At 48.3% G+C, this 56,555-nt stretch carries 66 protein-coding genes and 3 tRNA genes (1 of these 69 running past the window's edge); 18 read left to right on the top strand and 51 right to left on the bottom strand.

Translation table 11 applies throughout. From position 1 onward, the window contains the following. Window positions 1-251: 251 nt before the first annotated feature. Window positions 252-2,261 carry a UvrD-helicase domain-containing protein gene (locus LG219_RS13070; RefSeq protein WP_226764925.1) on the bottom strand — a complete coding sequence of 670 codons (2,010 nt, stop codon included), beginning with the start codon at window positions 2,259-2,261 and terminating at the stop codon, window positions 252-254. A gap of 133 nt (window positions 2,262-2,394) precedes the next feature. Here LG219_RS13070 and LG219_RS13075 point away from each other — a divergent pair, with 133 nt between their 5' ends. Continuing rightward, on the top strand, window positions 2,395-3,300 hold the full coding sequence (locus tag LG219_RS13075) for a flagellar brake protein (protein ID WP_226764926.1): 906 nt from the start codon (window positions 2,395-2,397) through the stop codon (window positions 3,298-3,300). Between the two features lie 140 nt (window positions 3,301-3,440). Here LG219_RS13075 and nth read toward each other — a convergent pair whose 3' ends face one another. The 13 genes from nth to folD form a co-directional block, all read right to left on the bottom strand. Beyond that, the gene (gene nth, locus LG219_RS13080; protein WP_226764927.1) at window positions 3,441-4,091 is read right to left on the bottom strand and encodes an endonuclease III; all 651 of its coding nucleotides are present in this window, start codon (window positions 4,089-4,091) and stop codon (window positions 3,441-3,443) included. Between the two features lie 6 nt (window positions 4,092-4,097). Continuing rightward, window positions 4,098-4,496: a hypothetical protein gene (locus LG219_RS13085; RefSeq protein WP_221021388.1), complete on the bottom strand. Its 399-nt coding sequence runs from the start codon at window positions 4,494-4,496 to the stop codon at window positions 4,098-4,100. Between the two features lie 3 nt (window positions 4,497-4,499). After that, on the bottom strand, window positions 4,500-5,210 hold the full coding sequence (locus LG219_RS13090) for an electron transport complex subunit E (RefSeq protein ID WP_226764928.1): 711 nt from the start codon (window positions 5,208-5,210) through the stop codon (window positions 4,500-4,502). 2 nt (window positions 5,211-5,212) lie between these two features. Next, a complete protein-coding gene (rsxG, locus tag LG219_RS13095) occupies window positions 5,213-5,839 on the bottom strand; it encodes an electron transport complex subunit RsxG (protein ID WP_226764929.1) in 627 nt (208 codons plus the stop codon). Window positions 5,840-5,953: 114 nt separating this feature from the next. Continuing rightward, window positions 5,954-7,015 carry an RnfABCDGE type electron transport complex subunit D gene (locus LG219_RS13100; RefSeq protein ID WP_226764930.1) on the bottom strand — a complete coding sequence of 354 codons (1,062 nt, stop codon included), beginning with the start codon at window positions 7,013-7,015 and terminating at the stop codon, window positions 5,954-5,956. Beyond that, a complete protein-coding gene (rsxC, locus tag LG219_RS13105) occupies window positions 7,012-9,153 on the bottom strand; it encodes an electron transport complex subunit RsxC (protein WP_226764931.1) in 2,142 nt (713 codons plus the stop codon). The genes LG219_RS13100 and rsxC overlap by 4 nt, the downstream gene beginning before the upstream one ends. Beyond that, window positions 9,154-9,714, bottom strand: coding sequence for an electron transport complex subunit RsxB (gene rsxB / locus LG219_RS13110; RefSeq protein WP_250647320.1), 561 nt, complete (start codon window positions 9,712-9,714; stop codon window positions 9,154-9,156). A 63-nt stretch (window positions 9,715-9,777) separates the two neighbouring features. Further along, window positions 9,778-10,359, bottom strand: a complete 582-nt coding sequence (gene rsxA / locus LG219_RS13115; protein WP_226764932.1) for an electron transport complex subunit RsxA — start codon at window positions 10,357-10,359, stop codon at window positions 9,778-9,780. Between the two features lie 283 nt (window positions 10,360-10,642). Beyond that, on the bottom strand, window positions 10,643-10,891 hold the full coding sequence (locus LG219_RS13120; RefSeq protein ID WP_226764933.1) for a hypothetical protein: 249 nt from the start codon (window positions 10,889-10,891) through the stop codon (window positions 10,643-10,645). Window positions 10,892-10,935: 44 nt separating this feature from the next. Then, entirely contained in the window at window positions 10,936-11,460 is a 525-nt protein-coding gene (locus LG219_RS13125; RefSeq protein WP_226764934.1) for a GNAT family N-acetyltransferase, read from the bottom strand. A 2-nt stretch (window positions 11,461-11,462) separates the two neighbouring features. After that, window positions 11,463-11,834: a hypothetical protein gene (locus tag LG219_RS13130; RefSeq protein WP_226764935.1), complete on the bottom strand. Its 372-nt coding sequence runs from the start codon at window positions 11,832-11,834 to the stop codon at window positions 11,463-11,465. 210 nt (window positions 11,835-12,044) lie between these two features. Next, on the bottom strand, window positions 12,045-13,064 hold the full coding sequence (locus LG219_RS13135) for a quinone-dependent dihydroorotate dehydrogenase (protein WP_226764936.1): 1,020 nt from the start codon (window positions 13,062-13,064) through the stop codon (window positions 12,045-12,047). A 59-nt stretch (window positions 13,065-13,123) separates the two neighbouring features. Continuing rightward, window positions 13,124-13,978 carry a bifunctional methylenetetrahydrofolate dehydrogenase/methenyltetrahydrofolate cyclohydrolase FolD gene (folD, locus tag LG219_RS13140; RefSeq protein WP_226764937.1) on the bottom strand — a complete coding sequence of 285 codons (855 nt, stop codon included), beginning with the start codon at window positions 13,976-13,978 and terminating at the stop codon, window positions 13,124-13,126. Between the two features lie 121 nt (window positions 13,979-14,099). Between folD and LG219_RS13145 the strand changes: the two genes are divergently transcribed. The 7 genes from LG219_RS13145 (at window position 14,100) to sbcB (ending at window position 21,731) form a co-directional block, all read left to right on the top strand. Next, a tRNA-Pro gene (locus tag LG219_RS13145) sits at window positions 14,100-14,176 on the top strand. Between the two features lie 37 nt (window positions 14,177-14,213). Further along, a tRNA-Arg gene (locus LG219_RS13150) sits at window positions 14,214-14,290 on the top strand. A 37-nt stretch (window positions 14,291-14,327) separates the two neighbouring features. After that, a tRNA-His gene (locus tag LG219_RS13155) sits at window positions 14,328-14,403 on the top strand. Window positions 14,404-14,660: 257 nt separating this feature from the next. Beyond that, entirely contained in the window at window positions 14,661-15,740 is a 1,080-nt protein-coding gene (locus LG219_RS13160) for a DNA cytosine methyltransferase (RefSeq protein ID WP_226764938.1), read from the top strand. 3 nt (window positions 15,741-15,743) lie between these two features. After that, window positions 15,744-17,351 (top strand): McrB family protein, encoded by a 1,608-nt coding sequence (locus tag LG219_RS13165; protein ID WP_226764939.1) that lies wholly within the window; start codon window positions 15,744-15,746, stop codon window positions 17,349-17,351. A gap of 15 nt (window positions 17,352-17,366) precedes the next feature. After that, window positions 17,367-19,679 (top strand): DUF2357 domain-containing protein, encoded by a 2,313-nt coding sequence (locus LG219_RS13170; protein WP_226764940.1) that lies wholly within the window; start codon window positions 17,367-17,369, stop codon window positions 19,677-19,679. 615 nt (window positions 19,680-20,294) lie between these two features. Next, window positions 20,295-21,731 carry an exodeoxyribonuclease I gene (gene sbcB / locus LG219_RS13175; RefSeq protein ID WP_226764941.1) on the top strand — a complete coding sequence of 479 codons (1,437 nt, stop codon included), beginning with the start codon at window positions 20,295-20,297 and terminating at the stop codon, window positions 21,729-21,731. Between the two features lie 103 nt (window positions 21,732-21,834). Here sbcB and LG219_RS13180 read toward each other — a convergent pair whose 3' ends face one another. Beyond that, window positions 21,835-22,449 (bottom strand): LysE/ArgO family amino acid transporter, encoded by a 615-nt coding sequence (locus LG219_RS13180; protein ID WP_226764942.1) that lies wholly within the window; start codon window positions 22,447-22,449, stop codon window positions 21,835-21,837. A 107-nt stretch (window positions 22,450-22,556) separates the two neighbouring features. Here LG219_RS13180 and LG219_RS13185 point away from each other — a divergent pair, with 107 nt between their 5' ends. Then, on the top strand, window positions 22,557-23,462 hold the full coding sequence (locus LG219_RS13185) for a LysR family transcriptional regulator ArgP (protein WP_226764943.1): 906 nt from the start codon (window positions 22,557-22,559) through the stop codon (window positions 23,460-23,462). A gap of 24 nt (window positions 23,463-23,486) precedes the next feature. On the opposite strand, the gene LG219_RS13190 is transcribed toward LG219_RS13185, so the two are convergent. The 10 genes from LG219_RS13190 to ffh all read right to left on the bottom strand — a co-directional run bounded on the left by LG219_RS13190 (window position 23,487) and on the right by ffh (window position 35,144). After that, a complete protein-coding gene (locus tag LG219_RS13190; protein ID WP_226764944.1) occupies window positions 23,487-26,177 on the bottom strand; it encodes a nitrate reductase in 2,691 nt (896 codons plus the stop codon). A 95-nt stretch (window positions 26,178-26,272) separates the two neighbouring features. Beyond that, window positions 26,273-26,596: a nitrite reductase small subunit NirD gene (gene nirD, locus LG219_RS13195; RefSeq protein WP_226764945.1), complete on the bottom strand. Its 324-nt coding sequence runs from the start codon at window positions 26,594-26,596 to the stop codon at window positions 26,273-26,275. A 164-nt stretch (window positions 26,597-26,760) separates the two neighbouring features. After that, window positions 26,761-29,193, bottom strand: a complete 2,433-nt coding sequence (gene nirB, locus LG219_RS13200) for a nitrite reductase large subunit NirB (RefSeq protein ID WP_226764946.1) — start codon at window positions 29,191-29,193, stop codon at window positions 26,761-26,763. Between the two features lie 80 nt (window positions 29,194-29,273). Next, window positions 29,274-30,476: a nitrate/nitrite transporter gene (locus tag LG219_RS13205; RefSeq protein WP_226764947.1), complete on the bottom strand. Its 1,203-nt coding sequence runs from the start codon at window positions 30,474-30,476 to the stop codon at window positions 29,274-29,276. A gap of 302 nt (window positions 30,477-30,778) precedes the next feature. Further along, window positions 30,779-31,348, bottom strand: coding sequence for an ANTAR domain-containing response regulator (locus LG219_RS13210; protein WP_226764948.1), 570 nt, complete (start codon window positions 31,346-31,348; stop codon window positions 30,779-30,781). 247 nt (window positions 31,349-31,595) lie between these two features. Next, on the bottom strand, window positions 31,596-31,976 hold the full coding sequence (rplS, locus tag LG219_RS13215) for a 50S ribosomal protein L19 (protein WP_226764949.1): 381 nt from the start codon (window positions 31,974-31,976) through the stop codon (window positions 31,596-31,598). A gap of 45 nt (window positions 31,977-32,021) precedes the next feature. After that, complete coding sequence (gene trmD / locus LG219_RS13220) at window positions 32,022-32,783, bottom strand: tRNA (guanosine(37)-N1)-methyltransferase TrmD (protein ID WP_226764950.1); 762 nt, start codon at window positions 32,781-32,783, stop codon at window positions 32,022-32,024. Between the two features lie 32 nt (window positions 32,784-32,815). Next, window positions 32,816-33,358, bottom strand: coding sequence for a ribosome maturation factor RimM (rimM, locus tag LG219_RS13225; RefSeq protein ID WP_308444087.1), 543 nt, complete (start codon window positions 33,356-33,358; stop codon window positions 32,816-32,818). A 3-nt stretch (window positions 33,359-33,361) separates the two neighbouring features. Further along, window positions 33,362-33,604, bottom strand: coding sequence for a 30S ribosomal protein S16 (gene rpsP, locus LG219_RS13230; RefSeq protein ID WP_173532418.1), 243 nt, complete (start codon window positions 33,602-33,604; stop codon window positions 33,362-33,364). 196 nt (window positions 33,605-33,800) lie between these two features. Further along, the gene (gene ffh / locus LG219_RS13235; RefSeq protein ID WP_226764951.1) at window positions 33,801-35,144 is read right to left on the bottom strand and encodes a signal recognition particle protein; all 1,344 of its coding nucleotides are present in this window, start codon (window positions 35,142-35,144) and stop codon (window positions 33,801-33,803) included. Window positions 35,145-35,226: 82 nt separating this feature from the next. Between ffh and LG219_RS13240 the strand changes: the two genes are divergently transcribed. The 8 genes from LG219_RS13240 to LG219_RS13275 all read left to right on the top strand — a co-directional run bounded on the left by LG219_RS13240 (window position 35,227) and on the right by LG219_RS13275 (window position 42,583). Beyond that, the gene (locus tag LG219_RS13240) at window positions 35,227-36,036 is read left to right on the top strand and encodes a cytochrome C assembly family protein (protein ID WP_226764952.1); all 810 of its coding nucleotides are present in this window, start codon (window positions 35,227-35,229) and stop codon (window positions 36,034-36,036) included. A gap of 287 nt (window positions 36,037-36,323) precedes the next feature. Next, window positions 36,324-38,027, top strand: a complete 1,704-nt coding sequence (pilB, locus tag LG219_RS13245; RefSeq protein ID WP_226764953.1) for a type IV-A pilus assembly ATPase PilB — start codon at window positions 36,324-36,326, stop codon at window positions 38,025-38,027. A gap of 13 nt (window positions 38,028-38,040) precedes the next feature. Continuing rightward, the gene (locus tag LG219_RS13250; RefSeq protein WP_226764954.1) at window positions 38,041-39,264 is read left to right on the top strand and encodes a type II secretion system F family protein; all 1,224 of its coding nucleotides are present in this window, start codon (window positions 38,041-38,043) and stop codon (window positions 39,262-39,264) included. 4 nt (window positions 39,265-39,268) lie between these two features. Then, complete coding sequence (locus LG219_RS13255; RefSeq protein ID WP_226764955.1) at window positions 39,269-40,120, top strand: prepilin peptidase; 852 nt, start codon at window positions 39,269-39,271, stop codon at window positions 40,118-40,120. Beyond that, window positions 40,121-40,735, top strand: a complete 615-nt coding sequence (gene coaE, locus LG219_RS13260) for a dephospho-CoA kinase (protein WP_226764956.1) — start codon at window positions 40,121-40,123, stop codon at window positions 40,733-40,735. It begins immediately after the preceding gene. An 18-nt stretch (window positions 40,736-40,753) separates the two neighbouring features. After that, complete coding sequence (gene zapD / locus LG219_RS13265) at window positions 40,754-41,551, top strand: cell division protein ZapD (RefSeq protein ID WP_226764957.1); 798 nt, start codon at window positions 40,754-40,756, stop codon at window positions 41,549-41,551. After that, entirely contained in the window at window positions 41,548-41,742 is a 195-nt protein-coding gene (locus tag LG219_RS13270; RefSeq protein WP_226764958.1) for a DNA gyrase inhibitor YacG, read from the top strand. The genes zapD and LG219_RS13270 overlap by 4 nt, the downstream gene beginning before the upstream one ends. Before the next feature lie 82 nt (window positions 41,743-41,824). Continuing rightward, a complete protein-coding gene (locus LG219_RS13275) occupies window positions 41,825-42,583 on the top strand; it encodes a GNAT family N-acetyltransferase (RefSeq protein WP_226764959.1) in 759 nt (252 codons plus the stop codon). Between the two features lie 60 nt (window positions 42,584-42,643). On the opposite strand, the gene LG219_RS13280 is transcribed toward LG219_RS13275, so the two are convergent. Continuing rightward, the gene (locus LG219_RS13280) at window positions 42,644-43,459 is read right to left on the bottom strand and encodes a symmetrical bis(5'-nucleosyl)-tetraphosphatase (protein WP_226764960.1); all 816 of its coding nucleotides are present in this window, start codon (window positions 43,457-43,459) and stop codon (window positions 42,644-42,646) included. A 29-nt stretch (window positions 43,460-43,488) separates the two neighbouring features. Between LG219_RS13280 and LG219_RS13285 the strand changes: the two genes are divergently transcribed. Continuing rightward, the gene (locus tag LG219_RS13285) at window positions 43,489-44,373 is read left to right on the top strand and encodes an HDOD domain-containing protein (RefSeq protein ID WP_226764961.1); all 885 of its coding nucleotides are present in this window, start codon (window positions 43,489-43,491) and stop codon (window positions 44,371-44,373) included. A gap of 131 nt (window positions 44,374-44,504) precedes the next feature. Here the strand turns inward: LG219_RS13285 and rplQ are convergent, their stop codons facing one another. The 25 genes from rplQ to rplW all read right to left on the bottom strand — a co-directional run. After that, a complete protein-coding gene (gene rplQ / locus LG219_RS13290) occupies window positions 44,505-44,894 on the bottom strand; it encodes a 50S ribosomal protein L17 (protein ID WP_173532428.1) in 390 nt (129 codons plus the stop codon). Window positions 44,895-44,922: 28 nt separating this feature from the next. Next, entirely contained in the window at window positions 44,923-45,906 is a 984-nt protein-coding gene (locus LG219_RS13295) for a DNA-directed RNA polymerase subunit alpha (RefSeq protein WP_173532429.1), read from the bottom strand. 34 nt (window positions 45,907-45,940) lie between these two features. Beyond that, window positions 45,941-46,564, bottom strand: coding sequence for a 30S ribosomal protein S4 (gene rpsD / locus LG219_RS13300; protein ID WP_027469947.1), 624 nt, complete (start codon window positions 46,562-46,564; stop codon window positions 45,941-45,943). A gap of 14 nt (window positions 46,565-46,578) precedes the next feature. After that, window positions 46,579-46,971 (bottom strand): 30S ribosomal protein S11, encoded by a 393-nt coding sequence (gene rpsK / locus LG219_RS13305; protein WP_027469946.1) that lies wholly within the window; start codon window positions 46,969-46,971, stop codon window positions 46,579-46,581. Window positions 46,972-46,986: 15 nt separating this feature from the next. Further along, window positions 46,987-47,349 carry a 30S ribosomal protein S13 gene (gene rpsM, locus LG219_RS13310; protein WP_173532430.1) on the bottom strand — a complete coding sequence of 121 codons (363 nt, stop codon included), beginning with the start codon at window positions 47,347-47,349 and terminating at the stop codon, window positions 46,987-46,989. Between the two features lie 58 nt (window positions 47,350-47,407). Next, entirely contained in the window at window positions 47,408-47,521 is a 114-nt protein-coding gene (gene rpmJ / locus LG219_RS13315; RefSeq protein ID WP_018748524.1) for a 50S ribosomal protein L36, read from the bottom strand. A gap of 252 nt (window positions 47,522-47,773) precedes the next feature. Continuing rightward, a complete protein-coding gene (gene secY, locus LG219_RS13320; RefSeq protein WP_226764962.1) occupies window positions 47,774-49,078 on the bottom strand; it encodes a preprotein translocase subunit SecY in 1,305 nt (434 codons plus the stop codon). 29 nt (window positions 49,079-49,107) lie between these two features. Beyond that, the gene (gene rplO / locus LG219_RS13325) at window positions 49,108-49,542 is read right to left on the bottom strand and encodes a 50S ribosomal protein L15 (protein ID WP_226764963.1); all 435 of its coding nucleotides are present in this window, start codon (window positions 49,540-49,542) and stop codon (window positions 49,108-49,110) included. A gap of 1 nt (window position 49,543) precedes the next feature. Then, window positions 49,544-49,729: a 50S ribosomal protein L30 gene (gene rpmD / locus LG219_RS13330; protein WP_027469942.1), complete on the bottom strand. Its 186-nt coding sequence runs from the start codon at window positions 49,727-49,729 to the stop codon at window positions 49,544-49,546. Continuing rightward, a complete protein-coding gene (gene rpsE, locus LG219_RS13335; protein ID WP_226764964.1) occupies window positions 49,726-50,241 on the bottom strand; it encodes a 30S ribosomal protein S5 in 516 nt (171 codons plus the stop codon). Before rpsE ends, rpmD begins: the two co-directional genes overlap by 4 nt. Before the next feature lie 19 nt (window positions 50,242-50,260). Then, the gene (gene rplR / locus LG219_RS13340; protein ID WP_226764965.1) at window positions 50,261-50,614 is read right to left on the bottom strand and encodes a 50S ribosomal protein L18; all 354 of its coding nucleotides are present in this window, start codon (window positions 50,612-50,614) and stop codon (window positions 50,261-50,263) included. 13 nt (window positions 50,615-50,627) lie between these two features. Beyond that, window positions 50,628-51,161, bottom strand: coding sequence for a 50S ribosomal protein L6 (rplF, locus tag LG219_RS13345; protein ID WP_226764966.1), 534 nt, complete (start codon window positions 51,159-51,161; stop codon window positions 50,628-50,630). A 12-nt stretch (window positions 51,162-51,173) separates the two neighbouring features. Then, entirely contained in the window at window positions 51,174-51,566 is a 393-nt protein-coding gene (gene rpsH / locus LG219_RS13350) for a 30S ribosomal protein S8 (protein WP_027469938.1), read from the bottom strand. Window positions 51,567-51,581: 15 nt separating this feature from the next. Next, complete coding sequence (rpsN, locus tag LG219_RS13355; RefSeq protein ID WP_173532438.1) at window positions 51,582-51,887, bottom strand: 30S ribosomal protein S14; 306 nt, start codon at window positions 51,885-51,887, stop codon at window positions 51,582-51,584. 7 nt (window positions 51,888-51,894) lie between these two features. Further along, entirely contained in the window at window positions 51,895-52,434 is a 540-nt protein-coding gene (gene rplE / locus LG219_RS13360) for a 50S ribosomal protein L5 (protein ID WP_173532439.1), read from the bottom strand. 11 nt (window positions 52,435-52,445) lie between these two features. After that, window positions 52,446-52,766 carry a 50S ribosomal protein L24 gene (rplX, locus tag LG219_RS13365; RefSeq protein WP_027469935.1) on the bottom strand — a complete coding sequence of 107 codons (321 nt, stop codon included), beginning with the start codon at window positions 52,764-52,766 and terminating at the stop codon, window positions 52,446-52,448. Between the two features lie 12 nt (window positions 52,767-52,778). Then, complete coding sequence (rplN, locus tag LG219_RS13370; protein ID WP_173532441.1) at window positions 52,779-53,147, bottom strand: 50S ribosomal protein L14; 369 nt, start codon at window positions 53,145-53,147, stop codon at window positions 52,779-52,781. 194 nt (window positions 53,148-53,341) lie between these two features. Next, entirely contained in the window at window positions 53,342-53,605 is a 264-nt protein-coding gene (gene rpsQ, locus LG219_RS13375) for a 30S ribosomal protein S17 (protein ID WP_226764967.1), read from the bottom strand. A gap of 1 nt (window position 53,606) precedes the next feature. Further along, window positions 53,607-53,795: a 50S ribosomal protein L29 gene (gene rpmC / locus LG219_RS13380; RefSeq protein WP_173534589.1), complete on the bottom strand. Its 189-nt coding sequence runs from the start codon at window positions 53,793-53,795 to the stop codon at window positions 53,607-53,609. Continuing rightward, a complete protein-coding gene (rplP, locus tag LG219_RS13385; RefSeq protein WP_173532443.1) occupies window positions 53,795-54,211 on the bottom strand; it encodes a 50S ribosomal protein L16 in 417 nt (138 codons plus the stop codon). The genes rpmC and rplP overlap by 1 nt, the downstream gene beginning before the upstream one ends. Continuing rightward, entirely contained in the window at window positions 54,195-54,899 is a 705-nt protein-coding gene (gene rpsC / locus LG219_RS13390; protein ID WP_226764968.1) for a 30S ribosomal protein S3, read from the bottom strand. Before rpsC ends, rplP begins: the two co-directional genes overlap by 17 nt. Before the next feature lie 10 nt (window positions 54,900-54,909). Continuing rightward, window positions 54,910-55,239: a 50S ribosomal protein L22 gene (gene rplV / locus LG219_RS13395; protein ID WP_173532445.1), complete on the bottom strand. Its 330-nt coding sequence runs from the start codon at window positions 55,237-55,239 to the stop codon at window positions 54,910-54,912. 9 nt (window positions 55,240-55,248) lie between these two features. Further along, window positions 55,249-55,524: a 30S ribosomal protein S19 gene (gene rpsS, locus LG219_RS13400; RefSeq protein ID WP_027469928.1), complete on the bottom strand. Its 276-nt coding sequence runs from the start codon at window positions 55,522-55,524 to the stop codon at window positions 55,249-55,251. A 5-nt stretch (window positions 55,525-55,529) separates the two neighbouring features. Beyond that, entirely contained in the window at window positions 55,530-56,363 is an 834-nt protein-coding gene (rplB, locus tag LG219_RS13405; RefSeq protein WP_173532446.1) for a 50S ribosomal protein L2, read from the bottom strand. Window positions 56,364-56,374: 11 nt separating this feature from the next. Continuing rightward, window positions 56,375-56,555, bottom strand: the 3' portion of a protein-coding gene (rplW, locus tag LG219_RS13410) for a 50S ribosomal protein L23 (protein ID WP_203564299.1). Its footprint extends 116 nt past the window's final position; only the last 181 of its 297 coding nucleotides appear in the window; its start codon lies beyond the right edge, outside the window; its stop codon occupies window positions 56,375-56,377.

A 56,555-nucleotide genomic window follows, 5' to 3' on the forward strand; every position in this document is an offset into this window, starting at 1 on the left:
TTGTTAAAGATCAGTGGCTTAGGACACACAAAACAACCTAGAAACCGGTGTTTCGTTTGCTGTGTCAGCAGCAGAGAGGCCGAAATATACGGCAGCCCCGCGATCACGTCAACACCTTGTGGCAAACAAAACGCCATTAACACGCTAAGTTGTTGAATTTTAAAGCATCAAATTTCAACATTAATTCTGATACCTTCGCTATTCAGAAGGGGGCGAAGTATTGATTGCGAATGATAAAACGCGAAAAAAGCTTATTTCGCCGTTTTTGCGCCTAAATTAGCTAACATTTTCGCCGCGAGACTGGAATGTTCTTTCTTAATATCCGGTGATGGGTCGTATTTGGCGGCTAAACGCCCACTAAACATCACATCTGCTGCTGGCAACTCATCTAAGAAGCGACTCGGCCTAGTAATTTGCCATTCACCAGCGCGTTTACGCTTTCCGCAATAGGTAATCGTTAAACTGCGCTGCGCTCGGGTAATGCCGACATACATTAAACGGCGCTCTTCTTCGACCATGCCCGATTCAATTGAATTTTGATGCGGCAGGATATCTTCTTCACAGCCAATTAAAAACACATGCGGATATTCCAGCCCTTTGCTGGCATGCAGCGTTGAAAGCCGCACCGCGTCGATTTCGTCTTCTGTGCGGCCTTCAAGCATGATCCGCAGGTCAAAATTTTGCGTGATTTCATCCAGATTACTGCCGGCGCTATCGACTTTCTTTTTAATCATCTCGGCCAAGCTCAGGATATTGTTCCATTTACTTTCGGCGGGCTTTGGATCTTCAGATTCGTATAGCCAAGTTTCAAAATCAATCGCCCCCACAATTTCATGAAACAGCTGATCGGCCGGTTCAGTTTTAACTTTGTCTTGCATCCGCTGAATAAATCGGCAGAAGGTATAAAGCATTTCGCGCTGCGCGGGTTGAATCTGATGCGCAAAGCCTTCTTCAAACACCGCAGCAAACAAAGAAACTTGCCGCTCTTTGGCATAGCTGCCCAACTTTTCCAAAGTCACATTGCCGATACCCCGTTTGGGCGTCGTGACTGCGCGGATAAAAGCCGGTTCATCGTCATCGTTGGCAATCAAATGCAAATACGCCAATACGTCTTTGATTTCAGCGTTATCAAAAAAGCTTTGTCCGCCCGACATCACGTACGGAATATTCTCGGCACGCATTTGCGCTTCAATAATCCGCGACTGAAAATTACCGCGATACAGCACCGCATAATCGGCAAAACTGGTACCGTTGAGCGCCATATGCATTTTCAAACGCTCGGCGACCAAGCGGGCCTCATCGTCCTCTCCCTTGGTTTCGACCACTTGCACCAAATCGCCGATGCCAAGATCAGACCACAATTGTTTCTCGAATAATTTTGGATTATTCGAGATCACCGCATTGGCGCAGCGCAAAATCCGCGCCACCGAGCGGTAGTTTTGCTCTAACTTAATCACGTGTAATTGAGGGAAATCGATGCGCAGCAAATTCAGGTTTTCAACATTCGCACCGCGCCAAGCATAAATACTCTGATCGTCATCCCCCACCGCAGTAAATTTCCCCGTTAACTGGGTCAACTGTTTGACCAGTTGGTACTGCGTGGTATTGGTATCTTGATACTCATCGATCAATAAATAGCGCAAACGATGCTGCCATTTTTGCAAGACTTCAGGATTCGCCTCAAATAAATCCACCGGCAGGCGAATCAAATCGTCAAAATCAATCGCTTGATACGCAAACAGCGTGTCTTGATAAGCGCGATACAACTTGGCCAGCTGCATTTCGCCTTCTGATGCGGCAATGGTCAAAGCGTGGTCTGGAGAAATTCGATCACTTTTTAAGTTTGAAATTTGACTGACTGTCGAGCGAATTAATGATTTATCGGTGGTGATCAATTGATCGGCGATAATTTTGGCCGAATCGGCCGAGTCCAAAATCGAAAACTTCGGTTTATAGCCCAAATGCGCCGCCTCTTCGCGCAAGATCTTCATGCCTAAGCTATGAAACGTCGAAACCGTTAAACCTTTCAAGCGATTCGCTGGCAATAAGCTCGCCACCCGCTCTTGCATTTCTCTGGCGGCTTTATTGGTAAAGGTAATCGCAGCGATATGACGCGCGTCCATTTGCGCTTCTTCGATTAAATAAGCGATTTTTTGCGTGATCACTCGCGTTTTACCCGAGCCAGCGCCAGCCAGCACCAAACAAGGGCCAGATAAATATTGCACAGCAGCGCGCTGAGGAGAATTAAGCAAATGCAGCATGGAAAACTCGGTTTAAACGGAAATATGATGGTATCACGTCGCGACAATGCAACGCCGCCAGCCGGATGCTTGGCGTAGCGGCAAAGTTAGATTACAAGCATAACTTATATATGGCTTATCTTTGGTGAACTGCATGGCCCAATCTGACCTCGTCCCCCTTCGCCAACAAGAACTTGTTGTTGGCGAGCCGACACCTTACGCCATCTTTGATGCCGACAATCAATTGCTGCTGAGCGCCGGGCAAATCATTCATACCGAAAAACAACTTGAAACCCTCAATAAATTGGGCATGTTTCGTAATCCAGCGTGGCGTGGCGTTCGCGTTGCAGGCGCGGTCGGTGGCGCGCGAGTTCGCAGCAATACGCCGCCGGTCGAGCGCGTGATTGCAAAACCCGCGTCTAGCAAACGCCATCTAGCGCAATTTAAATTGCCTCCCGGCAGTGCACTGCATATTCAGCTGAGCGTTGATCCGCTCAATCATAGTGAATCAGTCAAACTGATCGGCTGGGTGGATAAAATGGGGGTATTAATTAGCGCACTCAATGCTCATGGGGCGGTCTTACCCTATCGGGAAGGGCAATCGATTAAAGCCAAAACCATTGCTGGTAAAGATGTGATTTCATTTGATGCGGTGATTGAGAAAGTTTGCTTTTCGCCCTTTCCCTACTTGCACCTAAGCTGGCCTGATACCTTGCAAATCCGCCAATTACGCAATAGCTTGCGGGTGAGCACCCATTTGATTGCCAGCATTAGCGGCGATGGCATTCATAGCACGCCCGCCAAAATCACCAATCTATCGGCCAGTGGTGCCATGCTCGAAGGCAGTAATCTGCAATTAGCAACAGACCAAGAAATCAGCATGGCGCTACGCCTGCATGCGGCCGGCATCGACCATACGATGAGCATCCGTGCCATCGTTAAAAATCAAAAAACAGAAGTACCGAACAATTCAATTCAATACGGATTGGAATTCATCCCGCTGGCCACGGCAGAACGCCTAGTACTTGAGCACTATATCTTTAGTACGATTTTGGAATGAACAACCATGCCACGGCAATTCATCGCCGAGCAAGATTGACAGCACTCAAGAAAGAACTCGCCGCTGGGTTTTGAAAAAAACACTATCAATAGGTATATTGATGCGGGCAATACTCAACATCAGCTACATCGATATACCCATCAAAAGCCTTTCGGTGGTGTCATGATTTTACTGCGGTAATCGCAGATATCATTTTCAATACAGCGCCAGCATTCCGGTTTGCGCGCTTTGCAAATATAGCGGCCGTGCAAAATTAGCCAGTGATGTGCATTGAGCAAAAATTCTGGCGGCGTCACCTTAAGTAATTTGTCCTCCACCGCCCGCACGTCTTTGCCCTTGGCCAAACCAGTGCGATTGCCAATGCGGAAGATATGCGTATCCACCGCAATCGTCGGAATACCAAACGCCGTGTTCATCACCACGTTGGCCGTTTTACGCCCAACGCCGGGCAGCGCCTCTAAGCTTTCCCGATCTCGCGGCACTTCGCCGCCGTGTAAGTCGATCAGCATTTGGCAGGTTTGTAATAAATGCTTGGCCTTACTGTGAAAGAGGCCAATGGTATTGATGTAGGACTCAAGCCCATCAAGCCCTAGCGCCAGAATCCCCTCCGGGGTATTGGCCACAGGGAACAACACCTTGGTCGCTTTATTCACCCCCACATCGGTCGCCTGCGCCGATAGCAACACCGCCGTCAACAACTCAAACGGCGTGGTGTAGTTCAGCTCAGTTTTGGGATTGGGTTCTAATTCGGCCAAACGCGCATAAAAGGTGTAACGGGTTTGATTATTCATTTCAATTTAATATGTAGACATTTCAACTTTGAAGCTTGAATACTTGGCTTTAGCATTTGTACCCAAATCTTCCCGTACCTCATAGAAAAACAAATTCTCTTTCTGTTGGGTCTCGCAACTATTTTCCTTTACCGCTTGCTTGTAATTCTGCCAAGCGATGATCACACTTGGAGATGCTATGAGGTACATAGCATTAGCCTCTTTGATCAATAACTCTCTCTTTTCTTCATGACTAGGATCAGTACGAGCAGCACTGTAAGCGGAAAGAAAATTTTGATATAGCTCCAGCTTTGCTTTGCGTAACTCAGCCGCTTGCTCTCTTTTTTTAGTCCAGTAATAACCTAAGCTAGCAGACAATATTGCAATAACAATCGCAGTAAAACCACCAATAAGTGCCGTTTCCATAAACTAAATCCCTTGTTGATTCATCGTAACCTGCAATTGAACAATCAACTTAGCCTTGGCTTCTGCGCGGCGATCCAGTGCTTGCTTACCGGCAATTAAAAAACCCAAGCCAATAAACGCGCCGGGCGGCAAGATGGCCAGCAAGAATTGATAATTGTATTCAGCAGGAATCACGTGGATCACCCATGATTTGGCGCTGGTGCCAAACACCAGATCAATACCCGACAACAGTGTGCCTTTGCCGACTAACTCGCGCATCGCGCCCAAAATCGCCAGCACCAGCGTGAGCCCTAGCCCCATCATCACGCCGTCGAGCGCCGATTGCGCCACGCCGTTTTTGGACGCATACGCTTCGGCCCGCGCTAACACGATGCAGTTGGTGGTAATCAAAGGAATAAAAATCCCCAGCACCACGTATAAATCATGCACATAGGCATTCATCAATAAATCGACCATCGTCACCAAGGCGGCGATGATTAAAATAAAAATCGGCGCCCGCAATTCATTGGGCACCAAGCTGCGAATGCAGGCAATCGCCGCACTTGAAATCAACATCACCAAGCTCGTCGCCAAGCCCAGCGAAACGCCATTCACCATATTACTTGAAATCACCAGCACTGGGCACAGGCCCAAAAACTGCCCTAAGGCGGCATTTTGCTGCCAAATGCTGTTTTGAATAATCGTTTTGCTTTCGTCTTGTGTTAACAAGGCCATGCTTAGGCTCCAAACAAAGTGGCGTGCTCGGCCGCCACGTAACTCAAGGTGTTTTTCACCGCTTTCACCACCGCACGCGGGCTAATGGTGGCCCCGGCTGCGGCATCAAAAGCGCCACCATCTTTTTTAACCCGCCATAAATCGGCCGTTGGTGACGATAGCGATTTACCATCAAAACCCAAAATCCAGTTCGACTTAGCGACGTCAATATAATCGCCCAAGCCTGGGGTTTCTTTGTGCGCCACCACGCGAACGCCCAAAACCTGCCCAGTGCGGCTCACACCGACCAATAATTTAATCTTGCCTGAATAGCCATCTGGCGCAATCGTTTCCACCACCACTGCTGTGGTTTGGCCATTTTTAAGCGCCCGATAAATCTGCGCGCCGGCTGGATTATTTAGCTGCTGTTGGGCTGCAGCAGTTTGCGGCAACGCGTCGAGCAGCAATTCGTTGTCATAACTGCCCGCCGGCAACACTTGCGCGATCAACGCCGCGCGGGCGTCACGCTCATTTTGGGCGACACTGTCCTTCGTTAAGGCATAAGTTCCGGCCATTAAAGCGGTAAAAACCAGAGCAAAAACCAATAAAGTCAAAGCACCGCGAACGCCATTTTGCACCATGGTTTTCATGCTTTCATCCCCACACATTGCCCTGAAAACGCATCACAGCGGCATACCGACACAGAGAACCCCACGAAAACTTTGCTTTCCCTCTGCGTCTCTGTCCCGCTGTGGTCAAGGGTTTTAATGTCCATGCTTCACTCCCCGCTGAGGCTTACGGCCGAAAACAGCTGGCTGCGTGTATTGGTCAATAAACGGTGCGGCAATATTCATAATCAACACCGCAAACGCTACCCCGTCGGGATAGCCGCCAAAGGTGCGAATCAGCCAAGTGAGTAAACCAATTAACGCGGCGTAAATTAAACGGCCCCGCAACGTTGTTGGCGCGGTCACCGGATCGGTAACGATAAAAAATGCGCCCAGCACCGCTGCGCCACTGAGTAAGTGAAACGCGGGACTGGTGTATTGCGCCGGATTAATCAGGTGAAACAATCCCGACATGCCCAATAACACCGTCAAAAACGCCACCGGCAACGGCCACGCAATAATCCGCTGTTGCAGCAAATACAAGCCGCCCAGCAAATAGCCTACGGCGATTAACGCCACCGAACTCGGTAAAAAACTCAACCAATCGGCCGACTGAAAAATTGCACCACTAAAAATATCGCTCATGCTGTGCTGCTGCAGCAAAGCGGTTTTAACGCTATCCAGTGGCGTCGCTGATGCAAGGGTATCGAATGACAGCCCTTGTGGCAGATGCCCGCTCAAGACATACCCAAACTGCTGCCAAGCCGTTAAATCCACAGTTGGCAAAGACAGCGGCGCATTCCAGCGACTCATTTGCGCCGGAAACGACACCATCATCACCGCAAAACCCACCATCGCTGGATTAAATGGATTTTGCCCCAAACCGCCATATAAATGCTTGGCCAAACCAATCGCAATCACCGTGGCCAACACCACCATCCACCAGCTAGACAGCGGTGGTAAAGACAGCGCCAACAACCATGCAGTGACAATTGCCGAGCCATCGGTAATAAAAGGCTTGATGGGATAATTGCGTAATTTTAAGCACGCTGCTTCAGTGGCAATCGCCGCTACCGTCGCCAGCAAGATTTGCAGCAAAATGCCGGCGCCAAACACCCAAGCATACGCGGCGATACCGGGCAGCAAGGCCACGGCGACTTTGAACATCACCACTTGCAGCGGTGTTGGTTTGATCAAATGCGGTGATGTACGCATCATTCTTTTCCCTCTGCGGCTGGTTTCGCCGCTTTTTTGGCTGCCGCTGCAGCCATCGCTGCGCGAATCTTGGCGGCTTTTTCTTCGTCGATGGCGGGTTTCTCAACCGCTGCTGGCGCGACTACGGGCGATGGAACGGATTCACCTGCGTCCTTCGCTGCTTTTTCGGCTTTTTTGGCTGCCGCTGCCGCCATTGCCGCACGAATCTTGGCGGCTTTTTCTTCGTCGATAGCGGGTTTCTCAACCACTGCTGGCGCAACGACTGGCGATGGAACGGGCTTACCCGCGTCCTTCGCGTCTTTTACTGCTTTCTCGGCTTTTTTGGCCGCCGCGGCGGCCATCGCCGCGCGAATCTTGGCGGCCTTTTCTTCATCTATCGTCGGTTTGGCTGCTGTATCTTGCTGCAAGCCAGCACCAGCAACCCCTACAGCGCCATGCTCTGTAGGGGTATTTGCTGCGGCTTTTTTCGCTGCTGCTGCTGCCATCGCAGCTTTAATTTTCGCCGCTTTATCGGTGTCGAGTGCTGGCGCAGCCGCGCTGCTTGCAGGCGTTTCGCCTTTAGCGGCAGCCGCACGCGCCATCGCCGCGCGAATTTTCGCGGCTTTATCATCCCCATCAACGGCAGGTGCCACACTGGCTTCAGGCGCGGCAGCTTCAGTCACCAGTGGTTTTGGCGAGGCTCTGGCCGAAACAGATTGACCCCCAGCTCGCGCCGCTAAGCGCGCAGCTTTTTCTTCTTTCTCACGTTCTTCACGGAACTGCTTAAATTCATGCCGTTCGCGCGCGGTATCGGCCGATTTCTTCGCGCGCTCGGCATCCCAGATTTCGGATTTGGCAAAACGATAATAATCCACCAACTGAATACTCGACGGGCACACATAGGCGCAAGCGCCGCATTCGATGCAGTCAAATAGATTGCGCTCTTGCGCCTTGCCAAAGTTTTTACTGCGCGCAAACCAGTACAAATCCATCGGCTGCAATTCTTGCGGGCACGCTACCGCGCATTCGCCACAACGAATACACGGCATTTCACGTGGTTTTTCGGGGAAATTGGCCGCGTCCATCGCAATAATGCAGTTACCGGCCTTGGTCAAACCCACTTGCGTTGATGGCAAGGTAAAGCCCATCATCGGCCCGCCATAAATACAGTCACTGGGTGATTTCAGTCCGGCAAACTTTAATAAATCGTCAATCGGCGTACCAATCAAAGCCTCAACATTGCACGGTTTTTCGACATTGCCGGTGAGCGTCACCACCCGTGAAATCACTGGTTCGGCGTGCTCTAGTGCCGCGTAAATACTGTAAATCGTTGCCACATTAAAGCATTGCACCCCCAAATCGGTGGAGCGAACGCCGCTAGGCACTTCGATATTGGTCAGCAATTTAATCAGCTGTTTTGCGCCACCCGATGGGTAGAGTGTCGGTACCACCACGACTTGAGCGCTAAATCCGCAGCCCATTAGCGCCGCGCGCAAGGCTTCAATCGCCTCGGGTTTATTGTCTTCGATGCCGATGAGCACTTGTTTGGCGTTCAATAATTGTCGAACAATCGCAATCCCCGCAACGATCTCAATGGCGCGCTCGCGCATCAATCGATCATCACACGTGATGTACGGCTCACATTCAGCGCCATTAATAATCAAGGTATCGAGCGGCTCGCGGCTGATTAATTTCAGATGCGACGGAAACACCGCGCCGCCCTGCCCAACCACGCCCATGTTTTGCACGTATTCGCGAATCGCCTTGGCGTCACCACCTTGCAGCGCTGCGCGCCAATCAAATTTTTCGCGCGCAATCCATTCATCAAGGCCGTCGCTGGCCAATGTCAGGCAGATTTGCGTCAAACCCGATGGATGCGCCACCGCTTGCGCGCCGAGCGCAATCACTTGTCCCGACGTTGGCGCGTGCACCGCGGCTGAAATATTGCCATTGGCTGCGGCAAGCATTTGTCCTTTGAGAACGCGATCCCCTACGCTCACCAAGGGTTGCGCGATATTGCCAATGCTTTGCTGCAAAGGAATCGATAACCGTGCAGGAATCGGCATCGCCACAATCGGCGAGCGATTGGATAAATCTTTCATCTCTGGCGGATGCACGCCACCATGAAATGGAAAAATCTCGTGACTCAACGTCGCACTCATTTAGCTCACCTGCTTCAGTTGAATCACCGGATAGCGCCATTTCCACGTATTGACGTTTTCACCGACAACGACCATATCGATGCAATCGACCGGACACGGTGCAATACACAGCTCACAACCGGTGCATTCTGATTCAATCACCGTATGCAGTTGCTTGGCGGCGCCAACAATCGCGTCGACTGGGCAGGCTTGAATACACAGCGTACAGCCGATACACACGTCCTCCCGAATCACTGCCACCGCACGCGGCTTTTCGGCCGCTCCGCCGCCGTCGTCAAAAGGAATAAATTCTTTGCCCAGCAACTCAGCCAGCTTATGAATTCCATCCGTTCCGCCCGGCGGGCATTGATTAATCGGCGCTTCATCATTGGCAATCGCCGTCGCATACGGTTTACAGCCCGGATAGCCGCACTGGCCGCACTGGGTTTGCGGCAATACCGCGTCGATTTTATCCACCAAGGGATCTTCATCAACCTTAAATTTAATCGCCGCCCAACCCAAAACAGCGCCAAGCAACACGGCCAATCCGGCCATCAACGCCAGTGCGAATAGAAAACTCATGCAAATACCTTAATCAAACCAGGGAATGGGGAATAGGACGGGACGACGACGCCCGACTCACAATCATTTAACCAATCCGGCAAAACCCATAAATGCCAAACTCATCAAGCCGGCGGTAATAAACGCTGCTGGCGTGCCTTTAAAAGCTTGCGGAATATCGGCGCCTTCGAGTCGTTCGCGCATCGCGGCGAACAAAATCAAAATCAAGGAAAAACCCAGCGCCGAGCCAAAGCCAAACACCAAGGACTCAAAAAAAGTATGCTTGGCAGTCGAATTAATCAGCGGCACGCCGAGCACCGCGCAATTGGTGGTAATCAGCGGCAAATAAATCCCCAAGGCCTGATACAACACTGGACTGGCTTTATGGATAAACATCTCGGTAAATTGCACAATCGCCGCAATCACCACAATAAACGCCAGCGTGCGCAGGTATTCCAGATGCCACAAGATCAACACTTGGTCGATCATCCACGACGTGCCTGACGCCAAAGTCAACACGAATGCGGTCGCCAAGCCCATCCCGATCGACGCTTCCAATTTTTTGGATACGCCCATAAACGGGCAAAGCCCCAAAATCCGCACCAGCACCACGTTGTTCACCAACACCGCACCGACGAGTAATAAGAGGTAATGATTCAAATCCATGATGTTCTCAGCCCTTGAGGGATTGCACTGGGGTATTGACCTAGAAGCTTTAACCAGCAATAGCTACAACTCGATACATCCATTTAATTTTTAATTCTCTTTCAAGCGGCAAAGCCGCATGGGCTCGCCCCAACACAACCGACAGCGCCATATTGATCACAACAAAGCACAACGTGATCGTGATAATCGTAGGGCGGGTTAGCCTGCGTAACCCGCCAATTTAATTCGCATGTAAAGCATGGCAATCAGCGCGGGTTGATAAAACTAACCCGCCCTACTGGCTTTACTTCTCGCCCCAACGCCACTGCGTCGGTTCGCCTTTACGCCAACAGATGATCAAAAAAATCAAACTGAGTAATCCAAACCCACTCCAAAATAGCAATGGTTGATGATCTGGCAGCTTGAGAATAACGGCTAAAATCAGCAGCATCAGGTAAGCAAGCAAAACACACCACCCCTGCCAACTTGACGGCATCCCCCAACCCCAGCCATAGCGTTTGGCAGGAAACCAATACTTTTGCTTTGTTGACATATCCAAACCTCAATCAAGCATCACTTCAAAAAGTACATGTCTTATCAATCGTCGCCTAGGCGCTGTTTCGGATGCCGATAAATCTGCCATTGCCCACCGCGAAACTCGACTTCTTTTTCTAATGTCGCGCCTACTGCCTGCGCCAATTGTATCGACGGTGCATTATCGCTATGGATAAAACTAATCAAATTCAGATGAGGTACGCACTCTAAAGCCATCGCCTGAATACCACGCACCGCTTCGCTGGCAAAACCTTGCCCCCAATACGCACGGCTCAAGGCCCATTTGATTTCGGGGGCTGGCCAGTCGTTGGGATACCACAAGCCCGCAGTCCCCAGCACCAAACCGGTCGCTTTTTCTTCAATCGCATACGGGCCATAACCGCGTAAAACCCAATGTCCAAGCATACTCGACATCGCACGCCAGCTTTCGCCCTCTGAGAGCGCACGGCGAAAGGTGAATTGAGTACATTCCAGATCAGAATAATGCGCGTGCAGTGCTGGCCAATCGGCATCAGTGAATTGCCGCAAGATTAAACGAGGCGTTTCAAATTGCAGCAAAACCGGCATGATTATTTCGCCTTAAATGTCGATGTTGTTGCTTGTTTCTCTTCACACCCAAACAACACTTCCCCACCTTGCTCGTGCACCCAGTGTTGGCCGATCAGGCGTTGCTCGGTGGCGAATTTGGTTTTTTTGCGTTTGATCAGCCGCTTGACCATCAATTGCACTTCTTTAGAGGCGCTGGCGATGGTGTTCAGTACCGCCGTTTCATGCTGATTGCCGCCATCTTGCGCGTCTTTCACCACGGCATTCCATACGGTAAGCACCGTGCGCATGACGCCGGCGAACTGCGCTTTGGAGCAGCCATTGGGTAAACCGACTAACACCGGCTGGGCAAAAGTTAAAATAACTTGGGTGATTTGTTCGTCTTGAGCGTTCAACAGAGATCCTTTTTCACTGAATGGGCTGACCCACAACCGCGTTTTTGCTGGGTCTTTGCGCGGGTTTTGCTTACTGCGTTTACGTCGGGTCATCAACGAGACGCGTTTGGCGCTCAACCCCGAGTGTGGCACGAATGGGATTGAGCTTAACGTATCTTGCTTGATGATTTCATGACCTAGATCGTTGAAATCCCACGATGAGCGCTGGCTTTACGCACGGGCAATGGCTTGGGCGCAATCGGCAATCAATTGCGGACCCTCATAAATCAAGCCGCTATAAATTTGCACCACGGCCGCGCCCGCACGGATTTTTTCCACCGCATCCTCCCCAGACACAATGCCACCGACACCGATAATCGGCAAAGCGCCATCAAGCACACGCGACAATTCGCGAATCACTGAGGTTGATTTGGCCCGCACCGGCTCGCCCGATAGGCCGCCGGTTTCTTGGCCATGCCGCAGATGTTCAACGCCAGTCCGCGACAAAGTGGTATTGGTGGCAATCACGCCGTCGATTTGATTGGCGATGAGTAATTCGCCCATTTCTTGGATTTGATTGCCATCCAAATCCGGGGCAATTTTGACGGCGATGGGCACATAGCGACCATATTGATCGGCCAGACGCGCTTGTTCGGTTTTTAATGCCTGCAATAGCGCGCCAAATTCACTGGCTTGCTGCAATTGCCGCAGGTTTTTGGTATTCGGGCTAGAGATATTCACCGTCACATAGCTGGCGTGGTTATACACCTTACGCAAGCCGATTAAATAATCATCGACGGCATTTTCTATCGGGGTATCGGCGTTCTTGCCAATATTGATGCCGAGTACGCCCTTATACTGGCTGGCCTCAACATTTTTGATTAGTTGGTCAACGCCGCCATTATTAAACCCCATGCGGTTAATAATCGCCCGCGCTTCTGGCAAACGAAATAAACGTGGCTTGGGATTACCGGCTTGTGGGCGCGGCGTTACCGTACCGATTTCTAAAAAGCCAAAGCCCAACTCGGCCAAGGTATCAATGTAATCGCCATTTTTATCCAAGCCTGCAGCCAAACCGACCGGATTAGGGAACTCAATGCCCATCACTGTGACTGGATTATTTTGCACTGTTGGCGTTAACGTGCGCAAAAATCCCGTGCTGTGCAGCAAGCCCAAGCCTTTAAATGCCGCGTGATGCGCGCGCTCCGCATCCATCATAAACAGCAGCGGTTTAGCCAGTTGATATGCCATTACAGAACCTTATTAAAATCTTTTAGAGGTAAATGGCGGGTTAAAACCCGCCTTTAGAATTAGCCGTTACGATTTACGCAAGCGTCATACGTATTTTGCATCAGCGTCGCCACCGTCATCAAACCGACGCCGCCCGGTACTGGCGTAATCCAGCTAGCGCGCTCTTTGGCCGCGTCAAACTCAACGTCGCCGCACAATTTGCCGTTTTCTAAACGATTGATACCCACGTCAATGACGATAGCGCCTTCTTTAATCCATTCGCCTTTAACAAAGTTAGGAATCCCTACGCCAGCCACCACCACATCCGCACCGCGGACTTTTTCGGCCAAATCTTTAGTTTTGCTATGGCAAATCGTTACTGTTGCTCGCGCTAGCAACAATTCCAATGCTTGTGGACGACCAACAATATTGGACGCGCCGACCACTACCGCATCTTTACCCACCAAATCAATGCCGGTTTTTTCCAGCAAAGTCATCACACCGCGTGGCGTGCACGGGCGCAGCAAAGGCATTTTCAATACCAAGCGGCCGATATTGTAAGGGTGAAAGCCGTCAACATCTTTAACCGGGTCGATCAATTCAATCACTTTATCGGCATCAATATGCTTAGGCAGCGGCAATTGCACCAAAATCCCATCCACATCGTCGCGGGTATTGAGCTCGGCAACCAGCTTTAATACCTCGGCCTCTGAAGTATCTGCTGGTAAATCATAGGCAAATGAGGTAATTCCGGCGTTTTCACACTGGCGTTTTTTATTGCCAACGTAAACTTGTGATGCCGGATCGCTACCAACCAGAATCACCGCCAAGGCTGGCGCACGTTGACCAGCTGCGACGCGCGCATCGACTTTAGTGCGTACTTCAGCAACAATTTCTTGAGAAATGGCTTTGCCATCAAGGATCTGGGCAGTCATGGGCTTACTCCGGCTGTTCTAGTGAAGGGGCGCATTTTCTCACTATTTCACTTTTTTCACAAAAAAGTTCGCACAAGGTGTTGACGGGAAGAAATTGGCAACGTATAGTTCGGCCTCTGTTCGGGGCGTAGCGCAGCCCGGTAGCGCACCTGGTTTGGGACCAGGTGGTCGTGAGTTCGAATCCCACCGCCCCGACCAGAAACACTAAGTAGTAAAGATGAGTAGTAAATACGGAGCTCCCGTAGCTCAACCGGATAGAGCAACGACCTTCTAAGTCGTAGGTTACAGGTTCGATTCCTGTCGGGTGCGCCAAGCATACCGAGAATTCGCAGATTATAAAAGTTTTGTGGTGGCTGTAGCTCAGTTGGTAGAGTCCAGGATTGTGATTCCTGTTGTCGTGGGTTCGAGCCCCATCAGCCACCCCACAAAAGTAAAGGCCTCAGCTCACGCTGAGGCCTTTTTCATTTCTGCCGGAAAAACGCCAGTAGGCAAATAGTAGGCATTTTAGGCACGAACCTCTCAAAGAAAAAATCTACTCTCAAAGATTCTGCAAAGCCTTGCACCTATTAGTGAGCCTTACCGTACCACGCTCTTGCCAAACCAGAGCGACGTCGGAATTATCATTGCACTAATTCAAAGTATCCGTAACAATCGACAAAAATTTAAGGCTCAAAATCCACCAATGAATAACCACGCAGTTTTTTCCTTTTTTTCTGGCTCAGGCTTTCTTGACCTAGGGTTTGAGAACTCTGACTTCGACATAGCATTCGTCAATGAACTAAACCCAGACTTCATGAAAGCCTACAAGTACAGCAGGGAGCACCTAGGCAAAGAGGCACCTCGTTTCGGCTACCATGAGAATTCTATTGATGACTTCTTAGCTGCAGAAGAAAAATCGCTTAAAGACCGAGTCACCACAGCAAAAACACTTTACCAAACCGTCGGATTTATTGGGGGTCCACCATGTCCGGATTTTTCTGTCGGTGGGAAAAATAAAGGTCGAGAAGGTGAAAATGGCAGGCTATCCAAATCATATATAGATACGATTATCAACAACAAACCAGATTGGTTTTTATTTGAAAATGTTAAAGGACTGTGGAGAACAACGAAGCATCGCGAGTTTTACGAGCAGTTGAAACACGAACTAAGCAGTGCAGGTTATGAAATCACAGACCGCTTAGTAAACTCATTAGAATTTGGCGCACCGCAAGATAGGCAGCGAATTTTAATGTTTGGCGTATTGAAAACAAGAAAGTTATCAATACAAAATTTCAACTGGGAACAACAGATGAAATTCCCAGGAAACATGGCCCTAAATTTCCAATGGCCAAGCAAAGATTGCTTCCAAGGTACCCCAACCCAAACAGATGCACCAGAAGAGCTCACTATTAATTGGTGGTTTAACAAAAACAATGTAGAAACCCACCCAAATGGAACAGATTACTTCACACCACGCGCTGGGCTAGCAAAATTTGAAGTTATTGAGGAAGGGGATGACTCAAAGAAATCATACAAACGACTTCATAGGAATAGATATTCTCCTACAGCAGCATACGGAAATAACGAGGTCCATTTACACCCTTGGCTAGCTCGAAGAATCTCTGCGGCAGAAGCTCTTGCGATTCAATCATTACCTAAAGAATTTGTGCTTCCTCCAACGATGACGCTATCAGCAAAGTTCAAAACAATTGGTAATGGTGTTCCATATTTACTGGCGGTAGGTATGGCAAAAACCATTGATGACTTTCTTCAAGGAAAATAATAAATGAGTACCGAGTTATTTGAATATGTATGCAATGAATTAGTAAAACTTGTCGGAAAAAAACTTGATTACATATCAAAGAGAAACTCGGTAGAAATTATATCAATCGACCACAAAGAAGAGCGTATCCTTGCCACTCGCGAACATGGTGGAGACTTTAGTGTTACTTTTGAACGCATAAGACGTGTTACAGAAGCACTATCTCGAGGGAAATTAATTGATATAAATGAAGCGCTAGCATCTGGAGGAAACGAACGATCCGCAATTGAAGCTTTTTTTGCAAATTTACCTCATGTTGGATTTTACAAAGGGAATAGCAAATATAATAAATTTCCGCAAAAACGGATTGCATGGTTCGAGAATGAGCTTCATGTTTCTGGGGAGGTTTTTGATGCATCAAACCAGCCACACACCCCGCCGCCGCCTTCAAGACCAATAACTAGCGCTTTACCAAAACCATTTATATTGCTTGCAGGAATTTCCGGCACAGGGAAAACGCGTTTTGTCCGCCAGCAAGCAAATGCCTCAGTAGTTGCAGATATTAAAAATTTTGAATTAATTGCTGTACGACCAGACTGGCACGAGCCCTCCGATCTGTTGGGCTATGTATCCCGCATTGATGGGACCCGCTATGTGGCGACGCCGTTTCTGCAGTTTATGGCGGCGGCGTGGCGTGATGCTGCCGAGCGGGGCGCGGCTTACCAGCTAAAAGCCCCATCAGAAATGACGCCGTTCTGGGTCTGCCTGGACGAAATGAACCTTGCGCCAGTCGAGCAGTATTTTGCCGATTATCTGTCGGTGCTGGAGACACGGGAATGGAGCGAAGACGGTTACCGGAGCGAGCCCATTTTTGCGCCAGCCAAATTGCTGAAATCATCTGACGCCGATGTGCTGGACCAGCTGCGCAGTGATCTGGGCTTTGCGGATGAAGAATGGATAGGGCTGTGGGCCTACTTCGTTGAGCATGGCATGCCGCTGCCGCCCAATCTGATTGTGGCCGGCACGGTGAATATGGATGAAACCACGCATGGCTTCTCGCGCAAGGTGATCGATCGTGCCTTTACTATCGATTTTGGCGAGTTTTTCCCCAACGATTACCAGCATTATTTCGAACCAAAGCGACAACCGGTCACGCTGGGATTTCCACTCGATTCGCGGATTGCGAGTGCTGAGGAGCTCAAAGACGTTGCCGCCGACCCTGATGGCAGCCAAAGCATTGCCTTTCTACAGCGGATCAACGATGTATTTAAAGCAACACCTTTCGAGCTGGCATTCCGTGCGCTGAACGAGCTACTGGTGATGCTTAAATGCTTTTCACCGCAAACCGATGCCCAGCTTTATGCCGTTTGGGATGATTTTCTAATGGCCAAATTGCTGCCCCGGTTGGAAGGCGATGAAGACAAGTTACAGGTCAATGGTGACGATAGCCTGCTCATCCAACTAAAAACACGGCTCGCCACTGAGTTTGCCTCCACAGCCGCCCGCCCAGACCTGTTTAATACCCAGCTCGTCGATGGAACATCGCCTGATATTCCGTTCCGCTCGCTGAAAAAACTAGGGTGGATGCAAGACCGACTGGTGCGCGACCGCTTCACCAGCTTCTGGCCTTGATCACAAGGAATTGCGATGCCGGATTTACTGAAACTGGTTACCGCCGACTGGTCGCTCAATGTCTGGAGCCGAGATGTCGAGCTGGCTAGAAAGCAGCTGGCCAGCACGCTGGCGGCGCGCAAGGCCAGTCAGGAACTAACACGTATACGGCTACAGCCATCAATATACAAAACCTGCATACCTATACCCTGCATTAGCGAGCATGAGCTGCATTTGGGTGAGCCAGTTTTCTTTGAAAACCGCAGCTACGAGTTTGAATTTTCTTTCGCTGATGATGTAGACACGGCAGAAATCCGCCATCGGCTTTCCAGCGTCTGTGATGCCTTCCGTTTTACCGGCAGCTCGCTACGCGGTACGCTGAACACTGGCAACGATATCGGCTGGTTGCGCCTAGGGCTGCATTATCGCCGCGCTGGCGTCTGGCAGGATGCGGCGATTGCGGTCGAGGTATTGCCGACCAAAATGGTGATGGCCGATGATCTGCAGCAGATTAATACCGCGATTGATCAATCCTATCCGCTGTGGCGTTTTGCGCTGGCGCAGAAAACCGATGTCGAGCTGGCCGAGTCACGCCAGCCGTTTGAGAGATTTCCCTTGCTCTGGCTGGCCCAGTTTTCATCGCTACGCGAAGCATTGCTGAAAGAAGTCCGCTATATCTGCAACGCGCCGCATAATCGACTACAGGAAACGGTGCGCTCAGTCCGCGCCGAACGCCTGCACGGCCGGATCAGGCCGAGGCTGGAAGAGCGGGTGGCTGAGGCGGTAAAAAATGGCGAATTGCACCGGCGCTTTCAAACGACCAGCCGCCGCCTTTCGGTAGATACAGCTGAAAACCGCTTTATCCGTATGGTGCTGGAGCATTGCAGCCGCAGCCTGGCCCGCTTTTCGGCCAGCGCACAACGACATAATTCGGCACCGGATCAAGAACGAATTTCATCGGCATTTTTTAGCGAGCTGGCGCAGTGGCAACAGCAAATCAGCCAGCAGCTAGCGCATCCGCTATTTGGCGAGGTCGGCGAGTTCGATGGTATGGCGCGGGAATCGCTGGTTCTGCATCAGCGCGCCGGTTATGCCGGTGTTTACCGAGTCTGGCAGCAGCTGAAACTCTATCTGGATCTGTTTGGCCACAATGCTTCGGTTTCAGTCAAACCGATCTCCGAGCTGTATGAAGTATGGTGCTTACTCGAAATCTGCAGACAGTTGCAGGAACTGGGCTTTATCGAACAGGAAAGCAGCAAGGCACTACTGCGCGAAAAAAATACGGAAAAAGAACTGATTGACGGCATGGGTGCATCTTTTGTTTTTAATCGCACGGATGGCATCAAACTTCGCCTGGCTCACGAACCAATATTCAAAAAACCTGGTAGTAAATACGACCGGATCTATTCATGGAATGCGATCCAGAAGCCAGACATCGTACTGGAAGCCACGTTCACCAACGGGGAATCAATTATCTGGATTTTTGACGCTAAATATCGTGTTGAAATAGATAAAAAGACCGACAAGGATATAGCGCCCGATGATGCGCTAAATCAGATGCACCGCTATCGCGATGCGCTGATTCATTTGGGCGAGCCAATCGACGGCATTGCCCCCAAAAGTCGCCCAGTCGTTGGCGCATATGTACTCTATCCCGGCTGGCATACCGATCAGAATGATCCTGCCACCAACCCCTATCACGCAGCCATTGAGGCGGTGGGTATTGGCGCCTTCCCCGCTTTACCGGGCCAGGCCAATCAATGGCTGGCGACTTTTTTACTTGATCACCTCGGCAGCAAGCCATCCAGCATTGAATACCGCATCGAAGCGCCGGATGAGCATCTGGCCCGCGACTCGGTGCGAATTGCGCCATCCGGCCTGCAGCTACGCCGATCAGCAGAGCTGGTACTGGTTGCAAAAACAGGCGGCAGCCGAACATCCGAATATCTGGAAGGCTTTCGGAATGGTACAGCCCGCTGGTATCACATACCAGCAGAAACGCTGGAAAAACAGCAAATTCCGGCGACAGTCATCGCAGACCTTTCACACTGCGCCATCGCGGCAAAGACTACCGATGGTAAAACCGCCATCCGCTACATGTTTGACATCCGCTCAGTACGGCAAGTCAACCGTGCAGAAATTTCGGCCGAGCAGGCCGGAACCACAAAAGCAGCCGGCACAGGAAAATACTGGTTATTCGAGCTAGGAGCAGCACATGGACAGCCCGACTTCATCGAACTGGATAAAGCAAGAAAATTCAACTTCTGGATTATCGAGCGCCCTCAACTCAGCAGCGCAAAAGAGTGGGATACCGCTCCGAGCAGATATGACTATCTGCAGCAAAACTAACAATAAAAGATAAGCCCCGAACGGGGCTAGATCCTTAAATATTTTATCTAGACGTTGCAATTAGCACGCCAAGATCAGCCTGCATACAACTCAGATCTCCAACAATTTCGTTTAACTTATTTCTGATCTGAGATCGTTTCGGATTATTTAATACAAGAGATAAAATGCCTAAGCAACTAACCAAGTCTTATCACCCAATTTAAATCATCTAAAAAGCTTTTTTTTCATTCTCTTGATTTAAATCGCAGTTTTTTTCACCGACTACTCGCACACTGAACGCATGAAATCTGCTTTTGCACATTTAAATCTCACTTGCCATGCCAAAAAAATTGTGGCCCTGCGATGGTTTGGACGCCGAAATGGCGATTCGCCATTTTGCTAGCGGCAAGCATCTTTTAGACGCGATGAATACTGAGTAACGCGATTGGTGTTTTGATGAAATCAAGCGCTTTATGCCCGAGCAAAATCGCAGCGCGCTGGCGGCGTTAAATGACGATGCTTTGGCGCGTTGGGTATTAAAAAGCTGGCGCAATTCGGTTCGCTTTTAATTTTGCCACGCCCAAAATGGCGTAATCCCGTTATGATGGCAAGGTTTAATCAACTGACGGTAGCGCAATGGATAGCACTTTTTTCTGGCACGATTACGAAACCTTTGGCGCAACGCCGCGCTTGGATCGACCTAGCCAGTTTGCCGGGATTCGTACCGATAGCGAGCTCAATGAAATTGGCGAGCCGCTGATGATCTATTGCCAGCCCGCCAATGATTTTTTGCCCGATCCTTTTGCTTGCCTACTCACGGGCATTACCCCGCAAACTTGCTTAGAAAAAGGTGTTCCCGAAAATCAATTTGCCAATTTGATTGAACGCGAGCTAGCTCAGCCCGGCACGATTGGCGTGGGTTACAACACCATTCGATTTGATGACGAAGTGACGCGTTATCTGTTTTGGCGCAATTTAATGGATCCCTATGCCCGCGAATGGCAGAACGATTGCTCGCGCTGGGATTTACTTGATGTAGTTCGAGCTTGCTATGCACTGCGCCCTGCCGGAATTGAATGGCCAGTGAATGACGAAGGAAAAGTCAGCTTTAAGCTGGAGCACCTAAGCCAAGCCAACCATCTGGCGCATGAGGCGGCGCATGACGCCTTATCTGACGTCAGAGCGACGATTGCTTTAGCGCGCTTGATTCGGGAAAAACAACCCCGGCTGTTTGATTTTTGCCTCGCTTTACGCAAAAAAGATCGCGTCTTTGACGAAATCAATCTGGCCAATCCCAAGCCTTTTATTCATATCTCCGGCATGTATGGCGTTGATCGCGGCAATTTGGCGATGGTTTGGCCGCTGGCGACGCACCCCACTAATAAAAATGAAATCATCGTTTGGGATTTAGCCTTTGATCCTAGCGAGCTATTTACGCTGGATGCGGCAACGATGCGTGAGCGAATGTTTAGCAAACAAGCCGATTTAGCCGAGGGCGTAACACGACTGCCCATCAAAACCATTCATGCCAATAAATCGCCGATTGTGGTCAGCAATTTAAAAACGCTGAGCGCCGAGCAAGCGGCCCTTTGGGGCGTTAATCTGGACGCGATTCAAACGCATGCCGCCAAATTGGCCAATAGCCCCGATTTAAACACCATTTGGCGCGATGTTTTTAAGCGGAATAATCAAGGTGAAACCATCGATGTCGATGCCAATTTATACGGCGGCTTTGTTGCTCCGACCGATCGCCGCACTCTGAATCGCATTCGCACCCTCTCGCCGGAAAAACTCGCGCTAGAGCAAGCGCACTTTGACGACAGGCAGCTCGAAGAATTGTTCTTCCGCTATCGCGCCCGAAACTACCCAAGCAGCTTAAATGAGCAAGAAATACAGCGCTGGGATAAATGGCGTAGTGACAAATTATTTGATGGCGCAGCAGGTGCGCGAACGCTCGAAGCGTATAGCGAAGAAATTGATCGCCTATCCGAAGAGGCCGACGAGCGTGGCGAAACGATTTTGGCCGCGCTGTATGATTACGCAGAACAGATTGCGCCAGAAATAAATTACTGAGGTATTGGTCTGTAGCTTATATTTTTTATAATCTACAGACAAATACCCACAAATAAACGCGGAGTCGCCGCGAAAGCCCCCAGCAAGTTAATGCAAAATAAACCTAAGAAACCACTAAGCTACCGGCCAAAAACAACATCGTCGCGCCAGTAATGCCATCAATCCATTGCCAAGCCACGGGCCGGGCCAAGTATCGCGACAAGGCTTGCGCCGCAAAACCCAACACCGAAAACCACAATAGCGACGCAGTTGCAGCACCCAAAATAAAACTCGGCTGCATCGCCACTGGATAACTCCCGCCCACTGAACCCAATAGCACCACGGTATCCAGATAGACGTGCGGATTGAGTAGCGAAATCGCCAAAATGGTCAACAAAGCCCGCCGGACACTGACCACCTCAGGTTCAATTGCGACTTGCAAAGTATTGCGGCGTAACACCGCAGCCCAACTGCGTAAGCCATAGCACAACAAAAAAGCCGCGCCGCCCCAACGAGCAATCGACAATAAAATCGGCGAGGATTGCACCAAAACGCCCATGCCCAACACGCCAGCGGCAATCAGCAGCGCATCGAGCGTGATACACACCGCCAAGGTCAGCAATACATGCTGTTTTTGAATCCCCATTTTCAGCACATAGGCATTTTGTGCGCCAATCGCCATAATCAACGCCGCGCATAAGCCCAATGCTTTAGTAAAAACCAGCCAATCGAACGTCATAAAACACCTCTTGAATGAGGTTTCCATTGTCAGCAAAAAACATAACAAATTAAATATGATTTATTATTTCTAAGTAATCATTAAAATTTCTTAATAAAGGGGCGGCAATGCTCGATACCCATAAAGGCGAAGCGTTATTGGCGGTGATCGATAGCGGTAGCTTTGAACAAGCCGCCAAATGGCTGCACCTCACGCCGTCGGCGGTATCACAAAGAATTAGCGCACTAGAAAGCCAGCTTGGCACGCCACTGCTCATCCGCTCCCGTCCTTGCCGCGCCACGCGCGCTGGCCAACGCCTACTGCAATATCTGCGGCGTAGTCAGTTGTTAGAGCATGAATTTTTAGCCGAACTGGAGCATGAACAGCAGCACTTTTTGCCGGTCACAATGGTGGTCAACCACGATACGCTCGCCACTTGGCTCTTACCGGCCTTAAGCCAATTTTTGCAAGCAGAGCAGCTGTTACTCGACATTAGTTTGGATGATCAAGACCATACTTATACCCTGCTAGAGAGCGGGCAGGCTTTGGTGGGGATTTCTAGTGAATCAGAAGCGTTACGCGGCTGCCGTGCCCAAGCCCTTGGCATCATGCGCTATCGCTTATTGGCGCATCCTGACTTTGCCGCCCGGTATTTTCCGCAAGGCTTGCAACGCGAAGCGGCGCGCCGTGCGCCACTGATGGTGTTTAATCGTAAAGATGCGCTGCAAAGTAACTTCTTATTACGAACGCTCGGACTACCCAGCACCCATCTCAATTGCCATTACGTGCCATCGAGCGAGGCGTTTTTACAAGCCATTGAATTGGGTTTGGGCTATGGCATGGTGCCCGAAATACAATATCAGCCCGCTACGGGCCTACGGCCATTGATCGATCTGGCACCGAGCCAAGCCACCGACATCACCTTGTATTGGCATTGCTGGCAAGTACAATCGCCAAAGTTGGAGCGACTGAGCCAAGCAGTGATCCAAGCGGCCAAACAGGCGCTTTTACCACTGCCCAGCGAGCGTCTTTAACAAAAAAACGCTGCGCTTCAGGCGTTAACAGACTAATGCGGTTTGGCAAAGCCGAGTTAACTCAGGGATACAAGATCCACACACGCTGCCGCAACCGAGTTTGGCTTTCAATTGCGCGACGTCAGCCCCCTGAGTGACTTCAGCCAGAATTCGCGATTCGCGGACATACAGGCACTGACAAATCACGCGATCATTTGCCACGGCTTGGCCTGGCGTAAACACGCGGATGCGGGGCCCGGTCCAGACCAAGCCAAGCTGGGCAATCAGCGCGGCGCTGCCGGCAATATCGCCCGCCAGTACAAACCCTCGCAATACCGCGTCATCCGACCAAGCGACGCGCTTGATGACGCCACGTTTGGCATCTTGATATTGCAGCACATTGGCGCTGGGCTGCAGTTGCAGCGCAGTAAATAGCCGTTCCAACCAGCCTTCGGGTGCCGCCATATCGGCGACGCGCAGCACCAGCAGCGGATTTTCTCGGCCTTGCAAACTCACGCTGGCGTAAGCGCAGGCTTGCAATAAGGGCTGCACGATGGCGTGTAAGGCGAGAATATCGCCACCAGCAACATCTTCCACCGACATTGCCGCGACCAGCCGCCAAGGTAGCTCGGCTTTTTCTACGCGAACAGCGGCGTGTTTTAGCTCGGGTTGCGCGGATTTAGCGTCCACCGCACTGCTACAGACCTCATTAATCCCGCCACTATTTAAAAATTGCCCATTCCAATGCATCGCGGCAAACACCGTGCCCGAGGCAACCGAATCGGCGATGTCCAAAGGCAAAATCAAGCTGCCGCGTTTGCTACTCACTTTGAGCAAATCACCGGCTTTGAGACTGCGGCGCTCAGCATCGAGCGGATGCATCGTTAATGCCGGTTCGGCGCTGTGCTCAAACAGGGCCGGTACACGACCGGTGCGGCTCATGCCATGCCATTGATCGCGCAAACGGCCGGTAATTAAATGAAATGGAAAACGCGAATTGGTCGCCTCAGCAACTGGTAAATATTGCACCGCATGAAAATGCGCTTTGCCATCGTGAGTGGCAAACACACCGTCGGTATAACGCCGCGCTTGGCCGTGTGACGCGTCAGCGGGGAACGGCCATTGCTGCGGACTTGTCGCCAGTTGGGCATAACTGAGTCCGCTAATATCTAAATCACGACCCTGTGTTAATAAGCGATGTTCATTAAAGATCATTTCGGTATCGACATACGGAAACAGCGTCGGTTTATCGGGCCGCAAGCGCGCTTCAATCCGCTGTGCAACCGCAACGGCAATTTCCCAATCGGCCTTGGCTTCACCGGGCGCAGCAACGGCGGCGTTCACGCGTGAAATCCGTCGTTCCGAATTGGTCACGGTGCCGGATTTTTCGCCCCAACTGCTTGCGGGCAAGACCACATCGGCAAAAGCAACGGTGTCGGTATTGATAAAAGCGTCTTGTACAACAACCAGCTCGGCAGCTCCCAAGGCCAAACGCACATGGGCAAGATTGGGTAAGGAATGCGCCGGATTGCTGCAAACGATCCAAATCGCTTTAATCTTGCCCGCTTTAATCGCGTCAAACATCGCAATCGCCGGCAGGCCCGGTTGAGCGGAAACTGAATCGACGCCCCATAGCGCGGCGACTTCGGCGCGGTGTTCGGCATTCGCAATGTCACGGTGCGCGGCCAGCATCGTCGCCATGCCACCGACTTCACGCCCGCCCATCGCATTGGGTTGGCCAGTCAAAGAGAAAGGCCCCGCGCCGGGTTTACCAATTTGGCCGGTGGCCAGATGCAGATTAATCAGCGCCAGATTTTTGTCCGTGCCATGACTGGATTGATTGAGGCCCATGCAATACAAAGACAGCGCCGCTGGGCTAGCGCCAAACCATTCAGCGGCAAGCCGCAAGTCTTCTTCTAAAATACCGCAAATTTCGGCGACCATTTTCGGGGTGTAATCGCGCACCATGGTTTTCAGTTCGGCAAAACCGGTGGTATGCGCGGCGATAAATTGCGGATCGGCCAGCCCTTCCCATAGCAAGTGATGCAACATGCCATTGAATAGCGCAACGTCAGTGCCGGGTTGAATTTGTAAATGCAGGTCCGCCATTACGGCGGTATCGGTGCGGCGCGGATCGATCACAATCCATTTCACCGCTGGATTGGCGGCTTTGGCCGCCGCCAATCGACGAAACAACACCGGATGCGCATACGCCATATTGCTACCGGCAAACAGCACCGTGTGTGCTGCTTCCAAATCGTCGTAACACGTCGGCGGGCCGTCAGCGCCGAGCGCCATTTTGTAGCCCGTCACTGCGCTCGACATACACAGCCGCGAATTGGTATCGATATTGTTGGTGCCCACCAAACCCTTCGCCAGCTTATTAAAGACGTAATAATCCTCGGTCAGCAATTGCCCTGAGACGTAGAATGCAACGGCGTCAGGGCCGTGTTGTTCGATGATGTCGGCAAAGCGCTCGGCGACAGAATCCAGCGCCATCGCCCAATCGACACGTTCACGCAGCGCATCACGCGTCAAACGCAGCTCGGGGTACAGCGCGCGATTGGTGAGGCTGGCCGCGCTTTGGGCCAGTGACAAGCCCTTAGTACACAGCTGCCCCCAATTCGCAGGATGCGCAGGATCGCCTTGCACGCCGGTGATTTGATCCGCCGTCGATTCAATCAAAACCCCACAGCCCACGCCGCAGTAACAACAGGTCGATCGCGTTATGGCCATGGTTTTACTCCTTGATCATCATGGATTAAACAACATACCTATACCATCTATTGAGCTGTAGCCATTGCTAAACAAAGGCTACATCAATATACCCATCAAAGAGACAAAAACACCTGCCCCTCTTCGAGCTTGCTCGGAAAGCGCCGTGCACAGCCTTGATCGGGCGCACGCGCTTGGCCGGTTTTTAAATCGATATTCCAGCTATGCAGTGGGCAAGTGACTGATTCGCCGTGCACGATGCCTTGCGACAGCGGCCCGCCTTTGTGCGGACAATGATCGAGCAGCGCAAACACCGTATCGTTCGCAGTACGAAACACCGCGATATTGCCGCTAGGATGCTCGACGACGCGGCTACCGAGCATAGGGATTTCGTCGATATGGCAAACAGAAATCCAGGTTGGATTGGCTTTCATATTCATTTTGTGGTCCTTGTTTAAAACAAACCTTTCGACGCAGAGGCGCAAAGGCGCGGAGAAAACCTTAAAACGTAAATTAATTAAGTCATTAACTCAGTCGTTAAACCTTATTTCTACTGGTTTTTTCCTCTGCGTCTCCGCGCCTCTGCGTCGGGTTTTAATGGTTTTTACGCAATCACCTTAATCGGTATGAATTCCCGTTTCGCTTTGCCGGCAATGCGTTCCGCCCATGGGTCGCGTAGGCCGTCCAGTGAGTACAGCAATCGCTCAAATAAGGCTTGGCGATTGGCGGCGTCCTCGACGACTTTGGCTTTGACATAATCAAGGCCAACGCGGGCGATGTAGTGCACGGTGCGATCGAGGTAGTAGGCTTCTTCACGGTACAGTTGCAAAAATGCGCCGCTGTATTCCTTCACTTCGTCAGCAGTTTTCACTTTGCAGAAAAACTGTGCCACTTCGGTTTTGATGCCACCGTTGCCGCCGACATACAGCTCCCAACCGCTTTCCACCGCGATCACGCCAACGTCTTTAATCCCGCTTTCGGCGCAGTTTCTTGGGCAGCCGCTGACCGCCAATTTGACCTTGTGCGGCGACCACATATTGGCGAGCATGGTTTCGAGGTCAATCCCCATTTGCGTGCTGTTTTGCGTGCCAAAACGGCAGAACTCACTGCCTACGCAGGTTTTGACGGTACGGATTGACTTGCCGTAAGCGTGGCCCGATTGCATGCCCAAATCGGCCCAGACATTGACGAGGTCTTCTTTTTTAATCCCCAATAAATCGATGCGTTGCCCGCCGGTGACTTTGAGCAGCGGCACGGCGTATTTGTCGGCGACATCGGCGATGCGGCGCAGCTCGGACGCATTGGTGACGCCGCCTTTCATTTGCGGAATCACCGAAAAGGTGCCGTCTTTTTGAATATTGGCGTGGACGCGTTCATTCACAAAACGGCTTTGTGGATCGTCGACCGACTCATGCGGCCACGTCGAAAGTAAGTAGTAATTGACCGCTGGGCGACATGTGGCGCAGCCGTTTGGCGTGCGCCAATCCATGAATTCGTACACCTGAGCATGATTGAGCAAATGGTGCTGCTTGATCGATTGCCGCACTTGCGCGTGGGTATGGTCGGTACAGCCACAAACTGCTTTGGTTTTAGGCGTTTCTTGAAAATGCGTGCCCAAGGTATTCATCAGAATTTGTTCGACTAAGCCGGTACAAGAACCACATGAGCTGGCCGCTTTGGTGTGTTTTTTAACATCGTCGACCGTGAACAGCCCTTGCTCATTAATGGCTTTGACAATGGTGCCTTTGCAAACGCCATTACAGCCGCACACTTCGTCTTTGTCTTGCATCCCACTAACACGACTTTGCCCTGCGACGCCGGCGTCTCCGACACTGCTCTCACCAAACATCAGGTGATCGCGTAGATCGCTGATATTGCGCCCGTCGCGTAATAGCTTGAAATACCACGCGGCATCCAGCGTGTCGCCATACAGGCAAGCGCCAATCAGTTTGTCGTCTTTGATGACCAGTTTTTTGTATACGCCGCCAGCGGGATCAGACAACACGATTTCTTCTGCCTCGTCGCTGCCCATAAAATCACCGGCCGAAAATAAATCGATGCCGGTGACTTTCAATTTGGTCGAGAGTATCGAGCCTTGATATTGGCCATAGCCCATCAGCGCCAAATGATTAGCGGCCACTTTGGCCATTTCAAACAGCGGTGCGACCAAGCCATAGGCAGTACCACGGTGATTGACGCATTCGCCAACCGCATAAATCCGTGGGTCGTAGGTTTGCAGGGCATCGCTAACGACAATGCCGTTTTTACAATGCAAACCAGCGGCAAGCGCCAATTGGGTATTAGGCCGAATACCCACCGCCATGACCACCAAATCCGTCGCAATTTCAGTACCATCGCTAAATCGAACTCCGCACACATCGCCCGCAGCATTGCCGATAATCGCGGCCGTTGATTGCCCGAGCAAAAATGTCAGACCCCGTTCGCGAAGTGATTTTTCAAGTAGTTTGCCTGCGGCCACGTCTAACTGACGATCAAGCAACCAATGCCCGAGATGGACCACGGTGACCGCCATACCGCGTAACATCAGGCCATTGGCGGCTTCTAATCCCAGTAAGCCACCACCAATAACGACGGCGGTTTGCTTGGTTGTTGCCGCATGAATCATCGTATCGGTATCGTAAATATCTCGATAACTCAATACACCGTTTAAATCCTTTCCGGGAATAGGCAACATCACTGGCGTCGAGCCGGTTGCCAGCAATAATCGATCGTACGGCGTTTCGCTGCCGTCATCCGCAACCACAACTCGGCGAATCCGATCAATCTGGGTAATGGCTTTGCCCATATGCAAAGTAATATGGTTTTCAGCATACCAATCGACGGTATTGAGCACGATTTGGTCAAATGTTTGCTCGCCAGCGAGTACCGGGCTAAGCAAAATACGGTTGTAATTTGGATGGGGTTCAGCACCAAAAACGGTGATGTCGTAATGATGTGGGGCCAATAGCAGCAATTCTTCTACAGTGCGGATACCGGCCATGCCGTTTCCAATCACAATCAATTTAGGTTTCGACATGGTCGGGATCTCTTCAGGTTGATATTAGGTATTGATCTACATGCGTTTAGATAAAAAGACTTCAAAGCAATACCTAGGGATTAAATCCTTGCCTGTGCTAAACCCATGCTGCTGCGCCAACGGACTTTGACTTCTGATAAGCCATACCAAGCGCCTAAAGCCAATACAGAAAACAACCATAAACCCAAGGCATAACTGCCCGTGCCTTGCTTCACCACCCCTAAGCCAGCAGCCAAGAAAAATCCCCCAACACCACCGGCCATACCAATTAAGCCCGTCATCACGCCTAAATCCTGATTAAAGCGCTGTGGCACCAATTGAAATACCGCCCCATTGCCCGCGCCCAAACACAGCATCGCAGCAATAAATAAGCTTAATGCGACCGTAGAGCCACCCCATCCCAAGCCAACCAGTCCAATCAATATGCTGCAAGCGATATAAACCATTAACAAGGTGCGTGTACCACCGATCCGATCGGCAATCACGCCGCCCAGGGGCCGCATCACCGAACCGGCTAAAACGCAGGCGGCGGTATACCAACCGGCAACTTGCGGCGTGAAATTAAATTGATCATGAAAGTAACCGGGTAAGGCGCTAGCAAAACCGGCAAATCCCCCGAAAGTGATGGCATAAAAGCCCATAAACAACCACGCATCACGCTGGGCAAGAACCTCAATATACGACTGCCATTTCTTTGGGGTCGCGGCCCCTGGCGCGTCTTTGGCCATCATGCAATACAAGCAAAATACGAGGATTAAAGGAATCAGCATCACGCCAAACACATTGGTCCACCCCACTGCCAGCGCCAACATTGGCGCGAACAAAGCCGCTAAAACCGTGCCTGAATTACCCGCCCCCGCAATGCCCATCGCAGTACCTTGATGCTCAGGCGGATACCACCGTGAAGCCAGTGGTAGAGCCACCGCAAAAGCCGCACCGGCAAAACCTAGAAACAGTCCAAGCAACAAAGCTTCATTCAAGCTGTGGATGCCCAAACGCCAAGCAGCCAACATCGCCAGCATGACGATAACTTGGGCAATCAGCCCGGTACGTTTTGGGCCAATTTGATCGACTAAGATCCCCAAAACTAGACGCAGCAAAGCGCCAGCTAAAATGGGGGTTGCAACGACTAAACCCCGTTCTTGCGTGGTTAAATTCAGTGCCGTCGCGATTTGAATTTGCAGCGGCCCCAATAAATACCAAACCATAAAACTTAGATCAAAATAAAGAAAGGCCGCCAATAACGTCGGCGTATGCCCTGCACGCCAAAAATTGCTTTTCATGATGTTGTCCTCGCAGCGTTCTATCGTTCACTAGCACCCCAAAGGAGCACTACACTTTGCAAGGCCATCGTTGGCCCCAAGCTCTAACACGTCGTTGTATTAGGTGATTGGAAGATAGCAAGGAGCATGCCATTGCGATAAATTTAAATTTTCAGCTAGAAATCAAGCAGATATGCACTGAGCTCGGTTTTTATAAAAATAAATAGCGATTCAGTAAGCACTAAAATGCGGCACTGCAACATACAATGCACCGCAATCGATCAAGCAATGCCAAAGTGAGACACGATGTGTTTATTTCGAGATTACGCGTCCATCCAGCTGGCGAGCGCTAAAACTTGCCGCGCAGCATCTGCTAACTTAATCCCTTGTTTCATCGCCTGATTGCGTAAAGCGACAAACGCTTGTTGTTCGCTCATATGCTGTTTATCCATTAATAAACCTTTCGCTCGATCAATGATTTTTCGTTCAAGCAATTGGCATTGAGCTTGCTGAAGTTGCGCTTGCCAGTGGCGCTTTTCTTCAAAGCGCAGCGAGCCAAGCAATAACTCTGCAGCTAAACGCTCGGCTCGCCAATCATTAAGCACATACGCACTCACCCCAAGCGAGAGCGCCATACGAATTAATTCACGTTCATTGCTGGTAGAAAATAGCAGTATGGGTTTGGGCGTTAAATGCAGTTGCTCTAACGAACTAAACAGTGCTGCAGAGAGCGTTAGCGAACGAATTAATAAAAAATCGGGCTGCTCACGCGCAAATATCGCAGGCAAAGAATGGGCGGTTGCGCGCTCTGCAACCCATTGATAGGCTGCAGGGAGTATCAGCCAATCTGCGTCTGCGGCAACACCGTCATCGATATAAAGCACTTTTAACATGATCTAAGCCCATCAATACACTGCAATGCGGTGATTCCAGCAAAATGCATGCCATCGAGCGATTAGATTACATCGACGGCAAATCAGGGCTCGAAATCAACGGCGATATCGATTAAGTCGAGCACACTTAAAATACTCATCAAAAAACAACGTTCGGCGGTCCTCAAACGAAAAAAAACCCGCATTAGCGGGTTTTTGCTGCGCTACGCTGGGTAGCTTGCACTGTTGAGTCGTTGTGAAAAAGCGATTACGCCTTAGCAGCAACCACTTTACGTGCTGGCAATTTTTCCTTAATACGTGCAGATTTACCTGAACGATCACGGAGGTAATACAATTTAGCGCGACGAACATCACCACGACGCTTAACTTCAATTGAAGCTACGAGTGGAGAGTAAGTTTGGAATGTGCGTTCAACGCCCATACCAGAAGAAATCTTACGCACGATAAAGGCGCTGTTCAGACCACGGTTACGTTTAGCAATAACAATGCCTTCGTAAGCCTGTAGACGTTCACGAGTACCCTCTTTCACTTTTACGCTAACGATAACGGTATCGCCAGGTGCAAAATCAGGGATTGCTTTGTTCAAGCGAGCAACTTCTTCTTGCTCAAGAATTTGTAACAAATTCATTTGGATACTACTCCGTATGTGAAACCGTACCTTCCACTCAAAGGTTTAATCCATTGAGCTTGCTGAATGTTCAGTTTTGAATTCAGCCAGAAGACGAGCTTCCTCTTTAGTTAACTGACGACCTTGCAGCAAATCTGGGCGACGCAACCAAGTACGTCCCAAAGACTGCGTTAGGCGCCAGCGCCTTATTGCGGCATGATTACCTGACATCAAGACATCAGGAACGATCATATCGCGATAATTTTCGGGACGGGTGTAATGCGGGCAATCGAGCAACCCATCCACAAAAGAATCTTCCACCGCACTGGCAGCGGTATTTAATACCCCTGGTATCAGACGGGATACGGCATCGATTAAGATCATCGCGGGCAATTCGCCACCCGATAAAACATAATCACCCACCGAAATTTCTTCGTCGACTTGCGATTGAATCACTCGCTCATCAACGCCTTCATAACGCCCACATAACAAGACCAAGCCTGGCATTTTCGCCAAAGCTTCAGCTTTTTTATGCGTTAGCGGTGCACCTTGCGGCGACAGATAAACCGTATGTGGCACGACACCTAATTCACGCTGATGTTGCTTTGCAGCGATCAACGCTTCATCTAAAGGTGCAGCGAACATCACCATGCCAGGACCACCACCGAAAGGGCGATCATCAACACGATGATAATTATCCGTGGTGTAATGCCGCGGATTCCATGTTGTTAAGCCGATTAAGTTTAATTCTACTGCGCGCCGAGTGACCCCGTGCGCACTGATGGCATCAAACATATCCGGAAATAAAGTAACAACATCAAATTGCATGCAAACCCAAGTACCGTGCCAAGGAATCAGGATTAATAATCCAGACCCCAGTCCACGCGCATCAAACGCGTCTCAAGATTGACATCAAGCACAACGTGTCCAACAAAAGGCACAAGGCGCTCTGTTGTTTCATCTTTCACAACGATGACATCGTTTGCGCCTGTTTCAAACAGCTTCTCAATAACACCCAAGCGCTCGCCTTGCTCATTAAATACCGCCAAGCCAATTAAATCGGCCCAGTAGTACTCACCTTCTCCGGCGGCAGGCATGCTGCTACGCGGAATCGAAATTTCGCAACCTTTGAGTGCAAATGCCGCATCACGGTCATTTACTCCTTCGAGCTTGGCACCTAATTTTTTAGGCTGCACATGCGAATCAACGACGTTGTAAGCACGGAAAACACCGTTTCGGCCTAGCCACCAGACTTTGTAGTCGAGCAAACTATCAGCGTGTTCGGTATCCGCGACGAGGCTAATCCAGCCTTGAATGCCAAAAGCCCCGTTCACATAGCCCATCGATACCAAGTCATTGGGTATCTCAGTTGCAGAGTGCGAGGCCTTAAGATTGTTTGACACTGATTACTTAGCTGCGTTTTTGATCAAACGAGCAACAGTATCAGAAGGCTGAGCGCCAACACCTAACCAGTAAGTTAGACGATCTTGAGTCAAACGAACGGCTTCTTCAGCGCCGCGAGCTTGAGGATTGTAGAAACCTACGCGCTCGATGAAACGACCATCGCGGCGGTTGCGCGAATCAGTCACAACGATGTTGTAGAACGGGCGATCTTTTGCGCCACCACGAGCTAGACGAATCACGACCATAATAAAACCCAATATTGGTAATTAGCAGAAAGGCGGCGATTCTGCCAGAAATCGGCGTTCACTGCAAGGACGAGCAGCGATTATGTTCTAAACGGCGATGGTTTATTGCTACAGCATTGCGGCTTTAAAACAATTGCCATATGGGTATCAAACTGAAGCCCAAATAAAGCAAGGGCTACAATTAAATACCCATAAATTACATACCAGGCATCATGCCTTTTAAACCGCGCATCATTTTCATCATGCCGCCACCCGAAAACTGCTTCATCATTTTTTGTGTTTGCTCGAATTGCTTCAGCAAACGATTGACTTCTTGTACCGTTACCCCAGATCCAGCCGCGATTCGGCGTTTGCGACTGGCTTTTAATAGCTCAGGTTTACGGCGCTCGAGTGGCGTCATTGAATTGATAATGCCTTCAATCCGTGCCACCGATTTATCGTTCACTTGGCTGTCGGCCATCGCTGCCATATTGCCAGGCAATTTATCCATCAAGGCCGACATCCCGCCCATTTTTTTCATTTGCTGAATTTGGGTTTTAAAGTCTTCTAGATCAAATCCTTTACCGGATTTGACCTTTTTCATCATTTTGAGTGCTTCGGCTTCATCAACTGAATTTTTAACGTCTTCAATCAACGAGAGCACATCCCCCATACCGAGCACGCGGCTGGCCATCCGATCTGGATGGAATGGCTCTAACCCGGTGAGTTTCTCTCCGGTACCTAAGAATTTAATTGGCTTGCCGGTTACGTGCCGCACTGAAAGTGCCGCACCACCACGCGAATCGCCGTCCATTTTGGTCAGAACAATACCGGTCAACGGCAAGGTTTGATTAAAGGCTTGCGCGACATTGACCGCATCTTGACCTTGCATTGCATCAACGACAAACAGCGTTTCAACCGGATTTACTGCCGCATGCAGGGCTTTAATTTCAGCCATCATCGCTTCATCAATTGCGAGACGACCAGCCGTATCAACGATTAATACATCATAAAAATGCCGTTTCGCATGATCAATCGCCGCCAAAGCGATATCTACCGGTTTTTGACTCACATCCGAAGGGAACCAATCCACCGTTAATTGATTAGCCAAAGTCTTGAGCTGCTCAATCGCCGCTGGCCGATAGACGTCAGTCGACACCAACAGGACTTTTTTCTTCTGCGTTTCTTTGAGTAACTTGGCTAACTTGCCCGATGTTGTCGTTTTACCGGCGCCTTGTAAGCCCGCCATTAAAATAACGGCAGGTGGCACCGCGGCCAAATTCAGCGCATCATTTTGCGCGCCCATCAATTTGGTGAGTTCTTCGTAAACGACACCAATTAAGGCTTGCCCAGGCGTTAAGCTACCAACAACTTCTTGGCCTTCTGCGCGAACCTTAACATCAGCAATAAATTGTTTGACCGCCGGCAAGGCCACGTCGGCCTCGAGCAACGCCATGCGAACTTCGCGCAGCGCATCCTTCATATTGTCTTCAGTCAAGCGGGCGTTACCGCGCAGCGTTTTAACTACACCACCCAAGCGGCCGGACAGATTCTCAAACATGCGTTACACCTTTAATACGGTTGATGCCGATTCGGCACCGACTCTGTTAGACTAAACAATTCACATTTTACCCTGATTTGACGTGCTCACCCTGCTTACCCTACTGACCTTCACGATTTACTTGATCCTCGGCTGGCATTTTTGCCAAATCCGGCTGACCGGGCAAGCGGCTGCACGCCATTTCCCAGAAACAATTTTATTGCTAGCGGGGCTGTGCATCCACGGCACAGTGGTTCTACTCCCGTTTATTAGCAGTCAGCAACTGCATTTTGGCGCGGCCGAATCTTTATCGCTCACCGCTTGGCTAAGTTTGCTGATTTATATTGTTGGTCGGCGATATTGGCAGCTCGATGGCCTAGAGCCGCCATTATTCGCATTTATCAGCTGTTTTATACTATTGTCGATGCTGCTTCCTGCCGGGCACTTGATCACTTACGTGCAAAACACCCTGTCTCGCAGTCATTTTTTACTCGCGATGCTGGCGCAAGGTTTGATCGTCAATGCGGCTGCGATTGCCATTCTAATGCGTTTTTCCGACCGCAATCTGCACGGCAACAATAGAAAAATTTTAGTCCGCACCTTGCCGTCCTTGCTCACGCTAGAACAATTACTGTTTAGCTGCATTACGCTGGGATTTATTTTATTGAGCGCGGCACTCATTACTGGCGTGTATTTTTCAATACAACACAGTGGTTTATTACTGACATTTTCCCACAAAACTATTTTTGCCTTCATGTCTTGGGCTATTTTTGGGACGCTGCTAGCGGGCCGATTATTGTATGGCTGGCGCGGCCGTTTTGCAGCCAACTGGGCTTTGGCGGGATTCATCTTATTATTTCTTGGTTATATTGGCACACGTATTGCCCTAGAAGTCTTTATTCAAAAAGGCTAGGCGAACATACCTCATCCAACACACCAAACACCTGCAGCAGACCAACAAGCAGCATGCCGGTCCAGAGGGTGCACATCGATACCTTAACGGGTCCAGCGATAAAATATTCGCAACTAATACACAACAAAAACGAAGATTAGAGACCCCATTCAAGTCAATGCGAAGATCTGCACGCCGTCGATCTATAGACATCTGCTAGACTAGGGTTGTGATTTGAAGAAAAAATAAGATTTCTAGTAAAATTCTCATTACAAAACGACTAACGGCCTTGGAGAAACTCAGCGCTTATGACTGCCCCCCTTATTTCTGGGCTCGCACGGCTTTTGGTGCAACACGGCCGTTTAATCGAAGCTGATGCCGAAATGCTGCAGACTACAGCTGCCACAAATAAAACCTCGTTCATCGAGCAGTTAATTCAAAGTAAAAAAATGTCGGCGCGAGATATTGCCGACTTTTCGTCAAAAACCTTTGGCTATCCTTTACTCGATCTGGATCGGATTGACCCTAGTTATATCCCTCAAGGGGTACTCGATAGCAAAGCCATGCAAGCGCAGCGCCTCGTCCCGCTCTACAAGCGAGGCACTAAATTATTTGTGGGCATCTCTGATATTACCAATATGGCGGCAGTGGAAAACGTTCGTTTTCAAACTAATGCCCAAGTCGAACCCATCATTGTCGAAGACCCCAAGCTCGCGGTTTTACTCAATAAACTGTTAGAAGCGAGCGGTGCCAATCTCAAAGATATGGTGATTGATGAGGCTGATTTGGAAATGGCCGGCGGCGACGATGCGCCCGCTCAAGATACCGCAGCCAATCTAGAAATCGATGACGCCCCAGTTGTTAAGTACCTACAAAAAATCTTAATGGATGCCATTAATCAAGGCGCATCGGATATCCACTTTGAGCCTTACGAAAAATTTTTCCGCGTACGTTATCGTGTCGATGGCGTGTTGCGTGAAGTTGCAACGCCGCCACTGGCGATCAAAGAAAAAATCTCCTCCCGCATTAAAGTAATCTCCAAGCTCGATATTTCAGAAAAACGCGTCCCACAAGATGGTCGAATGAAACTCGTTTTATCCAAAAGCCGCGCGATTGATTTTCGGGTATCAACCTTACCCACCATGCACGGCGAAAAAATCGTCATGCGGATTTTAGATCCATCGTCAGCGACGCTTGGCATTGACGCACTGGGCTACGATCCGGACCAAAAAGCCACCATCCTCGAGGCGATTCATCGCCCCTATGGCATGGTGTTAGTGACCGGCCCAACAGGCTCGGGCAAAACCGTATCGCTATATACCTGCTTGAATTTACTCAACAAACCTGACATCAATATTTCTACAGCAGAAGATCCTTGCGAAATTAACTTACCCGGTATTAACCAAGTTAATGTGAACGATAAGGCCGGTTTAACTTTTTCTGCCGCGCTCAAAGCCTTCCTACGGCAAGATCCTGACATTATTATGGTCGGTGAGATTCGTGATTTAGAAACGGCAGACATTGCGATTAAAGCCGCCCAAACCGGACATATGGTTTTTTCTACCCTGCATACCAACGATGCACCAACCACATTAACCCGAATGCTCAATATGGGCATTCAACCCTTTAATATTGCCTCTTCGGTGATTTTAATTACCGCTCAACGTTTGGCGCGGCGCTTGTGCAGCTGCAAGCAGCCGGTTGATATTCCAACCGAAGTCCTACTTAATGCTGGCTTTGATCAAAGCGATCTCGATGGTACATGGCATAGTTACGGCCCTAATGGCTGTGAAATATGCAAAGACAGTGGCTACAAAGGTCGTGTCGGCATTTATCAAGTAATGCCCATTACCGATGAGCTCAATCGAATTATTATGACCAATGGCAATGCCATTGATATTGCCGACCAAGCACGTCGCGAAGGCGTACTCTCTTTACGTGAAGCGGGCTTAAGAAAAGTAAAACAAGGCCTCACTTCTTTAGAAGAAATTATGGCTGTTACCAACGAATAACAAGGAGGCCCGCATGGCAGTCCAAAAAAAAACAATCGCGGTCAAAGAATTTAATTACCACTGGAAAGGCAAAGATCGTACCGGCAAGGCGGTGAGTGGTGAAATGCGTGCCAGCGGTGAAGCGGTCGTCAAAACCACCTTACGCCGTCAAGGCGTCAATATCGCGTCGGTTAAAAAAGTCCGTATTCCTGCTGGACGAAAAATCAGCGAGCTGGATATTGCCATGTTTACGCGGCAATTGGCCACCATGCTCAAATCGGGCGTACCACTCCTCACCGCGTTTGATATCGTCGCCAAAGGACATGGCAATCCTTCCGTCACCAAATTACTGCTCGACATTAAAACCGACATTGAAACGGGCTCATCGCTCACACAGGCTTTCCGTAAACACCCTCTGCAATTTGATGCTCTGTATTGCAACTTAGTACAGGCTGGTGAGCAAGCCGGTATTTTGGACGCCCTGTTGGCTCGATTAGCCACTTATAAAGAGAAAATTCTGGGGGTTAAGAAAAAAATCAAATCCGCGATGTTTTATCCCACCGCGGTTATTGTTGCGGCCTTTGTGATTACCGCAGTCATTATGATTTTTGTTATTCCCGCATTTAAAGACCTATTTTCAAGTTTTGGTGCCGATCTTCCCGCTCCAACATTACTGGTGATGGCAATATCTGATTTTTTTGTTTCATATTGGTTTCTTATTTTTGGCGGCATATTTGGTGGTTTCTGGCTATTTATGAACGCTTGGCGGCGCTCAGAAACAATGCAAATTTTTATGGATAGACTGATCCTAAAATTACCGATTTTTGGTGAAATCGTCAAAAATGCCACCATTGCTCGCTGGACTCGAACCCTCGCCACCATGTTTGCCGCGGGGGTGCCACTGGTTGAATCTCTTGAATCAGTCGGGGGCGCTTCAGGTAACTATATTTACAAAATAGCGACGAAAAAAATTCAATCCGAAGTCAGTACCGGCACCAGTTTGACGGTTGCGATGCAAAACGCAAATGTGTTTCCCAATATGGTGATGCAAATGACCTCAATTGGCGAAGAATCCGGCTCGCTCGATGCGATGCTCAGCAAAGTAGCCGATTACTACGAAGAAGAAGTTGATAATGCGGTTGAAGCATTATCTAGCTTAATGGAGCCGATCATTATGGTGGTGCTCGGCACTTTGATTGGTGGCCTAGTGGTGGCAATGTATCTGCCTATTTTCAAAATGGGTGCGGCGGTTGGTTGATTTTATGAATTCTTCAATTGAAATTTCTATGTTTATTTTTTGCATCGCGGTACTTGGTTTGCTCATCGGTAGTTTTTTAAACGTAGTGATCCATCGCCTACCGATCATGATGGAGCGTGAATTCAAACAAGAATGTACCGCACTCCTCAATGAGCCAATATCTATCCCTGCAGCTAAATATAATTTAGTCGTTCCACGCTCAGCGTGTCCAAAATGCGGACATCAAATCACCGCTCTCGAGAACATTCCAATTCTGAGTTGGCTACTGCTGCGTGGCCAATGTCGACAGTGTAAAAACAAAATCAGTGCGCGCTATCCACTGGTAGAGTTAATGACCGCACTGATTTCAGGAGGACTGGCCTGGCATTTTGGCTATAGTGCCCCGCTCATTGGCGCTCTCATTCTGGCGTGGTTCTTAATCACACTCATCATGATTGATGCCGACACGTATCTGCTGCCTGATAGTTTGACATTGCCATTGATTTGGATTGGATTAATTTTCAATAGCTTTAGCGTCTTTACCTCCCTAGAAAGTGCAGTATATGGCGCAATCGCAGGATACATATCGCTTTGGCTCGTATACTGGGCATTTAAATTAATCACTGGCAAAGAAGGGATGGGCTACGGCGATTTTAAATTACTTGCCGCGCTGGGAGCTTGGTTTGGTTGGAGCATGATCCCAATGATTATTTTATTGTCTTCTTTTGCTGGTGCCGCAATCGGCATTGTGATGGTTTTAGGGCAAAATCGAGGCTGGAATAAGCCGATGCCATTTGGCCCCTACCTTGGTGTTGCCGGCTTACTGGCTTTGATTTGGGGCAAAGATCTGTCGCTCATGCTGTATGGAATGGCATAAGTGCACGTCGTCGGCATAACGGGCGGCATTGGCAGCGGCAAAAGTAGCTTCTGCCATGCATTTATACGCCTAGGCATCACGGTCATTGATACTGACCAGCTTGCCCATCAGTTAACGCAGGCCGATTCATCTGCGATGCCCTTGATTTTAGAGGAATTTGGTGCGCCTGCACTGCAAGAGAATGGCGCACTGAATCGTATTTGGATGCGGCAACATGTTTTTTCTCATCCAACAGGCAAACAAACCCTAGAAAAAATACTCCATCCTCTGATCTATACAATGGCTGCAGCGTTAATTCAAAATGAAAGTCCAGAACAAGCCTATTGCATTTTGGCGGTTCCTTTACTCTTTGAAACTCAATTATTTCAGAACCTAATTGATTATTCGATTGCAATCGATTGTGAAGAGTATTTACAAATTGAACGTGTTAAAACTCGAAATCATTTATCTGAAATTGAAATCAAAAAAATCATTGCCACGCAAATAAGTCGTGAACAACGAAACCAATATGCTGATGAAATCCTCCGCAACGACGGGACATTGAAGGATATCGAAGCGAAAGTGTCGCAAACACATGATTTTTTGCTGCAAAAGTTTAAATCAATCAAACAATAGGTTTTCAAATTGTAGTGTATGCTGCAAAATTGCAAATCTTTACCGGACCTATGCATTGTGATCAGTTACGAATTTCCGATCAATGAGAGAATACGAACCCTTCTTCGGCTCGAAGATCTCTATGTCCGCACCGAAGAGTTCGCTTCGCGAGAGCAGCCTATTGATCATCACATGGCTTTACTTGGTATTTTCGAAATTATGGAGGTGGCCAGTCGTGCTGATTTAAAATCTGATTTACTCCAAGAGCTAGAACGGCAGCGGCAAACGCTACTCGCCCTTCGCAACAACCCACATATTTCTGAGGATGCTTTAGATCGAGTATTATTAGATATCGAATCTACGCATGCTCGCCTTTTAAATATGACCGGCAAATTAGGACAATACCTGCGTGAGAATGAATGGCTAATGGCAATTAAGCAACGTAGCTCTATTCCTGGTGGCGTTTGTGAATTTGATTTACCCTCTTATCACTATTGGCGTACTCAAGCAGCAGAAAGACGAAAAAATGATTTAGCTCGCTGGCTAAACCCATTAATGCCAATTAAGCAGGGTCTAGATATTGTGCTTAAATTACTCCGTGATTCAGCAAAATCTAGTCACTTTATTGCAAAATCCGGTTCGTTTCAGCAGATGTCTGGCGGTAAAACAGTTCAATTACTCAAAGTTAGTTTAAATAGCGACTTACCCGCCATCCCAGAACTTTCTGCAAATCGATATGCCATTAATATTAGATTCGTCGTACCAAGCACTAGCGGCGAAAGAGCCAAAGTGATTGATAGCGATGTGTCGTTTACTCTTGCTTATTGTAATTTATGAAAAAAATAATTAAATGTCCTTCCTGTGGGCATAGCACACCCTACTCACCAGACAATGCCTTTCGACCTTTTTGTTCAGAACGCTGCAAACTAATTGATTTAGGCGCATGGGCATCAGAGTCTTATCGAGTTCCGGATGAATCTAACCCGCCAGAATTACTTGAACTAGATCCATTCAAACTAGATGACTAGTTCGTAATCACAAATTCATCCATATATCACAGCCGTGTAATACGAGACTAGTAATTTGAACTCTCCAATCAGGAGAGTTACTATGCAGCTCGAAAACACATGTACTACTCACGGCAAAAAAGCTCGAAAACTAACTGTTTCTATCGCCAACAATCAAGAGACGATCAATGCGGCTCAAGCACTACGGTATAAAGTTTTTGTAGAGGAAATGGGTGCACAGCTACCCAGTAAATTAAGCGGGCTTGATCGCGACTTATTTGATGACTACTGTGACCATCTTGTTGCCCACGATGAAAGCTCCGGCGAAGTAGTCGGCACCTATCGCATACTCCCCCCCCACCAAGCTAGAAAAGTGGGCAGTTACTACTCTGATACCGAATTTGATTTAACACGACTACAACACATCCGACCGCAACTTGTAGAATTAGGTCGAAGCTGCGTCCATCCAAAATATAGAAATGGTGCCACTATCACATTGCTATGGGCTGGAATAGCAAAATACATGGCTGAGAATAATTACCAATACATGATTGGGTGCGCCAGTGTCTCGCTCATTGACAATGCGCATACTGCTATTAATTTATATTCACAAATTGCCAACACATCGCTAGCTCCAATTGAGTGGCGAGTATTTCCTCGGATGCCACTACCAATACCGAACCAACATCACACCAAACCAGTTGAAGTGCCTGCACTCATAAAAGGCTATCTAAGAGCGGGAGCAATGATTTGTGGAGAACCCGCATGGGATCCAGCATTTAATACAGCTGATTTTTTAATGTTGCTCCCCACAAAGCAACTCAGCGAACGATATGCACAACACTTTTTCACGAATAAATAATCTGCTTACCAAAAAAACCTACTGCACAATAAGAATTGGATATAAACAATTACAAAAAAATCATTCAAAGATACATTGGCAATCATGTTCGGAAGGTACTTGATATAGATGCCCATCATCCAAACATAGTGCGGTTAGTTGCCCTCCCCAAATACAACCGGTATCCAGACTGGCAAATTGCTGATTAACCATTAAACCTAGAGTCGACCAATGCCCAAATACAATTCGTTTTGCAGCATCGGACTCAACCATATACCATGGAATTAATGGCCCAGGAGAGTTTGCTATATCTCCTTTAAATTTAAATTCTAACGCCAATCGATCTAACATTCGCATTCTTGTAAATGAGTTAACCCCAAATCGAAACTCAGACTCTGCTGTGAGGCCAGCATCCCACGTAGCGGGGGTATTCCCATACATGATCTGCAGCCATTGGTGGAATTGATCCGATGATAATTTTTCATTACAGCTTTCGGCAATCCGCAATGACTCATCCATCGAAATAGTTGGATTTATTCCAGCATGACAAATATAACAATCCATTAGCTCGATCATCAAGGGCTGTTTTCTTAACCAATGAAGCAAGTCATCGACATCTGCAGCATTTAATATTGAGTCCAGTGTATCTAGTTCTTTTACTGATGATACCCCAGCCCAGCATGCCAGTAGATGTAGATCATGATTACCAAGTACCACTTCTATTGCCGGATAGAACGACTTAGCAAGTCGTAAAACTTCTAAAGACTGAAGGCCACGATTAACCAAGTCACCAACAAGATAGACTTTGTCAGAATCTGGATTAAACTGGATAAGTGAAAGCAAGGATCTCAACTCGGAATAGCATCCTTGTATATCGCCAATAGCATAGCGTGCCATATAAAACTGCCTTTCAAAAGAATAAGATAATGATGCAGAACAATCCGAAAAGTGCAACCAGCTGGGTCAATACTATCAGTCAGATTGACATACCAATACTTGCCAGTACTCAAGAGCATATCACTAAGTTGCGCAGTAATATGGAGTGTATTGATCTACGAGACCTGGCTTTTGTAATCGGGCATGATCCATTATTAAGCCTGAAGATGCTAAAGCATCAAGCGGTTAGACGAAGTCCACAGCAAACAACGGATATCACCAATATTGAAAAAGTACTTTTGATGATTGGTGTAAAAGAATTTTTTGAAATAATACGTGACTGCACAATTTTAGAAGAAGAACTATCGAAGAATACCGACACATTACAAATATGCCTTAAAACCTGTGCTAGAGCGTATTATGCAGCACGGCTCGCTGAAACCATGAGTAAATTTCGACGTGATATAGATCCCAAAGAAATAATAACCGCAGCTTTGTTACACGAAACAGCTGAAGTTTTACTGTGGCTAGCCGCCCCTGAGTTAATGCTCGAAATTCGAGATACTCTAAAAAACAATCCTGAGATTAGAAGTAAAACAACACAAAAAAAAGTTTTAGGCTGTACCGTTAATGAATTACAGCAAGAATTAATCACGCACTGGCATTTGCCTAAAATATTGCTCCATCTTATAGATGAAAGCTATATCAATGATCCAAGAGTTATTTTGGTTCTAACTTCTACATCAATAGCCAGACATACGGAATGGAGTTGGAATCAAGAATTAAATTACATCGACATTGAGAAAAGCGCAAAACTATTACAGATTAGCAACGATGAAGCACATACTGTCATCGTTAATACCGCGCTCAAAACAGCGAAAGAATGGCGCTGGTATCAAATAGAAACAGCCGCAGCTAGAATTATCGAATATTAATAAATAAGCACATACTATGGTACCAAGACAATACTACACGAGACTTTATTAAATAAGCACAAACATTAATTTTAAAAAAAATTTAGTCAAAAAAAAGGCCAACAAAGTTGGCCTTTTTTTTTAAAACTATTTTATTCAGCAGCGTCTACAGCTTCAGCTTCTTCTGGACGATCGACAAGTTCAACATATGCCATAGGAGCATTGTCACCCTGACGGAAGCCGCACTTCAAGATCCGAAGGTAGCCACCGTTACGCGTAGCATAACGTGGGCCTAGAATATCAAATAATTTAACTACAACTTCACGATCACGAGTACGGTCAAAAGCCAAACGGCGATTAGCCAAACAAGGTTTTTTACCTAAAGTAATCAACGGCTCTGCAACGCGGCGTAATTCTTTAGCCTTTGGTAGAGTCGTTTTAATAACTTCATGCTTCAACAACGAGTTTGCCAAGTTGCGAAGCATAGCAAGACGATGACTTGTCGTGCGGTTCAGTTTACGATTAGAAAGACGGTGACGCATTTGTCAGTTCCTTTACTAGTGCCGGACTTCAAGGCTTATCTAAGCCAGCCGGAGGCCAGTTTTCTAGGCGCATGCCGAGGCTAAGGCCCTTCGAAGCTAGCACTTCTTTAATCTCATTCAACGATTTACGACCCAAATTCGGAGCTTTTAACAACTCAGTTTCTGTTCGCTGAATCAGATCGCCAATGTAATAGATGTTTTCCGCTTTGAGGCAATTTGCCGAACGTACTGTCAACTCAAGATCATCTACCGGACGTAACAAAATAGGATCTATAGTAATCGTAGGTTCTGCAACTGTAACTTCTGGCGTACCTTCCAAGTCAGCAAATACACCGAGCTGGTCAATCAACATCCGAGCGGCTTGGCGAACTGCCTCATCCGGCTCAATCACGCCATTAGTTTCAATGTCGATAATCAAGCGGTCAAGATCGGTACGCTGTTCGACACGAGCACTCTCTACATGATAACTAACACGGCGAATCGGGCTGAATGAAGCATCCAACATAACCGTACCAATGGTACGACCCTCTTCCTTATTCAATCGAGCAGGAGCTGGTTGATAACCACGACCTTTTTCGACTGTAATTTCCATGTTTAACTTACCACCAGCAGAAAGATGAGCAATCACATGTTCTGGATTGATCACTTCGACATCATGCGGCAGCTGGATGTCGGACGCCGTCACGATACCCTCACCCTCTTTTGAAAGGGTGAGAGTAACAGAGTCCCGACCATGCAGCTTGAGCACAACGCCTTTAAGGTTCAGTAAGATGTCTACGACATCTTCCTGTACACCATCCAGCGCGGAGTATTCATGCACAACACCTTCAATCTTTACTTCTGTCGGAGCAAAACCCGGCATAGAAGAAAGTAAAATTCGGCGTAATGCATTACCGAGCGTATGGCCATAACCACGCTCAAAAGGCTCCATTACAACTTTAGCATGTGCCGTAGCAACAGTCTGTACGTCAATAATGCGCGGTTTGAGCAAGTCGTTTGCGTTGATTTGCATAAGTCAGTATCCCTTGCCTTAGCGGGTCAGGTTATTACTTGGAATAGAATTCCACCACTAACGATTCATTAATATCGCTAGATAGATCGGAACGCTCTGGCATATTCTTAAATACACCTTCCATTTTCTTAGAATCAACCTGCACCCAATTTGGGAAACCAATACCTTCTGCAAGAGAAAGAGCCTCTTGAATACGTACTTGTTTCTTAGACTTCTCACGTACAGCAACCACATCACCAGCTTTCACTTGGAAAGAAGGAATGTTTACAGGCTTGCCATTTACAGTGATTGCTTTATGGGAAACTAGTTGACGAGATTCCGAACGAGTCGAACCGTAGCCCATGCGATAAACAACATTATCGAGGCGGCTTTCGAGAAGCTTCAACAGATTTTCACCTGTAGAACCCTTGCGACGAGCTGCTTCATGGAAATAACCACGGAACTGACGCTCAAGAACGCCGTAAATACGACGGATCTTTTGCTTTTCACGCAGGTGAACGCCGTAGTCCGACTGACGCGTATTTTTCTTCGCGCCATGCTGGCCTGGGGCTTGTTCCAGCTTGCATTTGCTATCGAGCGAACGACGCGCGCTCTTCAAGAACAGATCCGTTCCTTCGCGGCGTGCGAGTTTGCACTTAGGTCCAATATAACGAGCCATTTCTTACTCCAGAATTAGATACGACGCTTCTTCGGCGGACGGCAGCCGTTGTGCGGAACAGGCGTCACATCCGAGATACTGGTGATCTTGAAACCAAGAGCGTTCAATGCACGCACTGCAGATTCACGACCTGGACCCGGACCCTTGATACGAACTTCGAGGTTCTTAACACCATATTCTTGGGCAACTTTACCAGCAGCTTCTGCTGCAACCTGTGCAGCAAAAGGTGTACTTTTACGAGAGCCCTTGAAACCAGCACCGCCCGAGGTAGCCCAAGATAAAGCATTGCCTTGGCGATCAGTGATGGTAATGATCGTGTTATTGAAAGAAGCGTGAACGTGCACGATACCTTCAGACACGCTCTTCTTGACTTTCTTACGTACACGAGCTGTGTTTGCTTTAGCCATAATTTATGTCCTTAATTACTTCTTGCCAGCGATAGCCTTGCGCGGACCCTTACGAGTACGTGCATTGGTTTTCGTACGCTGACCGCGACAAGGCAAGCCTTTACGATGACGTAATCCACGATAACAACCAAGGTCCATAAGACGCTTAATATTCATGGTTACTTCACGACGTAGATCACCTTCAATTGTGAACTTGCCTACTTCGTCACGCAATTTTTCAAGTTCAACATCACTGAGATCTTTTACCTTCTTGCTAGGCTCAATTTCAGTAATAGCACAAATCGCCTTAGCGCGAGTTTGACCAATACCAAAAATAGCCTGAAGGCCGATCACAGTATGCTGATGATTGGGAATATTAACCCCAGCAATACGGGCCATACTTCTTACCCCAGGTTAAAAAGTGGTGGATCTTAACACCAATAGCCAATTAACTCAATCAGCCTTGACGTTGCTTATGCCGCGGGTCTGTACAAATTACACGTACAACACGGTTGCGACGAATAATCTTGCAGTTACGGCAGATTTTCTTGACCGATGCCTGAACTCTCATGGTCTATCCTTTACGATCAAAGTAAAATTTCAACGTGTAAGTTGAAATACAATACAATTCCTGTTTTTGACTACTGCAAATTACTTCACAGCCGCCCACCCAAGAGGGAATGAATAATATATCATCCAATACAATCTGGGAAGTAAAACAAGAGCCGTATGTCTGAATTAGGACATACCCCAGCACAAAATTATTTGCACTGGGAATATATCCAACCATTAAAATGACACTTGCACAAAAAATGCAAATTAATTAACCCTTGAAGTTTGCTTTCTTTAACAGACCTTCGTACTGATGTGATAGCACATAAGACTGTAGCTGAGCCATAAAGTCCATAGTAACCACTACCAAGATAAGCAACGAAGTGCCGCCAAAGTAGAATGGAACATTCCATTTCAGAATCAAAAATTCAGGGATCAAGCAAATGATAGTGATGTAAACAGCACCGATCAATGTCAATCTTAGTATTAACTTTTCTACATATTTTGCAGTATGCTCACCAGGACGATACCCCGGCACCATAGCACCACTTTTCTTTAAATTATCTGCAGTTTCACGCGGACTAAAAACCAACGCCGTATAGAAAAAGCAAAAAAAGATGATCGCAGCAGCATAAAACAGAACATATAGTGGCTGACCAGGGTGCAACATATCCCCTAACGATTTTAGCCATGACAATTTTTCACCATTCCCAGTCCACGACAAAACAGTAGCGGGAAAGAGAATAATCGAAGAAGCAAAAATAGGAGGGATAACACCAGCCATATTTATTTTCAACGGCAAAAACGAACTTTGCGCTTGCATTAAGCGATTACCAACTTGCCTTTTTGCGTATTGAATAGGCACTTTACGCTGCCCACGCTCAACAAAAACAACAACGGCAGTCAATAAAACAACGCCTACAAATAAGAACAGCACCAATAAAATTGGCAGTGAACCCTGGCTTGATAACGTTAAAGTTTTTGCAATCGCGGAAGGAACACCAGCAGCAATACCAGCACAAATTAGGATAGAAATACCATTACCTAGTCCACGCTCAGTAATTTGCTCCCCAAGCCACATTAAAAACATTGTCCCAGTAACCAAAGAAATCATTGTCACTGCGACAAACATCCCTTGATCCATAACAACTAAATTAGGCTGACGGAACAACATCATTGAAATGCCAAAACTTTGCGCCGACGCCAAAAGAACCGTGAAATAGCGTGTGTACTGTGTAAGCTTTCGCTTTCCAGACTCACCCTCTTTTTTCAGTTGTTTTAGAGAAGGCAGCACCTCACCAGCAAGCTGTACGATGATAGATGCCGATATATACGGCATAATACCAATCGCAAATACAGTAAAACGCGATAATGCACCGCCTGAAAACATGTTAAACATGTTTAACAAGCCAGTTTGTGACGATTGGAACAAGTTCGCCAGCTCTACCGGATTAATACCCGGCACTGGAATATGTGCGCCGATACGATAAACGATCAGCGCACCTATAACGAACCAGATCCGTTTTTTAAGATCAGCAAATTTACTTGCTGAGCCAGCCAAAGCGGGATTTGCCACGTTCTGCCCTATCCTGTTGATTTACAACATTACTCGCTAATAGAACCGCCAGCAGCTTCAATTGCAGCCTTAGCGCCTTTCGTTACGCCCAAACCTTTAACAGTCACAGCGCGCTCGATCGAACCAGACAAAACAACTTTGCAAGTCAAAGAGTGCTGAGAAATCAAACCAGCCTGAATGAGACTCAACAAGTCAACCTCGCCAATTGGCAAAGCATTCAATTCAGACAAAGTAATTTCAGCATTCTTGCCTTTAGCAAGAGATACAAAACCACGTTTTGGCAAACGGCGTTGCAAAGGCATTTGACCGCCCTCGAAACCTACTTTATGGAAGCCGCCAGTACGAGACTTTTGTCCCTTATGACCACGACCACAAGTCTTGCCTAAACCAGAACCGATACCACGACCAACACGCTTAGAAGCATGCTTTGCGCCGGCACCAGGAGTTAGGTTATTGAGTTGCATATTAACCCTCCACCTTTAGCAAGTAGCTGATTTTATTAACCATACCGCGATTTTCAGGCGTATCGATAACAACAGCGGAGCTGTTCATACGACGCAAACCCAAACCACGAGCACATGCTTTATGAGCCTCAAGACGACCAATCAAGCTTTTAACTAGAGTCACTTTAATTGTTTTAACGTCGCTCATTGCGCACCCCCAAGAACTTCTTCAACTGTTTTGCCACGTTTAGCAGCAATATCAGAAGGGGTATGCAATTTAGCCAATCCATCCAAAGTCGCGCGAACGATATTATATGGATTAGTTGATCCATGGCATTTTGCAGTAATGTTATGAATGCCCATTACTTCAAAAACAGCACGCATTGGACCACCGGCAATAATACCAGTACCTTCAGGTGCAGGCTGCATAAACACAGTAGTAGCACCGTGCTTACCAAATACTGTGTGTTGCACAGTACCATTACGCAGACTTACTTTTACCATCTTACGACGAGCTTCTTCCATTGCTTTCTGTACAGCTACAGGCACTTCTTTCGATTTACCTTTACCCATACCAACACTACCATCGCCATTACCAACAACGGTTAGTGCTGCGAAACCAAGGATACGACCACCCTTCACTACTTTGGTTACGCGATTAACGCTAACCATTTTTTCGAGTAGACCGTCCTTGACTTCTTCTCTTTCGTTCTTAGCCATTATTCAACTCCAAACTCAATTAGAAGGCCAGGCCAGCTTCACGAGCAGCATCAGCCAACGCTTTTACGCGGCCATGGTACTGGAAACCGGAACGGTCAAAAGCAACTGATTCAATACCAGCAGCTTTAGCACGTTCAGCAATCAACTTACCGACAGCTGCTGCACCAGCAACACTGCCACCATTTTTGATTTCAGCACGCAACCCAGTTTCCAGGGTATTGGCTGAAGCCAAAACATTACCACCCGTTGCATCAATAATTTGGGCGTACATATGGCTATTGGTACGATGGACCGACAAGCGCACAACCTTGAGCTCCGCAATCTTGGCACGGGTTTTACGTGCACGGCGAAGTCTACTTTGATTCTTATCCATGATTCAGCCTCGATTACTTCTTCTTGGTTTCTTTGATAACCACAACTTCATCAGCATAACGAACGCCCTTGCCTTTATATGGCTCTGGCGAACGGTAGGCACGAATCTCTGCAGCAACCTGACCAACAAGTTGTTTATCGGCACCCTTCAAAAGGATCTCAGTCTGAGTTGGAGTCTCGCACGTAATTCCTTTAGGAATAGCATGAGCAACTGGATGAGAGAAACCTAATGATAGGTTCAATACTTCACCTTGAGCCTGAGCACGGTAACCAACACCAACAAGTGTCAATTTACGCTCAAAGCCCTTAGAAACACCGTTAACCATGTTATTAACTAATGCACGCAAAGTACCAGACATAGAACGAGCAAATTTGCTATTTCCATTGGCAGAGAAAATGACTGAGCCATCTTCAACTTTAACAGTTACATCAGTAACAATAGGTTGCGCCAAAGATCCTTTTGGACCCTTAACTACGATTTCACCTGCGGCGATATTAACTTCAACGCCTGCCGGAATGGTTACCGGATTTTTAGCTACGCGGGACATTGTGATACCTCATCAAGCAACGATGCACAAAAGCTCGCCACCAACACCATTGGCACGCGCTTTGCGGTCGGTCATCACACCCTTGGATGTAGACACAATCGCCACACCAAGACCATTCATTACATTTGGAATGTCGCCAGCACCGCGGTAATCACGCAGACCTGGTTTTGAAACACGATCAAGGCGCTCAATTACTGGGCGGCCTGCATAGTACTTCAATTCAATCGTCAACACTGGCTTAACATCACCAGCAATAGTAAACGATTCAACATAACCTTCTTCAACTAGAACTTTAGCGATAGCAACCTTCAATTTTGAAGATGGCATAGCTACAGCAGCTTTGTCGGCACGTTGTGCATTGCGGATACGAGTCAACATATCGGCGATAGGATCATGCATTGCCATGTGTTATCTCTCCTATTACCAGCTAGCTTTGACCAGACCCGGTACTTCGCCCTTGAAAGCGAGTTCACGCAGCTTGCTGCGACCGAGACCGAATTTGCGGAACACACCACGTGAGCGCCCAGTTAATGTGCAACGATTGTGCAAACGAACTGGAGATGCATTACGTGGGAGTTGCTGGAGTTTCAAGCGGGCTTGGAATTGTTCTTCCTCACTCGCGTTTTGATCGTTAATAACGACCAAGAGCGCTGCACGTTTAGCTGCAAACTTCGCAACTACAGCTACGCGCTTTGCTTCACGATTAATCAGTGCAAGTTTTGCCATGATCGCCTCAAGTCTTAAACGGGAATTTGAATGCAGCGAGCAGAGCACGCGCTTCATCGTCAGTTTTAGCCGTAGTTGTGATCGTGATATTCATACCACGAAGCGCATCAATCTTATCGTACTCAATTTCCGGGAAGATAATTTGCTCTTTCACACCCATGTTAAAGTTGCCACGACCATCAAAGGACTTGCCACCAATACCACGGAAGTCACGCACACGCGGTAGCGCGATAGTTACTAAACGATCCAGGAATTCAAACATACGCTCACGACGCAAAGTCACCTTGCAGCCTACCGGATAACCGTCACGAATCTTAAAACCAGCAATTGATTTTTTTGATTTTGTAACAACCGGCTTTTGACCTGCAATTTTTTGCATATCGCCAACTGCGAAATCCATTACTTTTTTATCTGCAACTGCCTCACCAACACCCATATTGATAGTGATTTTTTCAATACGAGGCACTTGCATTACAGACTTGTAACCGAATTGCTTGACCAACTCGGGAACAATCTGGTTCTCATAAATCTCTTGAAAACGAGCCATCTTGATTCCCCTTAGCCGCCAACCACTTCGCCACTCGACTTAAATACACGGACTTTCTTGCCGTCTTCAAGAGTCTTGAAGCCAACACGATCAGCCTTGCCAGTCGCAGTATTGAAAATAGCCACATTAGATACGTCAACTGACTTAGTCAATTCAACGATACCACCCTGAACACCGCGCATTGGATTTGGTTTTTGATGTTTTTTAACGATATTAACACCCTCAACCACAACACGACCTTCAGCTGGAATAGAAGTAAGCACAGTACCGCGCTTACCCTTATCTTTGCCAGTGAGAACGATTACTTCATCGCCTTTGCGAATCTTGTTCATGCTGGATACCCCTTAAAGAACTTCTGGCGCAAGAGACACGATCTTCATAAAGCGTTCAGTACGCAATTCGCGCGTAACTGGCCCAAAGATACGAGTGCCAATTGGCTCAAGCTTTGCATTAAGAAGAACTGCTGCGTTACCATCAAACTTGATGAGCGCACCATCAGCACGACGAACACCTTTAGCAGTGCGTACTACGACTGCATTGTATACATCGCCTTTCTTGACTCGACCACGCGGCGCAGCATCTTTAATGCTAACCTTAATGATGTCACCAACAGACGCGTAACGACGCTTTGAGCCGCCCAACACTTTAATGCACATTACAGAACGCGCACCAGTGTTATCAGCAACATCTAGCTTTGATTGCATTTGAATCATTTAAGACAAACCTCCAACTTAACCCGCTTAATCAGCCTGGCAAACCAGGTGCCCGGCATTACCGAGCCAATAGCGGCTAGTTTTGGATCCCGAAGGGAAAACAGTGCAACCCACAACCGCAGGCCACACAATGAAAGGGGCATTCTACACAAAGCAGAATGCCCTCACAAGCCTTTACGCAAAATTCTTTAAAATTATGCTGCGCGAGCTTTTTCTACCAATGCAGTTACTGTCCAATTTTTTGTCTTAGACAATGGACGGCATTCCGCAATCACTACCAAATCACCAGCAGAATACTGATTAGATTCGTCGTGCGCATGATACTTCTTAGACTGACGCACCATTTTCCCATACAGCGGGTGCTTAACTAAGCGCTCCACCAATACAGTCACTGTTTTGTCCATCTTCGCGCTAACAACTCGACCAGTCAGCGTACGCTTGAGTTTAGCTTCGCTCATATTAAGCCGCCTTCTGATTCAGAACGGTAAGAACACGTGCCACATCTTTACGCACACGTTTAATCTCACTAGTGTTAGCCAATTGGCCTGTCGCATGTTGCATGCGAAGACTAAACTGCGCTTTCAGCAGCGCCGTCAATTCGCCCTTAAGCTCTTCGACGGATTTCTGTTGTAGTTCAGATGCTTTCATCATTGCCCCACTTGACGTGTAACCATGGTAACTGAGAAAGGTAGTTTAGCGGACGCCAGACGGAAAGCCTCGCGAGCAACCTCTTCAGATACTCCATTCAATTCGTACAATACTTTACCTGGCTGGATTTCAGCAACGTAATAGTCCGGAGAACCCTTCCCTCCACCCATCCGAACTTCAGCAGGCTTAGTAGAAATAGGCTTATCTGGAAATGCACGAATCCAAACACGACCGCCACGTTTAATATAACGAGTAATCGCACGACGAGCAGATTCAATTTGACGCGCAGTTAAACGGCCACGGCTAGTTGCCTTCAAACCGTACTCACCGAACGCAACAGTATTGCCACGAGTGGCGATACCAGTATTGCGACCTTTTTGAACCTTACGGTACTTGAGTCTAGTTGGCTGCAGCATTTCGAGGCCCCTTACGTGGTTTCTTCTGTGTTTCTACTGGCTCAGCGGCGAATTTATCGCCAGGCTTCACATCACCCTTGTAGACCCAAACCTTAACACCAATAATACCGTAGGTTGTCTTGGCCTCAGAAGTTGCATAGTCAATATCTGCACGCAACGTATGCAATGGCACACGACCTTCACGATACCACTCAGTACGTGCAATCTCGATACCATTCAAACGACCGGACGACATAATCTTAATACCCTGCGCACCAAGGCGCATTGCATTTTGCATGGCGCGCTTCATAGCACGGCGGAACATCACACGTTTTTCCAATTGCGAAGTAATACTATCAGCAATAATTTGCGCGTCGATTTCTGGCTTGCGAACTTCTTCGATATTTACATGCACAGGCACGTTCAAGATCTTCTGCAAGGCAAGCTTCAACTGCTCAATATCTTCGCCTTTCTTACCAATTACAACACCAGGACGTGCCGAGTAGATTGTAACCTTTGCATTTTTAGCCGGACGCTCAATTACGATACGACTAACAGCAGCACCAACCAACTTTTTCTTCAAAAATGCACGAACTTCGATATCTTCGTTAAGCATTTTGGCAAAGTTGCTGCTATTAGCATACCAGCGCGAGGACCAATTTTTAGTGACAGGTAAACGAAAACCCGTCGGATGAATTTTCTGACCCATGAGTCGCTCCTTAATCGCCAACAGTCAGCGTAATGTGGCAAGTTTGCTTCTCGATTTTATTGCCACGGCCTTTAGCACGAGCAGTAAAACGCTTCAAAGAAGGTCCTTTATCCACATAAATCGTTTTCACTTTAAGAGTATCGATATCGGCACCCTCATTGTGCTCGGCATTGGCAATAGCCGACTCCAAAACCTTCTTAATTAAAACCGCGCCCTTTTTAGGACTGAAGGCCAGAATATTTAACGCCTGCTCAACGGATTTGCCACGGACCAGGTCAGCGACAAGCCGCGCTTTTTGAGCGGAGAGGCGAGTGTTGCTTAGTACAGCAGATACTTGCATGTCTTCACCTTATCGCTTGGATTTTTTGTCCGCGGCGTGACCTTTAAAAGTACGGGTCAGCGCGAACTCACCCAACTTGTGGCCAACCATATTTTCATTAACGTAAACAGGAATATGCTGCTTACCGTTATGCACAGCAATTGTCAGACCAACAAAGTCTGGCAACACCGTTGAACGACGTGACCAAGTTTTAACTGGACGCTTGTCATTTGTTGCGCGAACGGCCTCAACTTTTTTCAACAAGTGCAGGTCAACAAATGGACCCTTTTTAAGAGAACGTGCCATTTACATTACCTCTTGTTCGCTGGACGACGACGCACGATCATATTGCTAGTACGCTTGTTACGACGCGTACGATAGCCCTTAGCTGGCTGACCCCACGGACTAACTGGAACACGACCTTCACCAGTACGGCCTTCACCACCACCGTGAGGGTGATCCACCGGATTCATCGCAGTACCACGCACTGTCGGGCGAATACCCAGCCAGCGTTTTGCACCCGCTTTACCGTATGAACGCAGACTATGCTCACCATTACCCACTTCACCGATTGTTGCACGGCAATCAACGTGTACTTTACGAATTTCGCCAGAGCGAAGACGTAACTGAGCGTACATGCCATCACGAGCCAACAACTGAACGCTAGTACCGGCTGAGCGTGCGATTTGCGCACCCTTGCCCGGCTGCATTTCGATGCAATGAATCGTCGAGCCAACTGGAATATTCCGAATAGGAAGTGTATTACCCACCTTAATCGGGGCGTCAGAACCAGAAACCACCGTCATGCCCGCACTCAAGCCCTTAGGGGCAATAATGTAAGCACGCTCACCATCCGTATAGCATAACAAAGCAATATTGGCAGTGCGGTTCGGGTCGTATTCTAGACGCTCAACTTTCGCGACAATGCCATCTTTATTGCGACGGAAATCGACCAAGCGATAATGCTGCTTATGACCACCACCGATATGACGGGTAGTGATATGACCGTTGTTATTACGGCCACCGGTCTTTGATTTCTTAACCAACAAAGGAGCGTATGGCGCACCTTTATGCAAGTCAGGACTTACAACCTTAACGACTGCGCGGCGACCGGGCGATGTCGGCTTAACTTTTACCAATGCCATGTTTAGTCCCCTTATTGCGCAGCTGCAAGGTCAAGTTCTTGACCGGATACTAAGCTCACATAAGCTTTTTTCCAATCTTTGCGGCGACCATTTGTACGGCCAAAACGCTTAGACTTGCCTTTAACATTAACTACGTTGACCGCCTCAACCTTCACCTTAAAGAGAAGTTCAACGGCAGCCTTGATTTCAGCC

Source organism: Deefgea salmonis, assembly GCF_020531905.1.
In the GTDB taxonomy this organism is placed as follows: domain Bacteria; phylum Pseudomonadota; class Gammaproteobacteria; order Burkholderiales; family Chitinibacteraceae; genus Deefgea; species Deefgea salmonis.

Coding starts and splice junctions, on each gene's coding strand:
- LG219_RS13255 (WP_226764955.1), top strand. CDS start 39,269: ATGAATTCTTCAATTGAAATTTCTATGTTTATTTTTTGCATCGCGGTA.
- rplR (WP_226764965.1), bottom strand. CDS start 50,614: ATGGATAAGAATCAAAGTAGACTTCGCCGTGCACGTAAAACCCGTGCC.
- LG219_RS13275 (WP_226764959.1), top strand. CDS start 41,825: ATGCAGCTCGAAAACACATGTACTACTCACGGCAAAAAAGCTCGAAAA.
- trmD (WP_226764950.1), bottom strand. CDS start 32,783: ATGCAATTTGATGTTGTTACTTTATTTCCGGATATGTTTGATGCCATC.
- rplS (WP_226764949.1), bottom strand. CDS start 31,976: ATGAATTTGTTACAAATTCTTGAGCAAGAAGAAGTTGCTCGCTTGAAC.
- rplP (WP_173532443.1), bottom strand. CDS start 54,211: ATGCTGCAGCCAACTAGACTCAAGTACCGTAAGGTTCAAAAAGGTCGC.
- rpsS (WP_027469928.1), bottom strand. CDS start 55,524: ATGGCACGTTCTCTTAAAAAGGGTCCATTTGTTGACCTGCACTTGTTG.
- rplQ (WP_173532428.1), bottom strand. CDS start 44,894: ATGCGTCACCGTCTTTCTAATCGTAAACTGAACCGCACGACAAGTCAT.
- rpsP (WP_173532418.1), bottom strand. CDS start 33,604: ATGGTCGTGATTCGTCTAGCTCGTGGTGGCGCAAAAGATCGCCCGTTC.
- pilB (WP_226764953.1), top strand. CDS start 36,324: ATGACTGCCCCCCTTATTTCTGGGCTCGCACGGCTTTTGGTGCAACAC.
- nth (WP_226764927.1), bottom strand. CDS start 4,091: ATGAATAATCAAACCCGTTACACCTTTTATGCGCGTTTGGCCGAATTA.
- rplF (WP_226764966.1), bottom strand. CDS start 51,161: ATGTCCCGCGTAGCTAAAAATCCGGTAACCATTCCGGCAGGCGTTGAA.
- rplV (WP_173532445.1), bottom strand. CDS start 55,239: ATGCAAGTATCTGCTGTACTAAGCAACACTCGCCTCTCCGCTCAAAAA.
- rsxC (WP_226764931.1), bottom strand. CDS start 9,153: ATGAGTGCGACGTTGAGTCACGAGATTTTTCCATTTCATGGTGGCGTG.
- rsxB (WP_250647320.1), bottom strand. CDS start 9,714: ATGAGTTTTCTATTCGCACTGGCGTTGATGGCCGGATTGGCCGTGTTG.
- rpsQ (WP_226764967.1), bottom strand. CDS start 53,605: ATGAGCGAAGCTAAACTCAAGCGTACGCTGACTGGTCGAGTTGTTAGC.
- LG219_RS13180 (WP_226764942.1), bottom strand. CDS start 22,449: ATGACGTTCGATTGGCTGGTTTTTACTAAAGCATTGGGCTTATGCGCG.
- ffh (WP_226764951.1), bottom strand. CDS start 35,144: ATGTTTGAGAATCTGTCCGGCCGCTTGGGTGGTGTAGTTAAAACGCTG.
- LG219_RS13295 (WP_173532429.1), bottom strand. CDS start 45,906: ATGCAAATCAACGCAAACGACTTGCTCAAACCGCGCATTATTGACGTA.
- rpmD (WP_027469942.1), bottom strand. CDS start 49,729: ATGAGCGACGTTAAAACAATTAAAGTGACTCTAGTTAAAAGCTTGATT.
- LG219_RS13070 (WP_226764925.1), bottom strand. CDS start 2,261: ATGCTGCATTTGCTTAATTCTCCTCAGCGCGCTGCTGTGCAATATTTA.
- rpmC (WP_173534589.1), bottom strand. CDS start 53,795: ATGAAAGCATCTGAACTACAACAGAAATCCGTCGAAGAGCTTAAGGGC.
- folD (WP_226764937.1), bottom strand. CDS start 13,978: ATGACTGCCCAGATCCTTGATGGCAAAGCCATTTCTCAAGAAATTGTT.
- nirB (WP_226764946.1), bottom strand. CDS start 29,193: ATGTCGAAACCTAAATTGATTGTGATTGGAAACGGCATGGCCGGTATC.
- rpsD (WP_027469947.1), bottom strand. CDS start 46,564: ATGGCTCGTTATATTGGACCTAAGTGCAAACTCGCACGCCGCGAAGGA.
- LG219_RS13280 (WP_226764960.1), bottom strand. CDS start 43,459: ATGGCACGCTATGCTATTGGCGATATACAAGGATGCTATTCCGAGTTG.
- LG219_RS13190 (WP_226764944.1), bottom strand. CDS start 26,177: ATGGCCATAACGCGATCGACCTGTTGTTACTGCGGCGTGGGCTGTGGG.
- nirD (WP_226764945.1), bottom strand. CDS start 26,596: ATGAATATGAAAGCCAATCCAACCTGGATTTCTGTTTGCCATATCGAC.
- LG219_RS13100 (WP_226764930.1), bottom strand. CDS start 7,015: ATGATGCGTACATCACCGCATTTGATCAAACCAACACCGCTGCAAGTG.
- LG219_RS13125 (WP_226764934.1), bottom strand. CDS start 11,460: ATGCCGGTTTTGCTGCAATTTGAAACGCCTCGTTTAATCTTGCGGCAA.
- LG219_RS13075 (WP_226764926.1), top strand. CDS start 2,395: ATGGCCCAATCTGACCTCGTCCCCCTTCGCCAACAAGAACTTGTTGTT.
- LG219_RS13270 (WP_226764958.1), top strand. CDS start 41,548: ATGAAAAAAATAATTAAATGTCCTTCCTGTGGGCATAGCACACCCTAC.
- rpsK (WP_027469946.1), bottom strand. CDS start 46,971: ATGGCTAAAGCAAACACAGCTCGTGTACGTAAGAAAGTCAAGAAGAGC.
- rplO (WP_226764963.1), bottom strand. CDS start 49,542: ATGCAACTCAATAACCTAACTCCTGGTGCCGGCGCAAAGCATGCTTCT.
- rplX (WP_027469935.1), bottom strand. CDS start 52,766: ATGAACAAGATTCGCAAAGGCGATGAAGTAATCGTTCTCACTGGCAAA.
- rsxG (WP_226764929.1), bottom strand. CDS start 5,839: ATGAAAACCATGGTGCAAAATGGCGTTCGCGGTGCTTTGACTTTATTG.
- rpsE (WP_226764964.1), bottom strand. CDS start 50,241: ATGGCTAAGAACGAAAGAGAAGAAGTCAAGGACGGTCTACTCGAAAAA.
- rplN (WP_173532441.1), bottom strand. CDS start 53,147: ATGATTCAAATGCAATCAAAGCTAGATGTTGCTGATAACACTGGTGCG.
- LG219_RS13135 (WP_226764936.1), bottom strand. CDS start 13,064: ATGGCATATCAACTGGCTAAACCGCTGCTGTTTATGATGGATGCGGAG.
- LG219_RS13205 (WP_226764947.1), bottom strand. CDS start 30,476: ATGAAAAGCAATTTTTGGCGTGCAGGGCATACGCCGACGTTATTGGCG.
- rpsH (WP_027469938.1), bottom strand. CDS start 51,566: ATGGCAATGCATGATCCTATCGCCGATATGTTGACTCGTATCCGCAAT.
- rpsN (WP_173532438.1), bottom strand. CDS start 51,887: ATGGCAAAACTTGCACTGATTAATCGTGAAGCAAAGCGCGTAGCTGTA.
- LG219_RS13185 (WP_226764943.1), top strand. CDS start 22,557: ATGCTCGATACCCATAAAGGCGAAGCGTTATTGGCGGTGATCGATAGC.
- LG219_RS13120 (WP_226764933.1), bottom strand. CDS start 10,891: ATGTCAACAAAGCAAAAGTATTGGTTTCCTGCCAAACGCTATGGCTGG.
- rplE (WP_173532439.1), bottom strand. CDS start 52,434: ATGGCTCGTTTTCAAGAGATTTATGAGAACCAGATTGTTCCCGAGTTG.
- LG219_RS13210 (WP_226764948.1), bottom strand. CDS start 31,348: ATGTTAAAAGTGCTTTATATCGATGACGGTGTTGCCGCAGACGCAGAT.
- rpsM (WP_173532430.1), bottom strand. CDS start 47,349: ATGGCCCGTATTGCTGGGGTTAATATTCCCAATCATCAGCATACTGTG.
- zapD (WP_226764957.1), top strand. CDS start 40,754: ATGCTGCAAAATTGCAAATCTTTACCGGACCTATGCATTGTGATCAGT.
- LG219_RS13285 (WP_226764961.1), top strand. CDS start 43,489: ATGATGCAGAACAATCCGAAAAGTGCAACCAGCTGGGTCAATACTATC.
- LG219_RS13090 (WP_226764928.1), bottom strand. CDS start 5,210: ATGGCCTTGTTAACACAAGACGAAAGCAAAACGATTATTCAAAACAGC.
- sbcB (WP_226764941.1), top strand. CDS start 20,295: ATGGATAGCACTTTTTTCTGGCACGATTACGAAACCTTTGGCGCAACG.
- LG219_RS13165 (WP_226764939.1), top strand. CDS start 15,744: ATGAGTACCGAGTTATTTGAATATGTATGCAATGAATTAGTAAAACTT.
- rpsC (WP_226764968.1), bottom strand. CDS start 54,899: ATGGGTCAGAAAATTCATCCGACGGGTTTTCGTTTACCTGTCACTAAA.
- rplB (WP_173532446.1), bottom strand. CDS start 56,363: ATGGCATTGGTAAAAGTTAAGCCGACATCGCCCGGTCGCCGCGCAGTC.
- LG219_RS13250 (WP_226764954.1), top strand. CDS start 38,041: ATGGCAGTCCAAAAAAAAACAATCGCGGTCAAAGAATTTAATTACCAC.
- LG219_RS13085 (WP_221021388.1), bottom strand. CDS start 4,496: ATGGAAACGGCACTTATTGGTGGTTTTACTGCGATTGTTATTGCAATA.
- rsxA (WP_226764932.1), bottom strand. CDS start 10,359: ATGGATTTGAATCATTACCTCTTATTACTCGTCGGTGCGGTGTTGGTG.
- LG219_RS13170 (WP_226764940.1), top strand. CDS start 17,367: ATGCCGGATTTACTGAAACTGGTTACCGCCGACTGGTCGCTCAATGTC.
- LG219_RS13160 (WP_226764938.1), top strand. CDS start 14,661: ATGAATAACCACGCAGTTTTTTCCTTTTTTTCTGGCTCAGGCTTTCTT.
- rpmJ (WP_018748524.1), bottom strand. CDS start 47,521: ATGAGAGTTCAGGCATCGGTCAAGAAAATCTGCCGTAACTGCAAGATT.